We start from the raw sequence: 55,623 nt of genomic DNA on the forward strand, positions 1-55,623 counted from the left end.
TCCTGGGGCGCATAGAGGATGAAGGAGAGATAAGGTTCCAGCAGCTGCGTCCCCGATTCCTTCAATGCCTGTTCCAATACAATCGGGGCCAATGAGCGGAAGTCCGCCGGCGTGCTGACTGGACTGTAATAAAGCCCGTATTCAAAGCAAATCTTACAGTCCGTTACGTTCCAGCCGAACAAGCCCTGCTCCAGCCCGTAACGGATACCATCCCTGACAGCGTTTTGAAAACTCTGGTTCAAGTATCCCAGCGAAACCCGGCTCTCGTATTGTACGCCGGAGCCAAGCGGGAGTGGTGTAACAGACAGTCCGATAGATGCCCAAAACGGGTTGGGCGGCACCTCGATATGGATGGTGTGGCTGGCTGCTTTGAGCGGCCGCTCCATATAAATGACGGTGGGTTCCTTTACCACTGTTTCAATCTTGTATTTTTCCGACAGCAAAGCGGAAACGACCTCCAACTGCACCCGGCCCAAAAAAGAAAGAATGATCTCATGGGTGATGGAATCCACTTCGCAGCGCAAAAGCGGGTCAGTATCCGCAAGTTGCGTAAGAGCGTCCAGCAGCCGTTCTCTTTGCGCTGCCGTTTTCGGCGCAATCGTCGTCCGCAGCATGGGGAGGGGGGCCTCGCGCCACCTTTTACGAGGGAGCCGGGTTTGATCCCCTAATACATCGTTTAACCTCACGCTGTCGCTGGGAAGGATAACAATTTCGCCCGGATAAGCGGTGTCTGTCCGAACAATTTCCCCTTTGGATGGAATACGCATCTCTGTGATTTTCAGCTTTTCTCTCCCGGCCAGGGCCACCGTATCCCGCAGGCGCAGCGTTCCGCTGTATAGCCGCAGATAGACACGCCGCTGGCCGCAATCGGTGTACTCAACCTTGAAAACGCTGCCGCATAGGGCGGCGCTCCCCTGTTCCCCAATCGGTTGGAACAGTCCTGTCACCGCATCCATCAACGGTTGAATGCCAAGGCCCTTTTTGGCGCTGCCATGATAGACCGGAAACAGGGAGGCTTCTTGAACCCGCCGCTGTTCCTCCCGCGCAAGTTTTTCCTGGCTGATTGGTTCTCCTGCGATATACTTTTCCAATAATGCATCGTTATTTTCGATGACCGCATCCCATGCTTCTATGTCGGTATTTTCCTCCAGGACTATTTCCGGGGACAGCGACACCGTCTGCTTGATGATAATATCGGCGGAGAGCTTATCCCGAACAGACTGAACCACGCTCTGCAAATCAACGCCAGCCTGGTCGATCTTGTTGATAAAGATAACGGTGGGAATGTTCATTTTCCGCAGGGCATGGAACAGAATACGGGTCTGGGCCTGCACGCCATCTTTCGCGGAGATCACCAAGATGGCCCCATCTAAAACAGCCAAAGAGCGGTACACCTCCGCCAAAAAATCCATGTGGCCGGGCGTATCCACAATGTTAACTTTACATCTGTGCCACTGGAAGGAAGTGACTGCCGCTTGAATGGTAATCCCACGCTGCCGCTCCAAAAACAAGGTGTCCGTCCTCGTTGTCCCTTTTTCGACGCTCCCCGGTTCTGAAATGGCTCCGCTGGCATATAGCAGGCTCTCCGTCAAGGTCGTCTTTCCAGCGTCTACATGGGCAAGAATGCCAATATTGATTATTTTCATGTGATTGTCCTCCTTTTACAGCCCGAAAGGGCACAAAAATCCCCAGCAGTAAAATACTTTTACCACTGGGGATTATAATTTGCGGACATACACATATACAGCATACACCTGTTTGTGAGTGCTGTTTTTGGGGATATGTCAAAATTGATAAGGCAAAAGTATTCTTAAATTGGGTACAAAAAACTAAGCCCCTACAAAAGGGACTATCATAATCCTTTGTTCCCACTATTTGATTATAGTTTTATTTAAGAATACCTTGCCGCATATTTTTTACTCCTTTTCTGGAATTGAATTATTGTACGAAATCGCACCTATGGTACTCTTTCGTACAATGGGTGTGAAACTAACGTTTTCTTGCACGAAAATCTTGCGATTTCGTACAATCAAACTAAAGCGTCCTTTGCATCGCATGAGAGAATATATGATATTCTCCATGCAAAGCACGCTTTAGTTTCACACCCATTATATCACATCAGTTTTAGGAAAACAAGTATCTAAAAGAAATTTTTCTTCCCCTTATATGTAACAATCATACCGGCTTCCTAACGTTCAGAATGGTTTCTACTGTCTGCTGCGGTGTTTGGTTGGAATTGTCCAGCCAAAAGCCGATCCGTGGTGTTGTCTGAATTTTACTAAATACAAATTCAATGTATACAGAAAGAAATATATAAGGAGTGGGAGGGATTCCGCCGTAGTCGGCATTGTAGGAAAATCCAAAAGTTTAGATTTTCTCAAAATGCTTATCTTTTGGTCTTTGGTTCGGAATAGTGTAGTGCTGGCGGTCTATCTATTGTTTTCGGTTGCTTGCTTCCTTACCGTACATGAGCATTATGATGGGGGAACTAGCCATATCATCAATGTCACTGGCGGAGACTATGATGGTACCAGTGAGCTCGGTCATTATGATGAGGAATATAACAATGGTTTAGTTATTAGAATTGGGGATCGTACCATGGGCAATAGTATTGATGAGAGTGTAGAAGAAGGTCAAAATGTCACTGTCAGTGGAAAAATTGATGCCTCATGGTGCGTATATTACAAACAACTCTATGTTGAATGTCAATCTTTAAGCAAACGGTAATCTATGTCACCAAATAAAACTTCCATGAATATTCCTGTATCAGAAACCATTTTTATCCCGTGGGTGGCGGGCCCCCACCCGGGCGGTTATCCCGGCAGAAATAATTTTTTGCACCCCGGTTTTTCTTGTCCCGTGGGGCGCAGCTGTGCCGGGGATTCCACACAAAAAACTTTCATTCCACGCAGATTCCACTTTTTTGCCTTCCTGGAACAATGGAAAAACCGGGATTTTGCGGCTTTCGGACACGAAAAAAGGCTTGAAACCTAATGTTTCAAGCCTTTTCTGTTGGTGGAGATAAGCGGGATCGAACCGCTGACCTCTTGAATGCCATTCAAGCGCTCTCCCAGCTGAGCTATACCCCCATATTCACTTGTCGCGGCCCGGCGTTTTTGTCTCTCGCGCTTGGCGCTTGATTATAATACCACAGGCTTCTGTAAATTGCAACCCCTTTTTTCAATTTTTTAAAAACTTTTTTGCCCGCCATTCATCCCGCACAAGTTTCTGCCGGGAAAATACAATGGGAATGATGAGTCCCGTGGGAAAACCTCGCCAGGGTGATTAAACGCCCTGCGGCCAGGCAAAACTAAAAGACAAACAATGGAAATGGAGCGTGAAAACCGTGATCGTACACAGAGGGGAGATTTATTACGCGGATTTGAGTCCCGTGGTTGGCTCAGAGCAAGGCGGAGTCCGGCCCGTGCTCATTGTACAAAACGACGTGGGCAACAAATTCAGCCCCACGGTGATCGCCGCGGCCATCACCAGCCAAAAATCCAAGGCCGACCTGCCCACCCACATCTCTGTGGACGCCCAGGGCAGCGGCCTGCTGAAGGACTCTATTGTGCTGCTGGAGCAGGTGCGCACTTTGGATAAACACCGGCTTCGGGAGAAAATGGGACGCCTGGACCCTGACTCTATGAACCGGGTGGACCAAGCCCTCTCCATCAGTTTTGGCCTGCGCCCTACATAAGGGCGCAGGCAGGCGCCGTCAAGGGATGCCCTGGCGGCGCCATCATTTTTTATACCCCTCTTCCCTCCACAGGCACAAAGCAAGCCGCTCCAGCGCGGCGGCCTGGTTGGGAACCCCTCCCTCTTGGACGGCGTCCAAAAGACGGCGGAGCAGGCTGCCCATCTCCGGCCCTGGGGGGATGCCCAGGGCTTTCAAATCCTCCCCAGAAAGGGCAAGGTCCCCCAGGGTGAGGCAGTCGCCCCGCTCCAGGATGGCCCGGGCCCGGGCGCGGCTGCCCTCCAAATCCGGCAGGCGGCGCTGGAATACCCCGGGGGCCTTGGCGGACAAGTCCGCCTCTTGGAGTTGGAACAAAGTGAAAACAAACGCCTCTCCATGCTGGCCCAGTAAGCGCTTTAACGCCTTCTCCCCCATGGGCATGGGATCCTCGTGATGATCGACCAAGCTGGCGATCCACTCTGCCTCCCGTTTAGAAAACCGCAGCCGTGTGAGCACCCGCCGGGCGACGCGGCCGCTTTCCGGGGGATGGCCGTAAAAGTGGGCCACCCCATCCGGGGAAAAGGTCTTTCGGGCAGGCTTGCCCGTGTCGTGGAGGAGTGCGGCCCAGCGGAGCGCCGCATCAGCCGGGGCGTGCTCCAAGGCGTGGAGGGTGTGCTCCCACACGTCGAAGCAGTGGTAAGGGGTCTCCTGGGCGCAGCCCTTCATGGGGGCCAGCTCCGGCAGAAGGGTGAAGAGGATTCCGGCGTACTCCCGCAAAACCGGGGCGGCGTTTTCCCCGCAGAGGAGCTTTGTCAGCTCCTCCCGCACCCGTTCGTGAGAGAGGGTTTGGAGCCGGCCTTTTTCCTCCCATAGGGCAGCGCCAGTGGACTGTTGGATGGCAAACCCCAGCTGGGAGGCAAACCGCAGGCACCGCAGGATGCGCAGGGCATCCTCCTGGAAACGGCGGGCCGGGTCCCCTACACAGCGGAGCAAGCCCTGCTCCAAGTCTTCCCGGCCGTGGAACAGGTCCACCAGACCTCGGTCCGGGTGGTATGCCATCGCGTTGACTGTGAAGTCCCGGCGGGAGAGGTCATCCTCCAGGCGGCGGGAAAAGGTGACGGAATCCGGATGGCGGGCATCTGTGTACTCCCCATCGCTGCGGAAGGTGGTGATCTCAATGGGATGGCCCTCTGGGGGCACCAGGGCAATGGTGCCGTGGGCTGCCCCCACTTCCACCAGGCGCTCCCCAGCAAAGACAGCACGGGTCTCCTCCGGCCGGGCGCTGGTGGCCACGTCCCAGTCGAAGGGGCGCTTTCCCAGAAGGGTGTCCCGAACGCAGCCCCCCACACACCAGGCCTCAAAGCCGGCGGCCGCTAACCGGGCCAAGACCTCCCCCACAGGGGCAGGCAGCTGAAAGATCACAGGGGTCATCACGGGGGCACTCCTTTCTGGTTTCTTTACGTTTCTTACCTGTAGTATACCACAAAACCCCGCCGGGGAAAAGCGGGGGACCGCCCAATGCACAGCCATTGACAGAGCCTGGAAAACATGGTAAGATGAGACGCTGAAACAACGGGAAAACCCCGGAAAGATGAGGAGAGACGCACATGGCGCTGCTGCAGCAGTGGGAGAAATTTGCCCAGGAAAAGCAAAATGCCCCGGATGGGGGCCGGAGCTTCTGGAAGGGCTATTTCGAGACGGAAAAGTCCATCTATGAGAGAATCCTGGCCAGCAAGCCCCGGAAGAACACCGTAAAGGGCTACGCGGAAAAGTACGGCGTGGACCTGATGACAATGGTGGCCTTTCTGGACGGCATCAACGACAGCCTGAAGGAGAAAAACCCTTTGGAGGCCCTGGAGGAGGACACAGAGGTCAACCTGAACTACGACAAGGAGCTGCTCTACAAGAACATGGTGGAAGCCAAAGCCCAGTGGCTGTACACCCTGCCCCAGTGGGAGGACCTCATCCCGGAGGAGCGCCGCAAGGAGCTGTACAAGGAGCAGAAGCTCTCTAAAACCGTGGTAAAGGGGCCCAAGGTGGGCCGCAACGACCCCTGCCCCTGTGGCAGCGGAAAAAAATATAAAAAGTGCTGCGGCCGGGATTTATAAGCCAAAGCCTATATGGAACGCCTCTCCCCTGCCACAGCGGCGCGGAAGAGGCGTTCTCTTATTGATTAAACCTGGCAAAAAGCGCAAAGACTACCTTCGGAAGAAACAAACGGAGGTGGTCTTTTTTATGCAGGGGAAAGTGGAGATCTGCGGGATAAACACCGCGCGGCTGAAGGTTCTGAAAAGCGAGGAGACACGGGAGCTGCTCGTCAAAAGCCGCAACGGGGACAGCGCTGCCCGAGAGGCCCTGATCTACGGGAACCTGCGGCTGGTGCTCTCCGTCATCCAGCGGTTCGGAAACCGGGGGGAGAACCCGGACGACCTGTTCCAAGTGGGATGCATTGGGCTTATCAAGGCCATCGACCACTTTGACGTGGAGCAGGGGGTACAATTCTCCACCTATGGGGTTCCCATGATCATTGGGGAGGTGCGGCGGTTTCTGCGGGACAACAACTCCGTGCGGGTAAGCCGTTCCCTGCGGGACACGGCTTACAAAGCCATCCAGTGCAAGGAGCGGCTGACCGCCGAAAAAAACCGGGAACCCTCCATCGAGGAGATTGCCCAGGCGCTCTCCATGCGGCGGGAGGACGTAGTGCTGGCCCTAGAGGCCATTGTAGAACCCGTTTCCCTCTACGAGCCAGTATTCGACCATGGAGGCGACGCCATCTACCTGATGGACCAGGTGGGCGACCACTCCGGCGATGGGGACTGGCTGGAGGAGATCGCCGTCAAGCAGGCCATCCAAAACCTAAGCCAACGGGAAAAGCGCATCCTCTCCCTGCGGTTTTTAGAGGGCAAGACCCAGATGGAGGTGGCAGGGGTGATTGGCATTTCCCAAGCCCAGGTCTCCCGGCTGGAAAAAGGCGCCCTGAACAAAATTAAAAAAGAGCTCCGCTGACAGAAGCGAGGCTCCCGCCCGGCAGCGCGCCAGGGACGGGAGCCTCTTTTTGAAAATGTTCAGGCCGTTCCGGCCCCGCGGGGCGCAGCAGCCTTCTTGCCATAGACCAGGTAGACCGCCGCGCGCTTGGTAAAGAATGCCACAAAGGGCCCCAGGGCAAGGGCGCAAACCAAGGTGCCCAACCCGATGAGCCCGCCCAGCAGGAAGGCGGCCCCCACGCAGACGGCGTCGGTGAAGATACGGCACCAAAAATACTGGATGGGCAGCTTTCGGGCCAAGAGCAGGGAGAGGGAATCATAGGGGGAAATCCCCACATCCGCGGTTTGATAGAGAGCGCAGGAAAAGCTGAGGATCAACACGCCCGCCCCCAGCAGGAGCAGCTTTTGAGGAAAGCCCTGCGGCTGCCCCCAAGCCCCTAGGAACAGCTTCTCAAAAAAGGAGGCGATGGGGCCCACAAGGAACCAGTTCACCACCGTACCAATGCCCACCATGTCCCGGGCAAAGAGGAGCTCTATCACAAAGTAAAGGCAGTTCATGGCAATGAGGGTGACGGAAAAGTCAATGCCCATCCAATCCCCTACAGCGATTCCAAGGGCGGTAGAGGGATCGTTTCCCATGAGAGAGACTTTGAAAAGCCCGATCCCCACCCCCATGACGAGGATGCCCAGGCACATGACCGCCACCCGCCGCAAAAACCGATCCTTTTTGAAACCGCGCAATTTCCATTCCTGCCTTCCGCTGGTTTTATTTTCCCTAGTCCCCTTTGGCGCTACCGCTTTTCCCGTGACTTTAAATACTGGCGGACCTCTTCCTCCGTATCCAAGGCCAGGGCCTCTTCCGTAACAGCACGGGCCTCCTCCCTATTCCACAGGGAGATGGCCTTGCGCACCGGCAGCAGGGACACAGGCGCCACGCTGAAGTGCTCCAGGCCAAAGGTGAGCAGCACCGGGGTGAGGGCGGTGTCCGCGGCGGCCTCGCCGCACATGCCCACCGGCGTGCCCGTATTCCGAGCGGCCTCCAGCACTTGGCGCACCTGGCGCAGCACAGCCGGGTGGAAATAGGAGTACAGGTGGGCCACCCGGGCATTGCCCCGGTCCACCCCCAGGATGTACTGGGTCAAGTCGTTGGTGCCAATGCTGAAGAAGTCCACCTCTTTGGCCATGGCCTCTGCCACCAGGCAGGCCGCAACGGTCTCCACCATCGCGCCCATGGGCAGGTGCTCATCAAAGGCAACGCGGCGGCGGCGCAGGACTTCTTTCTCCTCCTCCAGAATCTCCCGGGCGCGGCGGATCTCCTCCACACCGGTCACCATGGGCAGCAGCAGCTGGGCCTTTCCATAGGCGCTGGCACGCAGCACGGCACGCAGGTGCACCCGGAACATATCCTCCTCCCGCAGGGAGAAACGCAGGCCCCGGCAGCCCAGGAAGGGGTTTTCCTCCTGGGGCTGGTCCAAATAGGGCAGCTCCTTGTCGCCGCCCACATCCAGGGTGCGGATAATCACCGGCTTATCCCGCATAGCGCTCAGTATCTGCCGGTAGGCGTGGAACTGCTCCTCTTCCCCCGGCTGGGAGGTGCGGTCCAGATACAGGAACTCTGTGCGCACCAGGCCAATGCCGTCGCAACCATAACCCGCCGCCCGCGAGGCATCCGCCACGCTGCCAGCGTTGGCAAACAGGTGAATCCTCTGCCCCTCGGCGGTGACAGTCTGCCGTCCCACAAACTCCCGCAGGGAGGCCCGCAGCTGCAAGAACTCCCGCTGGCGGCTCTCATAGACAGAGCGCATTACCTGGCCGGGGGAAAACACCGCGCAGCCCCGGTTCCCGTCCACAATGACCTCCTCGCCGGGGGCGGTGTCCAGCACGCGGTCTTCCACGCCCAGCACCGCGGGGATCTCCAGGGCCCTGGCGAGAATGGCGCTGTGGGATGTGGGGCCGCCCTTGCCCAGCACAATGCCCGCCACGTTGGCGGAGTTGAGCACCGACACTGCCGAAGGGGAGAGTTCCTCCGCCAGCAGCACGGTGCCCGGCTTCAAGGCGGAAAAATCTGTCTCGGGCAGGCCCAGCAACAGCCGGAGCATAGCCCCCCGCAAATCCCGCACATCGGCCGCCCGCTGGCGGGTGACCTCGTCATCGGAGGCGGTAAACAGGTCAATAAACAGGTCGCAAGAGGCGGAGAGAGCCTCTTCAGCCGACTGCCGGGAGGCGATGCGCCCTTCCACTTGGCCGTTCAAATAGGGGTCCCGTATCATGGCAGATTGGCAGCGGATAATATCCCCCTGCTCCTTGCCCGCCATTTCCGCCACCCGGTCGGCCTTGGCTTCTGTGACGCGGCAGAAGGTCTCCACCGCGTTGTGGTAGCGCTCCAGCTCCAGCTTTACGTCGGTGACCTCCCGCTCCAGGCTGCCCATCGGCTTTTCCCGGTAAACCAGGGCGTGGCCCATTCCAATGCCCGGTGACCCCGCCACGCCATAAAGCACGCGTTCGCCGCTCACAGCCGGCCACCTCCCTGCTCTCCCAAGCCGGACTCCACCAGCTCCACCGCCCGGGAAAGAGCTTCCTCTTCGTCGGGGCCCGAGCAGCGGATCTCGATCTCATCTCCCTGCTGGATGCCCGCGGCGATCAGGTTCATGATGCTCTTCCCGCTGACAACCGCCTCTTCACGGCAGACCCATACATCGGCTATGTACTTCTGCATTTCGTTGGAAAACAGACCTGCTGGGCGTACATGCAGCCCTTCCCGGTTGGTAAGCACCACTCTCTTTGCCACCAAAGCGACCCTCTCCTTTCTGAACACTGCGCGCTGTGCGCTTGAGCAGCCCTTTCCCCTTGGCGGGATTGCCGGGGACACAGAGCCGTCCCTTCTATCCCCCTATGGATTCAGCCCTTTCCGGGGTCACATAGAGGGTTTTGTAGTTTACATAAATTACCATACCCGGCTTGGCCCCTTGGGGCTTGGATACGTTGCGGATTTGGGTGTAATCCACCGGCACCTGGGCAGAGTCCTTGGCGCGGCTGTGCTGGGCCGCCAGCTGGGCAGCCTCTTCCATAGCCGTCTCCGTGGGCTTTCTCCCCTCTGTGACCAGCACCGTGTGGGAGCCGGGGATATTTTTCGTATGGAACCAAATATCATTGTTATTGGCGGTCTTCAGGGTGAGGCGGTCGTTCTGCCGGTTGTTCCGGCCCACCAGCACCGTGAAGCCGTCGGAGGTGGTGAACTTCATGGGCGCGCCGGCCGCCGCGGGCTTCTCTTTCTTGCTGCGCAGCCGCTTGAGATAGCCCTGCTCCTGCAGCTCCGCCCGGATCTCCGAAAGGTCCCGCTCGGTCTCGGCCCGGGCCAGGGCGTCCAACACGCTCTCTAAGTACTCCAGCTCCTTGCCCGCCAGGTCGATCTGCTCGGTGAGCTTTTCCTCGGCGGTCTTGGCCTTGCGGTATTCCTTGTAGTATTTCTGGGCGTTCTGAGAGGGGGTCAGGGCTGGGTCCAGTTTGATGTGCACCAGGGGGCTGCCCTCCTCGTAAAAGTTGGGCAGGTCCACCCACTCCTGGCCCTTCTCCAACTGGTACATATGGGCGCTGATTAAGTCCCCCGCCACCCGCAGGGAATCCCGCCCGGCGCACTGCTCCAGCTCTCCCCGCTGGAAGCCAATCTTCCGGGACAGCCGCTCTGAATGAGTGGATAGCAGCCGCAGCAGGTCCTGCTCCCGCACCCGCATGCGCTCCTGCTTATCCCGCTCCCGGTAAAAATCATCTAACAGGGCGGAGAAGCTCTCCCCCTCCTTCACCACGGCGGAGGAGCCGTATTGGTGGATGTCCATGAAGGCGAAATCCATGGGCTTGCCCTGGGGGCTGACCGCCATGTAGGGCCGGCCGGAGGCCTGCTGGATGGTTTCCTTCAGCTGCTGGAAGAAGAATCCCGCCCGGAAAAGCTGCTCTTCGTCCAAGGTTTTCACCGTCAGCTCCCGGCCCCGGCCCACCTGATGGGCCAGCTCCCGGCAGACAATGGGGGAAAGCCCCTGCAACACGGATAGATACCCCTTGGAGAGCTCCATGTCCCGGGGCAGGGCCTTTAGGGACTCCACCACCTGCTGGGAGGTGGCGGACAGAGGGCACAGCTTGTCCTGGGGAGGGGGCAGCCGGTAGGAAAGCCCCGGCAGCACCAGCCGCTGAGAGGACATTTCCGCGTCCACCCGCTTGAGGGCGTCGATAATCTTGCCGTTTTCATCGGAGAGAATGATGTTGCTGTACCGGCCCATCACCTCCATGGTCAAGGTGAGGGTGACGTGGTCCCCCAGCTCGTTGATGGCGTCGAAGTCGAAGTGGAGCAAGCGCTCCAGCTCCGGCTGGCGGATGGCCGTAAGCCGGGCTCCCTGAAGTTTCTTCCGCAGCAGCATGCACAGCATGGGCGGCTGCTTAGGGTTTTCCAGGGGGATGGCGGTGAAGTGCACCCGGGCGGAGTTGGCCCGGGCGGAGAACAGCACCTTATACGCCGCCTCCCGGGTGCGGAACGCGATGAGCAGCTCCTCCCGGTTGGGCTGGTGGACTTTGTCCACCCGGGCCCCCAAAAGGCTTGCCTCCAGCTCCCCTTTGATATGTCTTAAAAACGCGCCGTCCAATGCCATAGGTATGGTTGTCCTTTCTGAAATATGTATTACAGGGCCCGCAGAGGGGGCTGATCCGCCTGGGAAAGCAGGAAAGCCGTATCCGGCACCCGTTTTTTCAAATAGGAGGCCAAAAACTCTCCAAAAACCCGCTCGGTCTCATAGTGGCCCGCGGCCACGCAGGTCAGCCGGGAGCGGGCGGCCTCCAGCTGTTCGTGGTGCTTCATCTCCCCGGTGAGGTAGGCGTCCGCCCCCCGGCAGGCCGCCAGGGGGACATTCTCCCCGCCGGCACCGCTGCAGAAAAACACACGCTGCACCGGCCGGTCCCCGGGGCAGAACTTCACCGCCGGGGCGGAGAGCTTCTCCTTTACCAAAGCCGCGAAAGCCTCTGGCTCCAGGGCCTCTTCCAGCTCTCCGGAGTAGAGCACGCACTCCTCGCCAAACACATCCTCCCGCCGGACGCTGCGCAGCCCCAGCTTGCTGCCCAGGGCCACGTTCACCCCGCAGATGGGGGAAAGGTCCAGGTTGGTGTGGCAGCACAGGGCGGCAATGCCCCGGCTGGCCAGCTGATAGGCCACGTCTTGGGGGCCCAGCGCTTTCAGTGGATGGAAGATCACCGGATGGTGGGCGAGGATCAAGTTGGCGTTCATGGAAGCGGCCTCCTCCACCACAGCGGGGGTGATGTCCAGTGCCAGCAGGGCCCGCGTCACCACGGTGTTGCCATCCCCCACCAGCAGTCCGGAATTGTCAAAATCCAAGGCGGTGGAAAAGGGCGCCACCGCGTCGATGATGTCGTAGATGTCACAAATCCTTGCCATAAGCAGGTTCTCCTTTTCCATTTGAGAAGTGTGGGACCGCACCCTGTTCCCCTTCTCAAAGGGGGCTCAAGCCTGGGGCAGATATGCCGTTTGAATCTGTGCCAGGAGCTTCTCCAGGCGGGCTGCCTCTGCCTCCCGGCCCGTGTGCAGGGCGCCCTGGCGCTGGGCGGAGAGCTCCCGCAGCACCTTTTGAGCGTACCGCTCCACATGGGGCGCCCCGGGGCGGAGCTTTCCCACATAGGGGTACAGGGGACCTTCCTCCAGAGGAGCGCCCCGGTATTGGGCCGCAAAGGCGGAATAGACCTTGCCCCCGTCCACCACGGCCTCCTCTTCCAGGACGGCAAACCCCCCTTGGGCCAGGCCCCGGCGCAGCTGTGGCACGGAGCTCATGGGCTGGAGCACCAGGCGCTTGGATGAATCCCGCAGCCAGGGCGTCTCCAGCACGATGCGCAGAATCAGCTCGCCCCCCATGCCCGCGATGACGGTGTCCTCCGCCTCCTGTGGGGAAACGGCCCGCAGCCCATCGGACAGGCGGAAGGAGAGCTCCTCCCCCACGCCGTACTTCTCCCCATCCCGGCGGGCAGCCTCCAAGGGGCCGGGGTTGATATCGCAGGCCAGGGCTCGGGAGATTTTTCCCGTTTTGAGAAGCCAAATGGGCAAATAGGCGTGATCGGTGCCCACGTCGCACAGAGAGCTGCCCTGGCGCACCAGGGCGGCGCACAGGGCCAGCCTGGGCCCCAGCTGAAACAGCGGCCGCATCAAGACCACCCCCTAGAAAAAACACTGCCGCCCGGCAGAAGGTGTCGCGCGGCAGTGGCTTTCGCTATTCTCACTTGTTCGCCAAATGCTCGTTGAGCTTTTTGACCAGCTCGTCCGCGTCCACGCCGTGAACCATGCAGGCCTGCTCCACTGTCTCCCCGCGCGAAGAGGGGCAGCCCAGGCAATGCATGCCCATCTCCAGGAAGAAGGGCGCCGTGGTCTGATCCATGTCCAGAATTTCGCCGATAATGGTATCTTTTGTAATGGAAGCCATTGGTAGATTCCTCCGTTTTCATAATATTTTGGTTTGTGTTATTATTATAATACCCTTTGGGCCGCTCCGCAATACAAAAATGACAAAAAAGAACGCCCCGCCGCTGGGGCGGGACGCTCTGCTTTTGTGGAAAACGGCCACTTTAGGCCTGCTCTTCCTTCATCCGGGCAAAACATTCGCTGCAATAGACAGGGCGGTCCTCCCGGGGCTGGAAGGGCACCCGCGCCTCTTTGCCGCAGGCGGCGCACACTGCGGTGTACATCTCCCGCTGGGGATGGGCGGCGTTTTTGCGGGCCTGGCGGCAGTCCCGGCAGCGCTGGGGCTCGTTCACAAAGCCCTTTTCGGCGTAGAACTCCTGCTCTCCGGCGGTGAATACAAATTCCTTGCCACATTCCTTGCAGACCAGCGTCTTGTCTTCGTACATCTCTTTTTACCTCGCTTTGTTGTTCAGTGATACGCCCTGGGACGGAGTCGCACCGGCCCGGTGGGAAGCCCACCCCCGCGCGGCAGGGCATGTGTGCGCTAAGGCCGCCGCAGCTTTTCCCGGGCCCGGTACAGCGCGTTGTCATAGGCACGCAGGGAAACCCCCGCCTGCCGGGCAGCCTCCTCCCGGCAGCAGCCGCCCAGGTACAGCTTTAACGCCCGGCGCTCCGCCGGGGAAAGGGCCACGTTCATCTTGCGGCAGAGAGCGCGGAAATCCTCCCGCAGCTCCAAAAGGGACTCCGGGCTTTCCCGGGAAGGGGCAGGGCGGTCCTCCTCCAAGGGGACGGACTCGTTGAGAGTGCGGTTCCCGCCGCTGGCGTGCCTGCGCACAGCGCTGGCCATGCGGTTGTAAACGCACACGCCGGCATAGGTGGGAAAAGAAGCCCCTCCCTCCTGCCGGAAGGAAATGGCGGCCACATACAGCCCCAAAAGCCCCTCCTGCCACAGGTCCTCCTTTTCCGGGGCCGCGGCACCCTCGAAGAGCCTGGCCTTCCCCCGGACAAGCCCCAGGTAACGGGCAGAAAGCTCCGCAAAGGCCTCGCCCTGGCCTTGGCGCACCAGGGCGGCCAGCTGGACATCGCTGCACTGCTGAAGCTCCATGCCGCACCCCTTTTCCCTGTGTTTTCCTGCCCCTATCATATCCCATGAAGGACGGTTTCGTCAAGTTCTTCTTTCCTTCCGCAAAATTGGGCAGCATTTTTCAACAGCGCGTTGTATTCCCGGCAAAGCTGTCGTATAATGAAACCAGCATTTCCGAGGAAGGACGGTGTGTGGGGATGGTGTCGAAAATATACAGCATGGGCCTTTATGGCATGGAGGCATTTCCTGTAGAAGTGGAAGCGGACCTCTCCCAAGGGCTGCCCGCCTTCGAGCTGGTGGGCCTGCCTGACGCGGCGGTGAAGGAATCCCGGGACCGGGTGCGCTCTGCCCTGAAGAACTGCGGCTTTGACTTTCCCGTCAGCCGCATCACCATGAACTTGGCCCCTGCCGACAAGAAGAAAGAGGGCCCCATCTACGACTTGCCCCTGCTGGTCTCTCTGCTCAAAGCCTCCCGGCAGCTTTCTTGCCACACGGAGGACGCCGTCTTCCTGGGGGAGCTTTCCCTCTCTGGGGAGCTGCGGCCCATTCGGGGCGTGCTGCCCATGGCCGACAAGGCCCGGGAGGCTGGGTTTAAGCGGCTGTTTGTCCCGGCGGAAAACGCCGGGGAAGGCGCGGTTATTCAGGGGCTGGAGGTGTATGGCATTCGGGATATCCCCCAGCTGTTTGCCTATCTGCGGGGCATGCTGGAGCTCTCTCCGGCCGTGCCCCAGTATGGGGACGCCGCCTCCCCAGAGCCCCTGGATTTTGCCGATGTAAAGGGGCAGCCCGAGGCCAAGCGCGCATTGGAGATTGCTGCCAGCGGCAGCCACAACGTGCTGCTCATCGGCCCGCCGGGCTCCGGCAAGAGCATGCTGGCCAAGCGCCTGCCCTCCATTCTGCCAGAGATGACGTTTGAAGAGGCGCTGGAAACCACCAAGATCCACTCCATCCGGGGAAAGCTGCCGCCGGGGGTCTCCCTGATCCGGACCCGGCCCTTCCGCTCGCCCCACCACACCATTTCCACCGCCGGGCTGGCAGGGGGCGGCCCCACGCCCCAGCCAGGGGAGGTCTCTCTGGCCCACAACGGGGTGCTGTTCCTGGACGAGCTGCCCGAATTTGCCCGGGCTTCTATGGAGGTGCTTCGCCAGCCCATGGAGGATGGCACGGTGACCATTTCCCGAGTGGGAGGCACCACTTCCTATCCCTGCCGGTTCATGCTGGTGGCTGCCATGAACCCCTGCCCCTGTGGATACTTTGGGCACCCCACCCATCCATGCCTGTGTTCTCCCCATGCGGTGGAGCGCTATTTGGGAAAGGTCTCCGGCCCTCTGTTAGACCGCATCGACCTGCACATCGAAGTGCCCGCCGTGCCCTTTGAGGAGCTCTCCTCCACCAGGAAGGAAGAACCCTCCTCCCAGATCCGCCAGCGGGTCAACGCCGCCCGGCAGCGCCAGAACCAGCGCTTTGAGGGCAAGCCCTACGCCTGCAACGCGGACATCCCCGCCGGGGATCTGCAGGAGATGTGCCAGACCACCCAGGCCGCTTCCCAGCTGCTGCGCCGGGCCTTTGAAAGTTTCGGCTTCTCCGCCCGGACCTATGGCCGGGTGCTGAAGGTGGCCCGCACCATCGCCGACCTGGAGGGCAGCGAGAAGATTGACACGGCCCACGCGGCGGAGGCGGTGCAGTACCGCACCCTGGACCGGAAGTATTGGATGAACAAGTGATATGCCAAAGGCCGCCCTCTCCCAGCGTGGGAGGGGCGGCCTCTTTTTTTAAGCTCACTGGTTGCTGTCCAGATACGCGATGTCATCGGGGAAGTGGTAGCCGTAATAGTTCACGCCCCAATATCCGCTTGCCTTCATGGCCTTCTCGTAATCGCCAAAGAAGAAAATATTGCACTCCGCGATGCGGCGGTTCACCAATCCTTCAATCCCCCCTGTGTTCCACTGGAGGAAGTTGTTGGCCAGCACCGTGGAATCCACATAGGTCAGGTCGCACTGGCGGCTGCCGGAGAGCTTCACATAGCCCGCAGAGATCCATCCCTTGACGGAACCCGCCGTCACATAGTACCAAACTTCCTGCTGGGTGCTGCTGCGGTACACTTCGTAGTCTGTGACCGAGACTGTAACCCCATAACCCAAAGTGGCAGTGCGGGAGGAACCACCCGGCGTGGAATACACCGGCACAGCGTCCAAGTCCACATCTGTGTTGTTGATTGTGCCCGACACCGCGCCATTGTCAATATCCGAGGGGTCCACTGCGTTGAGCAGCACGGTCATGTACCCATACTGGGTGGACAGCACCCCAGGGCCGTGGTTGTACACGAAGCTGGTGAGGGCATCGAACTGGGCCTGGCTCATCTTAATGTTGTGGCTGGCCCGGTAACTCTCCACCGCGCTGGCATAGCTTTCCTTGTTTACAGTGTTCACCAGCAGGGCGTAGGCCTCATCCCGGGTCATGTTGTTGTAGAACGTGCCGTTGGGCTGGATGACCAGGCCATAACCCACCGTGGGGCTGCCCGCCACCAGGGGGTCTGCCTCAATCTCCGGGACAAAGCCCTCAAAGTCCCCCAGCACGGTGATGATTTCCCCGCTGGCGCGGCGAACGTCATCCGTAGCGGTGGTGGCGCTCACATTGGTAGAAGTGACCTGCACAGTGAACTCGTAGTAGTCCGAGGACCAGCTGGCAGAGGAGGAGGAGCGGGAATAGGCCCGCACCGTGTAGGTGCCCGCGGCGGTAAACTGCACCGTGCGGCGGAAGACATGCACATTGTTGGTGGGCAGGCCGTAGGAGGAAATCTGCCTCTCCGTCTCATAGCTGGTGGTGGCGTAGGCGCCGGTAGCAGGGCTGCCGCTGACGATCTCAAAGCGGACCTCTGTCTTGCTGGTATCGGTGATGGCCACCAGATCGAAGTCGGTGTTGCGGGCCACAATGTTCCCTTCCGCGTAGGCGGAGCGCACATCCTCTGCCGCAGTGACCGTGACCTGGCAGGTGGCAGTGGCCCCCGCGTCGTCAGTAAAGGTGATGGTGGCGGTGCCGGGATTGGCCCCGTAGATGACGGCACTCTCCACGTTATCGCCATAGGGGACGGTGTATCCCACATAGGCCACGGAGGAATCGCTGCTGTCCCACCGCATGGCGGAGAGGTTGGACTCCACCGAGCCATTGAGCAGGGCGCTCTGATACTGGCACAGGGTCAAGCTGTAAGTACTTAGCGCCGCCCCCTCAGCGGTGCCGCCGCCCCCGGTGTGGACTGCCACATACTCTGAGCTGACAAATCCAGCTTGTCCGCCGGAGGTCTCCACCCCCAGCCAGCCATTGCTGGCTACGCTGGTCACCGTGAGCAGCGTCCCTGTCGCCAGCACTGTGATCGAATCATAGTTGGTGCCGGGGCCCTCCCGCAGCCGCAGGCCGTCTGTGGCGGTGACCCGCACGGTCTGGCCCACCTCGAAGTCCGAGCCTCCGGGGGGATCCACACTGGGATCATCCCCGCTGCCTTCATCCTCTACAGGGTCGGCTGCCTCGGCAATGTGCAGGAAGGCCCAGTGGCCCGTGGGCACGTCCAGAAACTCCTGGGTGTTGCGGTCGGCGGCAAAGCCGTCGCCGGTGCGCTCCAGGGCTTTGTTCATAATCGGCGTGACCTGGCAGCGTTGAATGCCCACATTGGGACGGAAGGTGCCGTCCTCAAACCCACTGAGCCATCCAGCGGAGGTGGCCGCCTCGATATATTCCTGGGCCCAGTGGCCCTCTACGTCGGAAAAGCTGGAGCTGCCTGCCTCCATTTGGAAGCACTGGCACAGGGCCGCCACAAATTCCGCCCGGGAAACCGTGTTGCCGGGACGGAAGGTGCCGTCTCCATAGCCGCTGAGAATGCCCGCTTCTGCCAGGGCGTTCACAGCGGTGTAGTACCAGTCCCCCGAATCCACATCTTCAAAGTTGCTCTCTGTGACAGGCGGCTTTGCCGCCAGCAAGTTGTAAAGCATAGCGGCCATCTCCGCCCGGGTCATGGCCCGGCTGGGGTAGAACATGGCGCCGGTTTCCCCATGCATGTACGCCGCATGGCCGCCGGTCACCAGCAAGGGGTAGGCGGCAAAGGTATCCTCCTCTGAATCCTCCAGGCTGCTGGACTCCTGCTGGGAAGCCTCTTCCCCTTCCTCCTGGGAGGACTCTGAGGGAAGAGAGCTCTCTTCCGAGGACGCGCTCTCCGAAGCGGGCTCTTCCTCGGAAGCGCTGGACTCCCCAGAAGCTTGAGAGGATTCCTCCACCTGAGAGGAACTCTCTGCCTGGGAAGAGCTCTCCTCCGCAGCGGAATCCTCTGGCTGAGAGGAGATCTCGCCTGCGGCGGAGCTTTCCGGCACGGAGCTGAGTTCCGCCGCCAGTGTTTTCGGAGCAGGCAATAGGAGCAGCAGCGCCAAAAGCAGTGCCACCCATGTGATCATCGTTCTGTTTCCCGTTTTTATCACGTTGGACCTCCCTGAAATCACAAAGGTAGTTTTATCCGTTGAGAAAAGATTGACTTTTATTATAGCGAAAAGATTACAAACTTGCAACCTTTAGGGCCTAAAATTCACAAATTGCCGGAAATTGGCGCCCAAAAAAGCCTCCGGCACAGAAACCGGAGGCTTTGCTTATCACCCCGCTGGGAACGGGATTTCTTACATTTTTTCCACCAGAGCCTTGGTATCCCGCGCGATGACCAGCTCCTCGTTGGTGGGGATGACATACACTTTGATGGGGGAATCGTCAGTGGAGATCAGGCCCTCTTTGCCCAGGACCATCTCCTCGTTCCGCTGGGGATCAATCTTCACGCCCAGGAACTTCAGGTAATCCCCCACCACCTGGCGGTGATGGGACTGGTTCTCGCCCACACCGGCAGTGAAGACAATGGCGTCACAGCCGCCCAGGGCCACCATATAGCCGCCGATGAACTTGGAAATCTGGTACTCCAGAATCTCGTGGGCCAGCTTGGCGCGCTCGTTGCCCTCGGCAGCGGCCTTGGTCACGTCGCGGTCATCGCTGGAAACCCCAGAGATGCCCAGCAGACCGGACTTCTTGTTGAGGATCTGGTCCATCTCAGAGGGGGTCAGGTGCTCCTTCTCCATGATGAAAGTGACCACAGAGGGGTCCAGGGTGCCGGTGCGGCTGCCCATCATAAAGCCATCCAGGGGGGTCAGGCCCATGCTGGTGTCGATGACCTTGCCGCCGTCAATGGCGGTGATGGAGGAGCCGTTGCCCAGATGGCAGGTAATCATCTTCAGGTCCTTGATATCCTGGCCCATAAGCTGGGCGCAGCGGTGGCTCACATAGCGGTGGGAAGTGCCGTGGAAGCCGTAGCGGCGCACGGCGTACTTCTCGTAATACTCATAGGGGACGTTGAACATGTAGGCCTTGGGGGGCATGGTGGCGTGGAAGGCGGTGTCGAACACCACCACCTCAGGGACCTGCTCGCCAAAGACCTCGCGGCAGGCGCGGATGCCCTGGCTGTGGGCCTTGTTGTGCAGGGGGGCCAGGGGAATGAGGCTTTCGATGTCCTCAATGACCTTCTCGTCCACCAGCACGGACTCGTGGAAAATGGCGCCGCCCTGCACGATACGGTGCCCCACGGCAGAAACCTCCTCCAGGCTCTTGATAACGCCATACTCCCCGTCGATGAGGGCGTTCTTCACCTGCATAAAGGCGGCGGCGTGGTCCAGCATGTTCACGGTCTTCTTCAGCTCGCGGCCGTCGGCGGTCTTATGGGTGAAAATGCCCCCGGGCATGCCGATGCGCTCGCAGTTGCCCTTGCACACCATCTGCTCGTTGTCCATGTCGATGAGCTGATACTTCAGGGAAGAGCTGCCCGCGTTGATGACGAGAATTTTCATGTTCCTGATCTTTCCTTTCCAAAATTGGTTTCCCAGGGCCATCCCGGCGCAGCAAAGCACCCCCAAATGGCGGCGCATCGTGAGGGAGCCCCGTAAAACATCCGTTTTTTGCCCGCCCCCTTGTGCCGGGCGGGTGGTTCGTGTAAAATGATTGCTATAAGACGCAGTCCCATTTTAGAACATTTCCCCGGTAAATTCAAGGAGTTTTCAAGGAAAATGCGAGAGAAAATGAAAGTTTGTGCCGTCATTTGCGAGCTGAACCCCCTGCACAAGGGGCATCAGGCCTTGTTCGCCCACGCAAAATCCCGCTTTGGGGGGCTGGTGTGCGTGCTCTCTGGGAATTTCGTCCAGCGGGGAGAGCCCGCCATCCTGGACAAGTGGGCCCGGGCCCGCCTGGCTTTGGAAAGCGGCGCGGACCTGGTGCTGGAGCTGCCCCTGCCCTGGGCCCTGGCCGGGGCGGAGCGCTTTGCCGCGGGGGGCGTGGCCCTGGCCCGAGCCCTGGGGTGCGTGGACACCCTGCTCTTCGGCAGCGAGGAAGGGGACATCCAGCCCCTGTGGCAGCTGGCCCGGGCCCTGCTCTCCCCGGAGTTCCCCCAGGCGCTCCAACAGGTGGAGCCCACCCTGCCCTTTGCCCGGCGGCGCCAGCGGGCCGCGGCCCATCTGGTGGGAGAGAAGACCGCCGCCCTGCTGGAGAAGCCCAACTGCATCCTGGGGGTGGAGTACCTAAAGGCCATCCTGTCCCAGGGGGGCGGGCTAAAAGCGGAGACTTTCCCCCGCCAAGGCGCCGGCCACGATATGCCTGACCCACAAGGGCCCATCCTCTCCGCCAGCCAGGCCCGGGAACTGCTCCGCCAGGGGGCGGAGCTGACCGGCCGGCTGCCCCAGGCCACCTTATCCCTGTGGGAGGAGCTGCGGGCCCAGGGGAGGTGCCCGGCCTCTTTGGAGCGGCTGGAGGCGGCTGTGCTGTGCAGGCTGCGCTCCCTCACCGTGGAGGACTTCGCCGCCCTGCCGGACGTGAGCGAGGGCCTGGAGAACCGGTTGTACCAGGCGGCCCGCCAGGCGGGGAGTTTGGAGGAGTTCTACGCCCTGGTGAAGTCCAAGCGGTACTCCCACGCCCGGGTGCGGCGGCTGTGCATGAGCGCCTTTTTAGGTGTACTAAGAGATGCGCCTTGCCTGCCCCCCTACCTGCGGGTGCTGGGCATGACCCCCACCGGCCGGGAAATTCTCCGCCGGGCGCAGCCCAGCCTGCCCTTGGCACTGCGGACGGGAGACTTTCAAAAGCTGGGCGGAGAGGCCCTTGCCCTGTTTGAACAGGAGGCCCGGGCGGACGATCTGTACGCCCTCTCCCTGCCCGCCCCCCTTCCCTGCGGCCAAGACTACACCCAGGGGCTCATCAAGGTTGGGTTTTGACAGCGGGAAGCCTCAAAGAACAGCAAAAGAGGACGCGCTGCTTTCCGCGGCTTGCGTCCTCTTTTGTTTTTTTCATCACACTGGGGGAATGGATCGATTGCCCCCGCACGGGCGGCGAGGGAGCAACCCGTGCCGAGGGCCAGCTTTCTTTCAAGAAATGGGAGCGCCTTGATCAAAGCCCCAGCGCGGGCCGCTAGGGGCCAACCTGCACCGAGGGTCAGCGCCCTTGGCGCTGTGCGCGAATTAAAAGTTCTTTGCCTACTTTCTTTCAAGAAAGTAGGCGTAGCCCCTTGGGATAGTGGTTCTTCAACCGGCCGCCGGAGGCCTTGCCGAAGCCGGTGGGCACACCGCCGCCACAGACAGCGGTGTAGCCCTTGCCCTCACAGTCCAGCTCCTCCCCTCGGAGGAAGGCCAGAAGCTCCGGGGCGTCCCAGGGCAGGTCCAAAGTCTGGCGGCAGTCTTCCCTGCGGGCGGCTTGGAAAACGGCGTGGGAGGGCTCCCAGCGCTTGCCCTTTTGGTGGCACAGCTCCACGCCCGCCCGGAGCACCCCCAGGCCCGAAAGCTCTGGCAAACCCTGGGGCAGCAGCACCACCCGGTCCCCAAACCGGGCGGCGCTCCCCGGCCAGGGACAGGTAAACAGCTCCTCAAACAGCCCTTGGAACTCCCCCTCCTCCCGGCGGGAGAGATAGGCTGTAAAGGTGCCTGCCTTACAGGAGCTTTCCCCCACCCGCTGGAACTTGGCCACGAAATGGCCCTCGCCCCCATCCATGGGGTAGATGCGCCGCACTGGCAGGTTCTCCAGGCCCGGACGGCCAAACCCAGCTTCGATGGGGACCAGCGCAAACTCCGGGTGGGCGGAGAGGAACCAGCGGACGTTGTCCTCGTTCTCCTCCTGGGAGAAGGTGCAGGTGGAGTACACCAGCACGCCCCCCTCCCCCACCGCCAGGGCCGCGGAATCTAAAATGGCCCGCTGGCGCTGGGCGCAGGCGGCGGGGCTCTCCGGGGTCCACTGGGCAATGGCGGCAGGGTCCCGGCGGAACATGCCCTCTCCGGAGCAGGGGGCGTCCACCAGCACCTTGTCAAAGAAGCCCTGGAGGCTTTCGCACAGCCGCTGGGGATGGCAGGAGGACACCACGGCGTTTGCCACCCCCAGGCGCTCCACGTTGGAGAGCAGCACCTGGGCCCTGCTTTTGACGATCTCGTTGGACCAGAGCAGGCCCTCCCCGGCCAGCAGCCCGGCAATCTGGGTGGACTTGCCCCCGGGAGCGGCGCACAAATCCAGCACCTTCTCCCCAGGCTGGGGGGCCAGCACCGTGACAGCGGAACAGGCCGAGGGTTCCTGCACGTAGAACAGCCCAGCGTGATGGGCGGGCAGGCGGCCCACCTTCTCCTCCCCCGCCTCAAAGGAGAAACTGAGGGGGGAAAAGGGCGTGGGCTCCAGGGCAAAGGGCAGCTCCGCCTCCAGCTGGGGCTGGCTGCACTTGAGGGGGTTGCGCCGCAGGCCCCGGCGGGACGGCTGTTCCAGAGAGGCCAAATAGGCCGGGTACTCCTCCCCCAGCAGGGCTTCCATGGCCCTTTGAAAGGCAGCGGGCAGTTCCATAAAATTCCTCACTTTCCAAAATTTTCCCTGCATGGCCCCCGTTCCGCCGCACACACTAAGGGCGGAAAGGGGCGATTACGCTATGAGCAACAAACAGAAAAATAAATCCTTTGAAAGCCGTCAGGGCCAGAACCAGCAGCCGCAGAGCGGGAAGAGCCAAGAGATTCCCACCTACGGCAACAAGAGCCAAAACCTGAAGCCCGAAATGGACGGCAAGAACTGCCACCACAACAACAGCCGCTGACAACGGCAAGCCAAAGGCGCCCCCCGCCCACAGCGGGGGGCGCTTCCCTTTTGAAAAAAGGACCGGCAGGGCGCGCCGCCGGTCCTCCCCTCACGATTTTGGCTGGCCGGACTTTTGCCGCAGCTCCCGCAAGAGTTCCTTCACCGGCTTGTCGTCGGAGTGCATGGGCCGGAAGCCCTCGCCAGTGATTTGGCCCGCCTCCCCCACGATGACAAAGGCGTTCTTGTCCTCCTCCCGGATAATCTGCTGCAAGTGGTAGACCTCGAACCGGCGGACGGCGCAGAGCATGGTCTCCCCGGGCTCATCCGTATACCCTCCTTTGGAGTCCAGATAGGTGACGGTGCGCTCCAGCTCGGAGATGACCCGGTCCCCCATTTTCCGCACATGGGGAGACATGACGAAGAACAGCTTCCCCGTGCCCGCGTCTGTGCCGTAAAGGATGGCGTCGATGAGCTTGGTGGAGACGAAGATTACGGTGCAGGCGTACATGGCGTTCTCCACGCTGCCGTACACAAAGGCGGAGACCGCCACCACCGCCCCATCCACGGCCAGCATCAGCTTGCCCATGGACACATGGGGCAGCCGCCGGCCCAGCAGCCGGGCCACCAGGTCCGTGCCGCCGGTGGTGGCCCCCCGGATGAAGATAAGAGAGAGGCCCACACCCTCGCAGGCCCCGGCAAACAGGGCCACCAGAAGGGGATCCCCCTGGTAGGCGGGAACGAAGTGAGAGAACAGGTCGATCATCACCGAGGTGAGCACGATGGCCACCATGGTCTTGGCCACCAGTTTGTAACCGATCTCCACCACGGCCCACACCACAAGGGGAGCGTTGATGAGGAAGGAGATCAAGCCGATGGGGGTGCCGAACAAATAGTTGAGCATGGTGGCAATACCTGTCACACCACCTGCGGCAATGTTGTTGGGAGCGGTAAAGGCGTTGACCTCCACCGCGTATACCGCGGACCCCACCAGCATGAGCAGCAGGTCCAAAAGCACTGTTTTCGCCTTGCCCGTCTTCATCCGATCACGCCTTTCTCCGTTTATTCGTTCTGCGCCTCCATCACCTTTGTGAAAAGCTCCCGCAGGCGGGCAAGCTCTCCCTTCAAATACAGCCAGCCGAACAATGCCTCCAGAGCCGTGCCGCCGTGGTAGTCCGCCACCTGGGCGTTTTTGGGCACATGGCCCACATGGGCGTTGCGGCCCCGCTGGGCCACCGCCCGCTCCTCCTCAGTGAGGAGGGGCCACAGCACCTGAGAAAGGGCCTGGGCCTGGGCCTGGCAGCGCACCAGCTCCACCTTGCGGCTGTGGAGTTTCTTCACCGGGCAGTTTCCCTGGGAGACCAGGTACTCCCGCACCATCAGCTCGTAGACGCCGTCCCCCACAAAGGCCAGGGGCAGCGGGCTCAGTCCCTGGGGGGACTGGCTCTCCTGCAAAAGTGTATCCACCAAAAGCGCCCCTTACTCTACAAAGTCAAATTCCAGGTCGTACAGGTCCACCGTGTCCCCCTCTTGGCAGCCGGCCTCCCGCAGGGCGTCGATGACGCCGGTCTCGATGAGCACCCGCTGGAAGTACTGAAGGGACTCAGTATCATCGAAGTTGACGGAGTTCATAATCTTCAGCAGCCAGGGGGCCTTGACGAAGTAGACCCCGTCCTGCTCCTGAATGTCCACCTGGCCCCGCTTCAGCTCCTCCACAGGCTGGAGCACCGGGGCCTCCGCCTCGTACCGGCGGATGGGCGGCAGCTTAGAGAGCTCCTCCAGCACCTTGTTCATCAGGGGGTCCACTCCCTCCCGGATGGGGGCCATGATGGGGAAAAAGGCGTAGCCCTGCCCCTCCACAAAGGCCCGGAAGTCCTGGATCTGCTCCTCGGTGGCCAGGTCGCACTTGTTGCCCGCCACCAACATGGGCCGGTCCGCAAGCTCGGCGTTGAAGCGGCGCAGCTCCCGGTTGATGACGGCGAAGTCCTCCTTAGGGTCCCGGCCCTCGCTGCCGGAGACATCCACCACATGGATGAGCAGGCGGCAGCGCTCCACATGGCGCAGGAACTGGTGCCCCAGGCCCACGCCCTCCCAGGCGCCCTCGATGAGGCCGGGGATATCCGCCATGACGAAGGACTTGCCCTGGGGCATGGTGACCACCCCCAGCACGGGGGTGAGGGTGGTGAAGTGGTAGTTGGCGATGTTGGGCTTTGCCTCGCTGACCACGCTGATGAGGGAGGATTTGCCCACGTTGGGAAAGCCCACCAGGCCCACGTCCGCCAGCAGCTTCAGCTCCAGCTGGACTTCCAGCTCCTCGCCGGGAGTGCCGGGCTTGGCGAACCGGGGCACCTGGCGGGTGGGGGTGGCGAAGTGGCTGTTGCCCCAGCCCCCCTTGCCCCCCTTGGCGATGACCTGGGGTTCGTCCCCGGACATGTCCGCCAGCAGGCGGCCGGTCTCCGCGTCCTTGACCAGGGTGCCCCGGGGCACGAAGATGGTCAAATCCGGGGCGCTTTTGCCAAAGCACCGGTTGCCCCGGCCATTCTCTCCACGCTGGGCGGTGTACTTGCGCTTGTAGCGGAAGTCCGCCAGGGTGGAGAGGTTATCGTCCACCTGGAAGAGGATGCTGCCGCCCCGGCCGCCGTCGCCCCCGTCGGGGCCGCCGGCCGCCACGTATTTCTCCCGGTGGAAGGAGACGGCGCCGTCGCCCCCGTCCCCGGCTTTAATCTTGATCTTCGCGGTATCTATAAACATGGTGCCGCCCCTTTCTGCTTCAAGAAAAAGGCTTCTTCCGGCAGTGCCTGAAGAAGCCCCTTGCTGCTTGCTTTATCGTCCCATTACTCAGCGTACACGCTGACCTTCTTGCGGTCGGCGCCCATGCGCTCGAACTTCACCTTGCCGTCCACAAGGGCGAACAGGGTGTCATCAGAGCCACGGCCCACGTTCACACCGGGATGGATCTTGGTGCCCCGCTGCTTGACCAGGATGTTGCCGGCCAGGACGAACTGACCGTCGGCCCGCTTGACGCCCAGGCGCTTGGACTCGGAATCACGGCCGTTCTTGGTGGAGCCCATACCTTTTTTATGGGCGAAGAGCTGGATATTGATTTTCAGCATGACAATCGTCTTCCTTTCTGTAAAATGTGGGTTCAAACTTCCAAATAGCCCACCTTCAGGCACCCGGGGTACTGTTCCTCCAGGGCGGTGAGGTGGAGCTTGAGCCCTGCCAGCAGGTCCCGGCAAAGGGGCTCGTCTTTTGGCTCGATCCGGAAAAACATCTGGCCCTCGTCCACACGCAGGGACAAGGGGGGCACATGGCGGACGTCCGTCAATGTGTTCACCACCAGATAGGCGGCGGAGGAAACGGCGGCACAGACGATGTCTTCGCCCGCCTCTCCATATTCTGCGTGGCCCTCCATGGAGAAGCCCAGCACCCCGCCTTCCGGAGGAGTCAAAAACGCCACAGAGATCATCTTACGCCTTGACAGCCTCGATCTGCACCTTGGTGTAAGGCTGGCGATGACCCATCTTGCGCTTGGAATTCTTCTTGGGCTTGTAGGTGAACACGGTGATCTTCTTGGCCTTGCCGGTCTTGACCACCTTGCCGGTGACAGAAGCGCCCTCCACATAGGGAGTGCCGATCTTGGTGCCCTCTTCGCCGAAGACGGCCACCACCGGGAACTCCACGGTGTCGTTGTCCGCCACGTTCAGCTTCTCCACATAGATGACGTCGCCGTACTGCACTTTGTACTGCTTCCCGCCGGTCTCAATGACTGCAAACATGTTGTTTCCTGCCTTTTCTTTAGTCTCGCTACTGATGGGCGGGGCCGTAGCCCACTTGGGCGAAAGGGCATAGCTCTCCCGCAGCCCGCAGTATGCGGCTTATAAAGTGTACCACAACCCACGGGGGAAGTCAAGGGGAAACTTCCCTTTCTTCCTGGGTTTTCGTCTCTTTTTGGGCGGTCAGCAGCACCTGGGCACCCGTCCCGTCCTGGGTCCTCACGGCATGGAGGACCTCCTGGCGCCGCAGCACCGCCAGCGCTAGGGAGAGGCCCACGTTGCACAGGGTGACACAGGCCAGCAGCAGCCTGCCTCCCTGGCCCCGGCGGGCCCGCTTTTTGGCGTATATTCTTCCCACGCCGGCGCAGCCCTGGCTGCCGGGCGGGAGGTCCCAGGGTTTTCTCACTCTCATTTTTTGTACTCCTGCTCGCAGTAGATACACCGGTAGCGGTGGGCCTTCTCGTCGCAGAGGGTGAAGATCTGGTCCACATCCTCCACCGAGGTGATGCACCGGGGGTTCTTGCAGGAGACGATATTCACCAGGCGCTGGGGCAGGGGCGGCTTTTTCTTGCTGGCAAGTTTTCCGCCCACAATGGTGCACACGGTGGCGTTGTCGTCGATAAAGCCCAGCACATCCAGGTCAATGTTCATCACGCCCTCGATCTTGATGATGTCCTTTTTGCCGTACTTCTCGCTCTTGGCGTTTTTGATGATGGCCACGCAGGTGTCCAGCTTGTCCAGCTCCAAGAGCTCATAGATGCGCATGCCCAGCCCTGCGGTGATGTGGTCGATAACGATGCCGTTTTCAATGCTGTCGATATTGAGCATGGGTTCCCCTCCTTTATTCATGGTCCAGCACCCCGGGGGCCAGCCCCAGCAGGGTGAGGATCAGCGCCATGCGGACGAACACGCCGCCCCGGGCCTGTTCAAAGTACATGGCGCGGGGGTCCTCGTCCACCTCGGCGGCAATCTCATTGACCCGGGGCAGGGGATGCAGCACGGCCAGGTCCTGCTTGCCCAGGTCCAGCTTCCGCTTGGTGAGGACGTAAGAATCCTTCAGGCGGACATAGTCCTCCTCGTTGAAAAAGCGCTCCCGCTGAACGCGGGTCATATAGAGGATATCCAGCTCTGGCATGACTTCCTCCATGGTGCGCACTTCTTTCCAGGGGTGCCCGGAGGGGATGACCACCTCTTTTAAGATGTAGCTGGGCACCCGCAGCTCCTCTGGGGAGATAAAGATGAAGCTCACATCCTCGTAGCGCACCAGGGACTTAATCAGAGAGTGAACCGTGCGGCCGAACTTCAAATCGCCGCACAGGCCGATGGTCACCCCGCTGATCTTTCCCCGGTTGCGGCGGATGGTGAGCATGTCGGTAAGGGTCTGGGTGGGGTGCTGGTGGCCGCCGTCCCCGGCGTTGATGACGGGGATATGGGAGTAGCGGGCGGCCACATAGGGGGCGCCCTCCTTAAAGTGGCGCATGGCGGCGATGTCCGCGTAGCCGGAGATCATGCGGATGGTGTCGGCAACGCTCTCGCCCTTGGCGGCGGAGCTGCTGCCCGCCGAGGAGAACCCCAGCACCTTGCCCCCCAGGCGCATCATGGCGGACTCGAAGCTCAAACGGGTGCGGGTGCTGGGCTCGTAGAACAAGGTGGCCAGAATCTTGCCGTCGCAGGCGTGGGCGTACTCTGCCGGGCGGGCCAGGATCTCCTCTGCCAAAGAGAGCAGCCGGTCGGTCTCCTGGCGGGTGAAGTCCAGCGGGTCGATGAGATGACGCATAACATTCCCCTTTTCTTTCCGATTTCTTGTCGTATCTATTATACCCCAGTGTGGGAATTATGCAAGGAAAAAAGAAAAGAGCGGCTTTCGCCGCTCGAAACCCCATCACTTTTCTGCGTCCAGCTTTTCTCCCAGCTGGGCCAGCTTTCCAGAAGACTCCTTGATGGAGCGGAGATATCCCAGAAGGCTCTCCTCATCATACCGGTACATAACTTTGCGGGCACTGGGCAGAACGTTGGAGCTGAGAAGGCTGTCCCGGATGTCCTGCACCGAGTCAATCAAATCTCCAAACCCGTGCAAGACAAAACAGCCCACAAAGTTCAGAAGCAAGCCGCCCACAATCAATCCAATCATCAGGGGGATATTCCACTCTTCATTGAACCAATCGTAAGAATAGGCGATGCCGATTACGATCCAGCCAATGGAGCCCAACACAAGCAGCACTTTTGCCGCGCCTTTGATTTTTTCTGCGATGTTGTCAAACATTTTACATCCTCTTTTCCACCCACAGGTATTATTTCCCAGGTATTATAACACATACCAATAACAAGGTCAACTGACCTCATAAAAATATTTTTCCCTTGCTACCATAAGTGCAGGAGGTGGCATTCATGATAGACCCTGTCCTTGTTGGGAGCGTCATCCGCGGGCTGCGGGAGAAAAAAGGCAAAACCCAAGAGGTGGTAAGCGGCCTGGCCGGGCTGGACCGCACCCACTACAGCAAGATTGAGCGGGGGCTGCGCAGCCCCACCCTGGATACCCTGTTTCGCATTGCCCAAGCCCTGGACATGAAGCCCCATGAACTGCTGCTGGAGATAGAAAAAGCGCTGGAAGCCTAAGCCTCCGGCGCTTTTTTGGTTCGGGTTTATTCCTCTTCTTCCTCTTCAGGGGCGTCCCAGTTGTGCCACACGTTCTGCACGTCGTCGTTGTCCTCCAAGAGGTCCAGCATTTTCTGCATCTTTGTGATGGTGTCCTCGTCGGTGATGGTGGTGTAGGTATCGGGCACCATCTCCACGTCGGCGGAGACGAACTCGTAGCCCTTCTTTTCCAGGTCCTCCCGGACGCCGGAGAAATCGTCGGGCTCGGTGGTGATCTCGAACACGTCCTCGTCGGCGGCAAAGTCAGAGGCGCCGGCCTCCAGGGCGTCGCTCATCACGGTGTCCTCGTCCAGGCCCTCCTTCTCAATGACAATGACGCCCTTCTTGTTGAACATGAAGGACACACAGCCGGTGGTGCCCAGGTTCCCGCCAAATTTATCGAAGGCGTGGCGCACATCGGCGGCAGTGCGGTTGCGGTTGTCCGTAAGGGCCTCCACAATGACAGCTACGCCGCTGGGGCCATAGCCTTCATAGGTGACGTTCTCGTAGTTGTCGTTATTGCCGTCGCCCGCGGCCTTCTTGATGATCCGGTCGATGTTGTCATTGGGGACGTTGGCTGCCTTGGCCTTGGCGATGGCGTCCCGCAGGCGGGAGTTGGCCGCCGGGTCGGCGCTGCCGCCCTCCTTCACAGCCACGGCCAGCTCACGGCCGATCTTGGTGAAGATCTTGGCCTTGGCGCCGTCGGCCTTTTCCTTTTTCCGCTTGATGTTGTTCCATTTAGAATGTCCTGACATGATAAAACCGCCTATCCAAACTAGAGTATTCTTCGAGACATCATATCACATTTTTTCCAGGATTTCAAGAGCGATTGCCCTTGCCCGGGCCTGTGCCTCTCCCCTTCCCCCGTCCCCCCGGTCGGTGCCTTCCCACAGGACACAGGCGGAAAGGCCGGTGTTCATCACGGAGAAGGCCCGCTCCAGCTGGTGGGTACACACCTCTACAGCGTAATCGTCCTGAGAGCCCATGGTCAGCAGCAGCACGGCCTGGCGGTGCTTTTTCACCGGCGGGTTCAGGCCCAGGGAAAACCGGGCCTCGAAATACCGCTGGGTGCGGTCCAGCCAGGCCTTCACCGGCGCGGGAAAGGAGAAGTTGTACACCGGGGAGGCCACCACCAGCAAATCGCACTGGCGAAAGGCACGGTCAAAGCCGTCCATGTCGCTGAAAACGCAGCCCTCCTGTTTGGCACAGGCCCCGCAGCCCACACAAGGGTGGAAGCTTTCCTCATACAGGTTTAGTTCCTGAACCTGCCACTCCCGGTTCTCTGAGAAGGCCTCCAAAAAAGCGTCCAGCAGCCCACGGGTGTGGCCGTGGCCCTGGGGTGACCCAAAGAGCACCAGAACTTTTTTCTTTTGAAACAAAGACATGGAACCACCTTTCCAAAACTGCGCCGGTTATCCCAGCACCCCTAAATGCTCCAGCAGGATCTTCAGGCCCATCAGGATGAGGATGACGCCCCCTGCCAGCTCGGCCTTGCTCTTGTACTTGGCCCCGAACAGGCTGCCCGCCTTTACGCCCACCATGGACAGCACAAAGGTGATCACCCCGATAAAGCTCACCGCCGCGCCGATGTTCACGCTCAAAAAGGCGAAGCTCACCCCCACAGCCAGGGCGTCGATGCTGGTGGCAATGGCCATGGGCAGCATGGCCTTCACTGAAAGGGAGGCGTCCGGACATTCCTCCTCTTTGGAGAGGGATTCCCGGATCATGTTGCCGCCAATGATGGCCAGCAGGCCAAAGGCGATCCAGTGGTCGATAAAGGTGATCTGCTCCCGGAACTGGGCCCCCACAAAGTAGCCGATCAGGGGCATCAGTGCCTGAAAGCCGCCGAACCACAGCCCCACCAGGGCCATTTGCCCCGCATTTACCTTCCGCAGAGCCAGCCCCTTACATACCGCCACGGCAAAGGCGTCCATCGAAAGCCCCACCGCCACCAAAAACAGTTCCAACAGTCCCATTGCTTTTACCTCCAGATCTCCCAGGGCCGCGCATGAAAAAAGACTCGCGGAAAACGCCCCATCCCGTGACGGAACAGGCGTTTTCCATGAGTCTCGTTTTTTCAGGCAATACCAGGCCCCAGCCAATGTGTTGACATTGCCGCGGCAGCCGGACGGCCCGCCGCAAACTACTCCCCCAGGGAAGCGACCTCACGCAGTGCGTGAAAATCTGTGGGTTTGATTATAGCCCATGAAAAGGCGGTAAGTCAAGGCAAACCTGCTCTTTTCGGGGAAGGTGGGATGGGTGGCTCTGATTGGCGCCTCTGTGTACGGGCATCGCTGGACGGGGTTTCAAAGCACGGTGCCTCCGCGCCCGCTCTCGGGGCTATCACCTGCGGAAAGGGCAACCTCGGTGCCACCGCGCCCGGGCAGCGCCCTATCACCCTACGGGTGCATGCGGGCGCTGCCCTGCTTTTCTTTTCCCGGCTACGCCGGGTAAGGCCGTAAGGCTCCGCCTTACCAACCGCAGCCTTTGAAAGAAGTCCAGTACGTCCTGCGGACGTACTACGAAAACTTTTACTCGCCTACGGCGCGGACGTGCGCTGACTGCCAGCACAGGCGCGGCCTTTGCCGCCGCCCCAAAGCGCGAATTGTCCTGCGCGGCCACGCGCTTGAAAAGGCTGGCGAAACTTTTACTTGTCTCCACCCAGCTCAAGCGCGGGCTTTCCAGCTAGCGTCTCTCAGCAGGCCCCGGCGCCTTAAAGCGCCGTTCGCGGCTTGTCCCGCGCGGCCACGCGCCGCGACTTGAGCGCTCAGGCACTGGGCAGCTTCCAGATGTCCCGGTTGTACTCCGCCACGGAGCGGTCCGAGGAGAAGTACCCGGCCTTAGCAATGTTTACAAGCATCTTCTTAGCCCAGGCCATCCGGTCCTCAAACTCCTTAAAGGCCCTCTCCTTCACCTGGATGTAGTCCTTCACATCCAGCAGTGCCATGAACCAGTCCTTACGGGACATGTCCTTGTACAGGCGGGCCAGGTTCTCCGGGTCGCCCAGGCGCATCATGGTGGGGCTGATGATGAAGTCCACCAGCTGGCTGATCTCTTCATCCTTGCCGTAGTAGTCCCCGGGACGGTAGGCGGAACGGGCGTACAGGTCCATCACCGTCTCGCTGGACTGGCCGAAGATATACACGTTGTCCTCCCCCACCAGGTCGTGGATCTCCACGTTGGCGCCGTCCATGGTGCCCAGGGTGATGGCACCGTTGAGCATGAACTTCATGTTGCCGGTGCCGCTGGCCTCTTTACTGGCCAGGGAGATCTGCTCAGAGATATCGCAGGCGGGGATGAGCTTCTCCGCCCAGGTGATGTTGTAGTTCTCCACCATGACTACCTTCAGCCAGGGGCTCACGTCCGGGTCGTGGTCGATCAAATCCTGGAGGCACAGGATCAGGTGGATAATATCCTTGGCGATGATATAGGCCGGGGCCGCCTTGGCGCCGAACACCAGGGTGATGGGCCGCTGGGGCTTGTTCCCCGCTTTGATCTGCTGATATTTCCAGATGATATACAGGGCGTTCATCTGCTGGCGCTTGTACTCGTGCAGGCGCTTGATCTGGATATCGAAGATGGAGTGGGTATCGGTCTCCACCCCGGCCTTCTCCTTCAGCTCGGCGCACAGGGCCTTCTTGTTCTGGTGCTTGATGTCCAGCAGGCGGCGCAGGGTGTCCTCGTCGTCCTGGAACTGGAGCAGCTTTTCCAGCTCTGCCGCGTCCTTTTTCCAGCCGGGGCCGATCTTTTCCGTGATAAAGGCGGCCAGGGCGGGGTTGCAGTGCATCAGCCACCGGCGGAAGGTGATGCCGTTGGTTTTGTTGTTGAACTTCTCCGAGTAAATGTCAGCAAAGGCCTTCAGCTCGGACTTCTCCAAGATCTCCGTGTGAAGGCTGGCCACCCCGTTGACGGAGAAGCCGTAGTGGATGTCCATGTGGGCCATGTGCACCAGGCCGTTTTCATCCATAATAGCCACCTTGGGGTCGGGGTATTTCTCCTTGACCCGGCGGTCCAGCTCCTGGATGACGGGCACCAGGCCGGGCACCGCCTCTTCCAGGAAGTCCAGGGGCCACTTCTCCAAAGCCTCCGCCAGGATGGTGTGGTTGGTGTAGGCGCAGGTCTTGGACACGGTGGCAATGGCCTCGTCCATGGAGAGGCCCCGGGCGGTCAGCAGCCGGATGAGCTCCGGGATGACCATGGAGGGGTGGGTGTCGTTGATCTGGATGACGGCGTGCTCGTGGAGGGAGGTGAGGGGCCAGCCCTTGTCCTCCATCTCCTTCAGGATGAGCTGGGCGGCGCAGCTGACCATGAAGTACTGCTGATACACCCGCAGCAGCCGGCCGGGCCGGTCGCTGTCATCGGGGTAGAGGAACAGGGTCAGGTTGTGCTGGATATCCGTTTTGTCAAAGTCAATGCCCTGCTTCACCAAGCCCTCATCCACAGTGGCCAGGTCGAACAGATGCAGCTTGTTCACACCGTTGTCATAGCCGGAGACATACAGGTCATACAATACGCCCTCCACGTCCCCCTGGGGGAAGGGCACGGTGAACCGGGTGCCCGTCTCCTGCAGCCAGCTCTTGGGGGAGAGCCAGGCGTCGGGGCGCTCCACCTGCTTGTGGTCCTCAAAGTACTGATGGAACAGGCCGAAGTGGTACAGCAGGCCCACACCGTCCCCGGGCAGGCCCAGGGTGGCGGCGGAGTCCAGGTAGCAGGCGGCCAGGCGCCCCAGGCCCCCGTTGCCCAGAGAGGGCTCGTTCTCCACCTCTTCCACGGCGGAGAGGTCCTTGCCGGCCTCGGCCAGGGCCTCCTTCACCTCATCGTAGATTCCCAGGTTGATCAGGTTGTTGGAGAGCAGCTTGCCCACCAAAAACTCCGCGGAGATATAGTACAGCTTTTTCTCCCCCTGGATGCGGGGGGCGGCGGCCAGCTTCTCCTGGGTCAGCTCCAAAAGGGCCTGGTAAATCTCCTTGTTGTCCGCAGCCATCAGGCCCTTAGAAAACCGAAGGCCCACTTTCTGCTCCAATTGGTCACGCATCCGCATGGCTCTTATCTCCTTTCTTCGCAGCCTTGCCCGCCTTTTTCTCAGGCTTGGCTGTCTGGCTCTTCCCGGCCTTCTGTGCAGGCTCTTCCGCGGGGCCCTTGCCGGGCTCACTCTTCGAGGCACGGCCGTAAATCAAGGAGAGCCGGGCCATTTTCCCGGCCAGCTCCTCATCCATGTCCTCTGGGGACATGCGCCAGCGCCAGTTGGTGCCCCCCACCGTGGAGGGGGTGTTGATGCGGCATTCGCCCCCCAGGCCCAGATAGTCCTGCAGGGGGATGACCGCCAGGTCTGCCACGCTCTCCAGCGCCCCCCGGATGAAGGCCCAGGGGCCGTCCTCCACCGCCTCAAAGCCCAGGTAATCCTTGGCCAGCTGAAGGACCTCCGGCTCTTGGGTGTCCAGCCAGCCCCGGGTGGTGGTGTTGTCGTGGGTGCCGGTGTACACCACGCAGTTGTGGGGATAATAGTGGGGCAGGTAGCTGCTGTCCTCGTTGGGGTCAAAGGCAAACTGCAGCACCTTCATGCCGGGGTAGCCGCTGTTTTTCAGCAGGCGCTTTACCGCGGGGGTAAGGAAGCCCAGGTCCTCGGCGATGATGGCGGCGTTCTCCACGTTCTGGTTGATGGCCCGGATGAAGTCCATGCCGGGGCCCTTGCGCCAGCGGCCGTTGCGGGCGGTGGTGTCCCCGTAGGGGATGGCGTAGTAGCTCTCCAATCCCCGGAAGTGGTCGATGCGCAGCACGTCGTACATGGAGAGGTTCGCCTTGATGCGCTTGATCCACCAGGAGTAGCCGTCCTCCTTCATCACGTCCCAGCGGTAGAGGGGGTTGCCCCACAGCTGGCCGTCGGCGGTGAAGGCGTCCGGCGGGCAGCCGGAGACCTCGGTGGGCACGTTCTTCTCATCCAGCTGGAACAGCCCGGGCTGGGCCCACACGTCGGCGCTGTCCATGGCCACATAGATGGGCGCGTCCCCAATGATCTTCACGCCCCGCTGGTTGGCGTACTCCTTCAGGGCGCCCCACTGCTGGAAGAACAGGTACTGGGTAAAGACGTAGTAGTCCACGTCCTCCTTGTACTTTTCCCGGCACTCCTCCAGGGCGGCGGGGTCCCGCAGGCGCAGCCCCTTCTTCCATTCGGTCCAGGGGCGGCCCTTGTTCTTGTCCTTCAGGGCCATGTAGAGGGCGTAATCCTCCACCCACTCCGCGTTTTCCTGGCGGAACGCCTCCAGGGCCTTTTTGTCCTCAAAGTTTTTAAAAGCCTTGCGCAGCAGCTTTTTCCGGCCGGTGCGCACCACATCATAGTCCACATGAGAGGGGTCCTCCCCCCACTCCACCCGCTTGCAGGCGCCCTTTTTCAAAAGGCCCGCCTCCGCCAGCTGGTCCAGGTCGATATACAGGGGCTCTCCCGCAAAGGCGGAATAGCTCTGATAGGGGCTGTCCCCAAAGCTGGTGGGCCCCAGGGGCAGCACCTGCCAATACCGCTGTTCGGCCTGCACCAGGAAATCCACCCACTCACGGGCGGCCTGGCCGAAATTGCCGATGCCGTATTTCGAGGGCAGGCTGCTCACGGGCAGCAGCACCCCGGCGGCCCGGGTCATCCAGGTGTTCCGTGCCATAACAAAAAACTCCTTTCCAGTTTAAAGGGGCAGGCTTTCCCCGCCCCGTACCTTCATTCTGGGTTTAGTATACCACCTTCTTCCTGGAAACCGCAAGGAAAAATTGGAAAATCCCTCCAATAAACAAAAATCTCATACGAAAAACTTTATCAACTTATTCTTTCTTTTCCTCCGCAAGCCCCCAGGCGCTTTCCCCAAAAGCGTTCTTCTGGTATACTAAACGCTAGAACTTTGCGAGAGAAGGATGAACGTGCCCACAAAATTGCAGGTTTTGGAACAGTATTTTGGCTACGCCTCCTTCCGCCCCGGCCAGGAGGAGCTCATCGACGCCCTGCTGCGGGGCCAGGATGTGGTGGGCGTTATGCCCACTGGGGCGGGAAAATCCCTGTGCTACCAGGTGCCAGCCCTGTTGATGGAGGGGGTCACCTTGGTGGTATCCCCCCTCATCTCCCTAATGAAGGACCAAGTGGCCGCCCTGGTGCAGAACGGCGTGCGGGGGGCCTATCTCAACAGCAGCCTCACCTGGGGGCAGTATCAAAAGGCGTTGCGCAACGCCCGGGCAGGCCTGTACAAGATCATCTATGTGGCGCCGGAGCGCCTGCTCACCCCGGAGTTTTTGGACTTTGCCCAGAGCGTGGAGGTGAGCATGGTGGTCATCGACGAGGCCCACTGCGTCTCCCAGTGGGGGCAGGACTTCCGCCCCAGCTACCTGGACATCCCGGACTTTGTGGACAAGCTGCCCCGGCGGCCGGTGGTCTCCGCCTTTACCGCCACGGCCACCCCCCGGGTGCGGCGGGACATTCTCTCCCTGCTGCGGCTGCGCCACCCCTTTGTGAACGTCACCAGCTTTGACCGGCCCAACCTGTACTTCGAGGTGCGCCGCCCCAAGGACAAGCTGCAGGAGCTGTTCACCCTGCTGGAGCCCCGGCGGGAGAAGAGCGGCATCGTCTACTGCGCCACCCGCAAAGGGGTGGAAGAGGTCTGCACCGCCCTGGGGGAGCGGGGCTTTGCCGCCACCCGCTACCACGCGGGCCTCTCCGACCAGGAGCGCCAGAAAAATCAGGAGGACTTCCTCTACGACCGGGCCACGGTGATGGTGGCCACCAACGCCTTTGGCATGGGCATTGACAAGTCCAACGTCAGCTTTGTCATTCACTACAACATGCCCAAGGATTTGGAGAGCTACTATCAAGAGGCCGGCCGGGCCGGGCGGGACGGCCAGCCCGCCGAGTGCTTTCTGCTGTACAGCGGCCAGGACGTGAGTTTGGCCCGGTTCCTGCTGGCCCACAGCGAAGAGGGCCAGGACCTGGACCCCCGGGCCCAGGAGCAGCTGGCCCAACAAAACGAGCGGCGGCTGCAGGCCATGACGGGCTACTGCCACACCACCAGCTGCCTGCGGGAGTACATCCTCCACTACTTTGGGGAGCACGCCCCCACCCAGTGCGGCAACTGCCAGAACTGCCTGGGGGTCTTCCAGCAGGTGGACGTGACCCAACAGGCCCGGGAGATCACCGTGTGCGTGGGGCACCTGCGGGGCCGCTACGGCGCCGCCATGGTGACCGACGTGGTGCGGGGCAGCAAGAGCGAAAAGGTACTGCGCCAGGGTCTGGACCGTTTCCCCTCCTACGGGAAGCTGCGGGGCCAAAAGGAGGACTTTGTGCGGGAGGTTATCCACACCCTGGTGCTCCAGGGGTTTTTAGAGCAATCCGCCGGGGAATACCCCACCCTGCGCCAGGGGGACCGGGCCCCGGAGCTGCTGCGGGGCGAGGCTTGCGTGCTGCTGCAGGTCCGCCGGGAGGATGGGGACGCCGTCCCCAAAAAGAAGGCCCCCCAGGATTTGCCCAAGGGGGACCCTCAACTCTATGACCGGCTGCGCCAGGTGCGGGCCAAACTGTCCGCCGCCCAGAACGTGCCGGTGTACGTCATCTTCTCCAACGCCACCCTGGACGCCATGGCCGCCTACCGGCCCACCACCCCCGCCCAGCTGCTGGAGGTGCCCGGCGTGGGCCAGGCCAAGCTGCAAAAGTACGGCATGGCGTTTTTAAAGGAGATTCAGCGGTGGGTCCGCGAGCGGGCAGAACAATCCGAGGCGTGACCGGAACGCAGGAGGGGGACATCTGTCCCCCCTTTTTTGGGAGTATGGGAAGGCGGTGGCTTCGCCCCCGCACCCCTTTTAAGACCGTGGGACGCTGTCCCACACCCTGCAAGCCTTTTGAAAAAGGCTTGAGCGAAAACTTTACTTGTCTCCACCCAGCCTGGGCGCGGGCCTATGGGCTAGCGGCCCTCAGCAAGCCCCGCCGCCCTAAAGCGGCGTTCGCGACTTGTCCTGCGGGGTCACCCGCCGCGACTTGTCCCGCGCGGTCACGCGCTTGGCCATCCAGATATCCGGCTTGCCGGGGCCGTTGGCGTCTGGCAGCACCCCCACGATTTGAAACCCCTGCTTCTGGTAAAATTCGTAGGGGTGGCGGGCCAGGTTCCGGATGTTCTGAATCTTCTCAAAGGTGTCCTCAAACAGGTCCCCCTGGCTGAGAGAGGTTTGGAAAAACTCGTCGTCGGTGCCCAGGTACAGGGTCAGGCAGCCGCGGGCGGCCACCTCCCGCTCCAGGGCAGCCACCAGGGCCGCGCCAATGCCCTCGCCCCTGCGGGCCACTGTGACGGCCAGGGGGTGCAGCTCCCAGGCGGTGACGCCGTACTGGGGCATGGCCCCCACAAAGCCCAGCAGGCGGCCCTCCTCCCAGGCCATGAGGGACACGCGTCCCTCTTCTAGGCACAGCTCCATCTGCTGGCGGGCCAGCTCTCCGCTGTAGGCGTGGGGAAAACACTCCTCCAGCAGGGCGGCGGCTTGGCGGAACAAATCCCCGTCCTTTTTAGGGAACTCTCGAATTTCCATGAAAAAACCTCCTTTTGAGGCTTACAGCAGCCCCAGTTCCTCTTTCCAGCGCAGAACCCGCAGGGCGGATTCCTCAATGCGCTCCTCTGAAAGCTCTCCGCTCTCCACCGCGGCCAGTACCGCCGGGTACTGGGTCTCGTAGTCCGAGCAGCACAGCAGGTCGTTGCCCGCCTGTACCGCTTGTACCGCCGCGCTGGAGGCGTCGCAGTACTCCTGGATGGCGTCCATCACCAGGTCATCGGTGATGATGCAGCCGGTAAATCCCAGCTCCTCCCGCAGCGCCCGGTGCCACTCTGGGGAAAGGCTGGCGGGGGCCTCTCCGTCCCGGCAGGTGACAATGTTGTGGCTCACCAACACGCACCCCGCCCCGGCTTGAATGCCCGCCTCAAAGGGGAGGAAGTCCTCCCGCTGGAAGGCCTCATAGGACCGCTCATCCACAGCTATGCCTGTGTGGGTGTCCGGGTTGTTGCCGTAACCGGGAAAGTGCTTGAGCACACAGCCCATGCCCTCCTCTCCGTAAAGGGACACCACCTCCCCCACATACCCGGCGGTGGTCCGGGCGTCCTGTCCCAGGGAGCGGTCGTACATAAAGGCCCCCTCCTGCTGGGTGATGTCGCACACCGGGGCAAAATTTACGTTGAGGCCCAGCCCTTGCAGGGTGCGGATTTTGTCCCTCTCCACAGAGAGGGCAAGATCCAGGCCGCCCGCTTCATAGAGCCTGCGGGGAGACCAGTAGGGCTCATCGCAAATATCTGGGTTGGCGGAAGCCCGCACCACCGTGCCCCCCTCCTCGTCCACACCCAGCAGCAGGGGGACCTTGGCGCTGTCCTGATAGCTTTGGATGTCCGCCCGCACCTGCTCCCGGGTCTTGTCCTGAAAGTCCCGCCCAAAGAGGATGTACCCGCCAAAGTGGTACTGGGCCACAGCCTGGGCGGCTTCCTCTGCCGGCACCCGCACGAAGAACAGCTGGCCCACCTTTTCCTCCAGGGTCATAGAGGCTAAAAGCTCCTCCGGGGCGGAGCTTTTAGCCGCCGGGCTGGGGGTGGGAGGGGCTGCCGCCAGCGCCACCGCCTGGGCGGTGACGGTGTCCCCCACCCGGCCGGCCTCCTCATAGGTGACGGTGGCCCGGCATCCATCCAGCAGGGGATCTCCGGTGACCTGTGTTTCATCGGTGAGCACTACTGTCAGCGCAGAGCCGTCCTCCAGCCGCAGCTCAAAGGCGCTTTTCGAGGCCCGGGCCACCTCGCCCTCCACCGTGGCGGGGGCCGGTTCTGGAGCGGGGCTGGCGGTGGGCTGGGCCGCCGCTTCCACCGCGGAGGAGTGGGCGCTCTCCCCCGCCGGGACGCTGTTCCCGCCGCCCGCCGAGCATCCACACAGGACCAGCACCAGCGCCAAGACCCAAGCCACACACTTTTTTCCCATAATACGCGCCTCCTTTCCCCATGCTTTCAGTATACCCAAGTCCCGGGGAAAAGGCAATGGGCAGGACGCAGAAAGGACACCCGGCACGGGCCGGATGTCCTCTTTCTTCGCAGCCCCAGAGGGGCGTTTTCTGTTGAGTTCTGTTGGGAGGGAGGGCTTTAGCCGTCCACCTCCACGGTCCAGCCAAAGGTGTCCTCCACCTTGCCGGTCTGCAGGCCGGTGACCGTGTCGTACAGCTTCTGGCTGACAGGGCCGATGCCGCCGCCGCCAATCTCCATCACGGTGTCCTCGTAGCGCAGGGCGCCCACCGGGGAGATGACCGCCGCGGTGCCAGAGCCCCAGCACTCCTCCAGAGCGCCGGATTTCGCGGCCTCCACCAGCTCGTCCACGCTGATGCGGCGCTCTTCCACCTCCATGCCCCAGTGCTTGCACAGGTCGATGCAGGAGGCGCGGGTGACGCCCGGCAGGATGGAGCCGTTGAGCATGGGGGTGACTACCTTGCCATTGATCTTGAAGAAGATGTTCATGGCGCCCACCTCTTCAATGTACTTGCGCTCCACGCCGTCCAGCCACAGCACCTGGGAGTAGCCCTCGTCGTGGGCCTTCACCTGGGCCGCCAGGCTGGCCACATAGTTGCCGCCGGTCTTGGCCTCGCCAATGCCGCCCCGCACGGCCCGGACGTAGTCGTCCTCAATCCAGATCTTCACCGGGTCCAGGCCGCTCTCGTAGTAGGCGCCGGAGGGGGACAGAATGATGATGAACAGGTAGGTATCGGAAGGCCGCACCCCCAGGAAGGGGTCGGTGGCAATGACAAAGGGCCGGATGTACAGGCTGGTGCCCGGCTGGGTGGGAATCCAGTCTTTATCCACCTTTACCAGGGTCTTTAGGGCGTTGAGGAAGTCATCGGCAGGGATCTCCGGGATGCACAGCCGGTCGTTGGAGTGGTTGGCCCGGGCGATGTTCTTATCCGGGCGGAACAGCAGCACCCGGCCGTCCTCGGTCTTATAGGCTTTCAGGCCCTCGAACATCTCCTGGCCGTAGTGGAACACCATGGCGGAGGGCTCCAGGGTAATGGGCTGATAGGGGACGATCTTGGGGTCGTGCCAGCCGTGCTCCTTGTTGTAGGGCATAATGTACATGTGGTCGGTAAAGATTTTGCCAAAGCCCAGTTTCGACTGGTCCTGGGGCTTCTGCTTGGGCGTTTTTGTAAGTTCAATCTTGATCTCCTGCATGACAAATAACCTCTCTTTTACCGCGCTGCCGCAAGGTGCGGCCCATCTGGCAGCACTGTTTTAGATTTTTAGGGTTTGCTCTATTATAGCACGAATGGCGGATTTTGCAAGAAGCAATCCACTCTCTTGCAAAAAAGTCCGTGGCCGGACGGGACAAGACGCGAACGCCGCTGAGGGCGGCGGGGTTTTCGGAGAACATCTAGCAAGCGGCCCGCGCTTGGGTCTAGACGAGACCTCTGATGTGCCCGCGAAAGCGTGCGCCGTCCTTTGGCACAAGCGGGCGGGAAGGGCAACCGTCTGCCCCCGCGCCCGGGCCCCGCCCTATCGCCCTACGTTCTCGCCTGCCGGTTCGGTCGGCGCAGAGCGTTTGCCACCGGCAAACTGCGCCCCCGCACCCCACTTCTCGGCTGCCGCCTCGGTCGGCCGCTGGGCAACGTCCCACCGGGACGTAGCGGCCCTTTGAAAAGGTGGACGAAACTTTTATTTGTCTCGCCAAAACTCAAGCGCGGGCATTTGGGCTAGCGGCCCTCAGCAGACCCCGGCGCCTTTAAGCGCCGTTCACGACTTGAGAGCCCAGGCACTGGGCCGCGGCTTGTCCCGTCCGGCCACGGACTTCACAAAAGCCTCAAAGATCTTCCGGCTGTTCTCATCGCTCAGGCGGGAAAACTCCGGGTGCCACTGCACCGCCAGGGCAAACCGGTGCTCCGGCAGGTACACCGCCTCCACCATGCCGTCCGGCGCGGTGGCAGCCACTTCCAGGCCCTTCCCCAATCGTCGGATGCCCTGGTGATGGTAGGAATTGACCCCCATCTTCTCCACGCCCACGGCCTCGAACAGGGGCGTGCCCCGGCGGATGGCCACCGGATGGGCCACCTTGTCGTAGGGCGGGGTCTCGTGGTGCTGCACGCCGCTGGGGCACTGGGTGGGGATATCCTGGTACAGGTCCCCGCCCAGCATCACATTGAACAGCTGGATGCCCCGGCAGATGCCCAGCATGGGCTTGCCGGTCTCCAGGGCCAGGGGGAAGAAGGCCTGCTCCATGCTGTCCCGCTGGGGCACCAGGGGCCCCAGTTTCTCCGAGGGTTCCTCCCCGTAGAGGCTGGGGGGCAGGTCGTGGCCGCCGGGGAACAGGAACCCGTCGAAGGTTTGGGCATAGCGCTGCAGGACGGCGGGGTCGGTAGTCAGGGGCAGGATGACCGGCGCGGCACCGGCGGCCTCCAGACCCTGTGCATAGCCGGGCAGCATCCAATAGCTCTCCAGCTTTTCATCGTATAGGGACACAATGGCGATCATGGGTTTCATGGGCAAGCGTCTCTCCTCTCCGAATTTCATGGAAATCCATGTCCATTAGCATAGCACAGGGGGAGGGAATTTTGCAAGGCCCAGTGCCTGGGCTCTCAAGTCGCGGCGGGTGACCCCGCAGGACGAGTCGCGAACGGCGCTTTCAGGCGCCGGGGCTGGCTGAGAGGCGCTAGCCCAAAAGCCCGCGCCCAGGTTGGGTGGAGAAACGTAAAAGTTTTTAGTCAAGTTTTTTTCAAAAAACTTGCGAGGTGTGGAGCAGAGCTCCACGGCCCTAAGGGGGTTGCAAGGACCGTAGCCCCTGCCTTCCCCTACTTCCAAAAAAAGGGGGACGTATGTCCCCCTCTTGGGGTGCCACCGCGCCCGGGCCTCGCCCTATGCGCTGCGCGCCGTGCGGGCGTTGCCCTGCATTTCTTTCTCCGGCTGCGCCGGGTTCAGGTCGCGCCTTTTTGAAAAAAGGCGCCCCAAAAACTTTTACTCGCCTACGGCGTGCTCACCCGCTTGCCATTTTTCATAACCCCCGGTATAATAATAAAAAATCCACAAAACTTTCGGAAAGGATGCGATCCTCATGGCGATTCTTCACTGCAATTTCTTCTCCAAGGCCCTGATGCGCCCGGTGCCCATCACCGTGGTGCTGCCCACCGACAAACGGGTGGGACCCCAGGGCACGCCTCCTGCCGGGCCCTTTAAGACCCTCTACCTGCTCCACGGCATCTTTGGCGATGAGACCGACTGGGTCTGCGGCACCCGGGCCCAAGCCTGGGCCACTGAACGCAACCTGGCCCTGGTGATGCCCGCTGGGGAAAACAGCTTCTATGTGGACCACCCCAATGCCAGCCGCAACTACGGCCAGTTCATCGGCGAGGAACTGGTGGAATTCACGCGCCGCACCTTCCCCCTCTCCTCCAAGCGGGAGGACACCTTCATCGGCGGGCTTTCGATGGGCGGCTTTGGGGCCATTGTCAACGGCCTGAAGCACCCCGAGACCTTTGGCGCGGTGTGCGCCCTGTCCTCCGCCCTGATCTTGGACTCCATGCTGGAGAACACCCAGTACACCGGCGACCTGATGACCAACAAGGGGTATTACGAGTCCGTGTTCGGGGACCTCTCACAGGTGCGGGGCGGCCCCGCCGACTACGACGCCCTGGCCGAAAAAGCCGCCCAGGCCCCCGTGCGCCCCAAGTTCTACCTGGCCTGCGGCACCGAGGACGGCCTCATCACCGTGAACCGCCAGTTCCGGGACCACCTGCTGGCCCTGGGCTTCGACGTCACCTATGAGGAGGGCCCCGGCGTCCACGACTGGTACTTCTGGGATGAATACATCTTAAAGGCCATGAACTGGCTGCCCCTGGCCGACGCCCAGCAGGGCCTCAGTTCGGGCCATGTGTCCGGCGCGTGACCTCTCTGGACACAGGAAAAGGAGAGAGCGTTTGCTCTCTCCTTTTTTTCGTGAAATCAGGTCGTTGACGTGCCGCCCGCCCTTTGTATATTTACTGAACAGCATTTATTGTGTCCGTTATTATTGGTAAAAACAACTTCTGAGGAAAAGGAAAATGGGCTTTTCCCCTTTTCTTTGGCATTATGTATATGCTTGCCGAATACGGCGCATTCAAAATGGCAAACAACATTACTGTTAACAAACTGAATACCCCAGATTTAGGAATGATTATAGCTGGAGCGATAATCTCTGCAATCGGTATGTTGGTAGGTTCGTTGTGGAATAAGAAACGCTACATTCAAAACAAAAAAGATAAATAGCAAAGAGAAAGCTTATAGTTTATCAAGCAGATAAATCCTAAGTTGCAGAACAAAAAACAGGAATTTGTTCGTCGGCTCTTGCCTACTTTCCTCAAAAAACGAAATCAAAATTAAATCAAGTCTAAGCGAAACACAAACCGTCCTTTTGTATGATGAAATCCCATCAAACGAAAGGACGGTGTTTTTTATGGGCGCTTGCAGGCGGGCCGCCCTTTACCTGGCCCGCAAGAAAGGAAAGGCTATCCTTCTTTTCCTGATCTTCTTTTTGGTATCTGCCCTTTTGCTGATTTGCTTTTCTGTTTTGGATGGAACAGGACAGGCAGCCAGAGACCTGCGTTCAAATATCGGTGCTGCCTTTACTATCCGGCCCTATGCGCAGATGACTTGGGAGGATGGCGCTCTCAGTGAAGGGACAACACCTGTGGTCTCCCAGCAGAGCATTGACGAGGTGATCGCCGCTGCCCAGGGGCACGTGAAAGCCTACAATACGGAGCATTATGGCTATGCCAAGAGCGAACAGCTTCACTTCCTGCCGGGTGCCGGGGACAATGAGGCCAGCAACATGGGACAGGTAACTGCTGTGCGGGATTCTGGACTTACGGATGTGTTTCTGAATGAGGAATATACGTTGCTTGCCGGCCGCCATATCCAGCCGGACGATGAGAATATAATCCTCATCAGCACAGAGCTGGCAGCGGAAAACAGTCTGGAAGTTGGCGATGTACTCACCTTTAGCGGAAGAGTTCTGTTTGATGGGACTGACATCGCCACCACTGGATTGGCGGATCACCGGCGCAACCATGTGGCGTTTATCTTCCAAGCGTACAACCTCATCGACTACTTGACTCCCACGGAGAATGTGTCGCTGACCTCCAAGCTGCCGCCGCTGCCCGTTCTGGAGCGCCTGGGTCTGACGAAAGAGGAAACGAAGCGCAATGTGCTGAAACTCTCCGGCGGCCAGCAGCAGCGGGTGGCCATCGCCCGGGCCCTGGCAAGCGAGGCTCCGGTGATCCTGGCGGACGAGCCGACTGGCAATCTGGACGAGGACACCGCCCAGGACATCACGGAAATTCTCAAAGAGAGTGCCCACAAGATGAACAAGTGTGTGGTGGTCGTTACCCACTCCCACGAGCTGGCAAAACAGGCTGATGTGGTGTTCCGGATAAAGCAGGGGGCGCTGTGCCTTGTCTCCCGCCCCAAAGGGTAGCCGCATCCGGCCCTGTCACCCCTCTTTCCACGTCAGCGCTCCCGCAGATTTGCCCTTTTCAAGAAAAAGCCGTCCGGCTCCCCTGTATGGGGCCGGGCGGCTTAGGCGTTTTTGTTTATTGTTCTGGCAGAAGCCTTATCAAGCATTGGTACACCATGTCGCAGATAGTGACCGGATGCTGCTTCACCCCGGCCCGCTCCATCCGTTCCAGCACAGCTTTCTCCCCTCCATTACCAAAACGCACCTGGTTTCGGCCTGTTCGGCCCAAGCCGGGTGCGTTTTCTCTTTTTGCTCCGGTATTCCGCCCCTTTCTTTACAGCGCCCCCTGCCCTGAGAACCACCGTTTGGCCACCTCCTCATAGTGGAGGTACAGCACCCCGAACCGGTGGCGGTAATAGGGCTTCCAGGGTTTTTCCTTGCCGCAGAAATGGAGAATGGCTGTGTGCCGCATCACCCAGGGCAAATCCGCCTCTCCCATGCTGCGCATCAGGTAGCTGCTGTAATTTCTGGCATCATAATTCCAGATTACGTCATCCAAGGGCAGAACCCGGTCCCCGTACAGGGCATTGAGCACATCCTGGTCAGGGAGCACCAGCTCTCTGCTGTGCTCCTCCACAAAGGAAAAGAGCTCTTGGGGCCGGATTTCCTCCCGGCAGCGCTCCAGGTCCATCAGCAGCACTCCCGAGTTGTAATAATCCCCCTCTGTGCCCAGGCGCACACGGTTCAAGCTGTTTGCCAGCTCTGTTTTCCCTGTATGGGCAGCTGCGGCAAAGAGGTTTCCCTGCAAGTCCATCTGCCACAGGGGCTTCAAGGGATTGATGACTAGGATATCCGGATCCAGGTACAGCACCCGATTCACCTCCCGCGGGAGCAGGTGGCCCGCCAACAGCCGGTAATACATCTCCTGGGGATACTGCTTTGTCACCGGCGCCTTGGAAAACAGGCTCTCCCCCACTGGGATGGGGCAAAGCTCCCAGCCGTGCATTTTCAAACTCTCTCCCAGCCCATCCAGCTTCTGCCGGGGGATGGACCGGTGCAGCAGGTATACGGAACCTGTCTCCCCCGGGCAATTCTGACAGAGGGATGCCAGCAGCACCTGCAGCTGTGGCAGGTAGTTTTCGTCAAGGCTGACCAGCAGATTCATGCTCTCCCTCTTTCTTTCCATCCTCCAGACCCTGGGCAGCATGGAGTGGAAACGCTCCCGCCTCTGCGCCGGAGCCCACCAGGACGCCTTTGCGCCGGTTTGCGCCAAGCCTTCGATCCTCTTCCTTCATAACGGGCCTTCCTTTCTAAATGGTATCGCGCCATCTCACAGGGGGAAAAACGCCATGGCAACGCTTTCCACTCCCAAAACGATAAGGTACAACCCGGCCAGGTAGCCCAAAGCTGCGGCGGCGCTGAAGGGCATTACAGCCAGAAGCACCCCAGCGACTAAACCGATGAGATTGAGCGCGAGAGCGAAGCAGTACATACCTCTCCCCGCCGCCAAACGCACCTGGGGCAAGCCCGCCAGCCGGGAGATGCAGTGGGCAATAAACCACACAGCGAACAACAGGGAAAACACTGCAATTCCCACTCCGGGATTGACAAGGATCACCACCCCGGACATGACGCTGAGCACCCCGGAAACCAGGGAAACCAACGGCCCCAACCCTGTAAACCGTTCCACTCGGATATAGCGCAGGATATCGGCCACTCCCACAATCACGCCGGCAATGCCGTAGGCATAGGCCAGGCCTTCCACCGCCAGATCGGGGTTCATCAGGGAGGCGGCCCCCAGGGCGATGAGGGCAACGCCCACCAACAGATCCCACCAGCCAATCCGCCGGTACCAGGGCCTTTTCTGCCAAGGGGCTCTCATGGCTTGGAGCCCCCTTCCAGAATACCCATAAACTCCTCCCCGGTGATGGTTTCCTTTTCGTAGAGATATTTGGCCAGCTCATGGAGCTTGCCGCTGTTGTCTGTCAATATCTTCTTCGCCTTTTCATGCTGGGCCTTCACCAGGTCCACTACCTGCTGGTCAATTTGGGCGGCGGTCTCCGCAGAGCAGGCGAGGGAGGTGTCGCCCCCCAGGTATTGGTTCTGCACGGTCTCCAAGGCCACCATGTCAAAGTTGCGGCTCATGCCGTAGCGGGTGATCATGGCCCGGGCCAATTTCGTGGCCTGCTCAATATCGTTGCTGGCGCCGGTGGTGATCGAGCCGAACACCACTTCCTCGGCGGCCCGGCCCCCTGTCAGGGTGGCAATTTTATTTTCCAACTCCTCCTTGGTCAGCAGGTTTTTCTCCCCGGTGTCCACCTGCATGGTGTAACCCAAAGCTCCGCTGGTGCGGGGGATGATGGTAATTTTCTGCACGGGGGCGGAATGGGACTGTTTTGCCGCCACCAAGGCGTGGCCAATCTCGTGATAAGAGACAATGAGCTTCTCTCGGTCCGAGAGGACGGCGTTCTTCTTCTGGTACCCGGCAATCACCGTCTCAATGCTCTCTTCCAGGTCGGCCTCCGTCACCACAGTGCGGTTTTGCCGCACTGCCCGCAGGGCGGCCTCATTGATAATATTCGCCAGTTCTGCGCCAGAGGCACCCGCAGCCATGCGGGCAATGGTGTGGAAGTCCACATCCGGGGCCACCCTGATCTTTTTGGCGTGCACCTTCAAAATGGCCTCCCGGCCCTGCAGGTCCGGCAGCTCCACAGGCACCCGGCGGTCAAACCGCCCGGGGCGGGTCAAGGCAGGGTCCAGGCTCTCCGGCCGGTTGGTGGCCGCCAGAATGATGACCCCCGTGTTTTCCTCAAAGCCATCCATCTCTGTAAGCAGCTGGTTCAATGTCTGCTCCCGCTCGTCGTTCCCGCCTATGCTGCCTGCGTTTCGCTTTTGGCCGATGGCGTCGATCTCGTCGATAAACACAATGCAGGGGGCCTTTTCCTTTGCCTGCTTAAAAAGGTCCCGCACCTTAGAGGCGCCCATGCCCACAAACATCTCCACAAACTCACTGCCAGACATGGAGAAAAAGGGCACGCTTGCCTCTCCGGCCACCGCCTTGGCCAGCATGGTCTTGCCGGTGCCGGGAGGGCCCACCAGCAAGATCCCCTTGGGCATGGAGGCCCCAGCCTCGGTGTACTTTCTGGGGTTATGAAGATAGTCCACAATCTCCTTCAGGCTTTCTTTGGCCTCATCCTCGCCGGCCACATCAGAAAATTTGATGCCCTTGGTGGACTGGACATACACCTTGGCGTTGGATTTTCCAAAGCTCATCGCGTTGGGGCCGCCAGCCCGCTGCATCAGTTTTTTATTCATATAGTAGCCCAGCAGGGCGAACAGGACAATGGGCAGCACCCAGCTGATGAGGAAGCTGAGCATGGGGTTTGCCCGCTGCAGGATCTGCCCCGAGTACTGGGCTCCGGAATCCTTAAGCAGCTGGGCAAGTTCCGGATCGGGAATCATACCCGCCTTATAGATGGCGGTGCCCTCTTTGTTGGTAAAGACAACCTGGTTTTCTGTCTCATCCACCTCTACCAGGCCCAGGTCCTTGTCCTCTGCCATTTGGACAAAGGTGCCGTAGTCCACCTCTTTCACCCGGTGCTGGACAATCATCGGCGTGATCAGCATATTAAACAGCAGGAGCACCGCCATCACGATGAGGCCGTAATAAATCAACGGTTTTTTGGGGGATCTCACTTCTTTCATCGCTTGTTCCTTTCTTCCGTTTCAAAACTTTGCTGTGCGTAAATTGCCTGCATGGAGAGCAGCAGCGCCCGTTCCACAGCCAAAAGGGCGAAATCCAGGGCATACTCCGCCAGAAATGCTTGTTCGTCCGCGGGGGCTTCGCTCTGTTGCACCGCCGGCCCCAAGCTGCTGGCCATCAACTGAAGCTGGCTTTCCATTTTTTCATACGTTTCCGAAAGCTCTCGGGCCACGGCCCCCTTGGAGTGGGCCAGCCTCTGGGCCAGAGTTAAAGCTGTTTCCGCGCACTGTCGCTCCTGCTCCGCAATCTCCCGGTCCAGTGTTCCGGCGTCCGCTGTCTCGGTCAGGCGCAACCGGCTGTGGAGCCTGGCAACACGGTCATCCAGCTCACAAAGCTTTACGCTCATGATCTCATGCGCCACGCTTGATCTCTCCTTTCCATTGGGTCTGCCTGCATTCTACAGCGGAATGGCGGACGCGTCCAGAATCACTTCTCCCATTCTGTCTGGACAAAAAAGCCGGATTGTAAAAAAACTTTACAATCCGGCAAAACTGTCCATCTGCTTTTTATAGGTTGGCCCCTTCCTGCGGGGATATGCCCTCGGTCATCAGCAAAAACACGGTATGGACAATCCTGTCCAAGTTTTTGGTGTCCTCCGGCCCCCAGCTTTGAAACAGCCCCAGAATAGCCCCCACATGGTACCGCAGGATGAGCTTTATCTCCCCGCGGCTGCACTGGGCATACAGCCCCTTCTCTTCGATAATCTTCTCAAAGATATTCTGAATGGACTGGGCTACCATCCGCTGCAGCTCCTCCCCGTAAGGGGTGCGCTCTACACGGCGCAAATAGGGCATGGCCTCCAGCGCCATGACGAACAGGCAGCGAAGGCCCTTTTCTCCCCCTGCCTGTGCTTTGGCCTCCAGCAAGGCGCGCTGCCCCTGCTGTTCTAAAATCCAGCGGAACATCTCAGGAATATCCGCAAAGTGATAATAAAAGGTTTGGCGGGTGATGTGGCATTCCTCCACAATATCCTTTACCGTCAGCTTTTTCGCATGCTTCTCGATTAAAAGCTTCATGGCTGCCTGGGCAATGACCTCTTTCATATCAACCGGCACGGCATTTCCTCCCCCCTGGCCATCCTCGATGGCCGCCTCTGAATATTATACCCGGGTCCGCCGCTTTTTTCAATGCGTATCTTTGCAAGGCGTTCAGCGGCGGCCCCTATTCCCCCCTGTGGGATGGTGCAGCTCTCCCAACAGCGCAAGCGCCGCATCTCGCCGGGCCCAGAGGCGCGGGCCTTTCCAAAAGGCGCTTTTGCGGGAGCACCTTGACAAATGGCGGTTCTTCCCCAATAATAAGAGAAAAGAACCTATTGGAAGGGAGCAGGACTTATGAACAAAATCCATACTGAGAACGCCCCCGCCGCCATTGGCCCCTATTCCCAGGGGTATGAGGTAAACGGCGTGGTGTACACCTCCGGCCAGCTGCCGGTGGACCCCCAGACCGGCGCGGCGCCGGAAGGCATCACCGCCCAGGCGGAGCAGAGCTGCAAGAACGTGGGCGCCATTTTGGAGGCCGGCGGCTCTGGGTTTGAGCAGGTCTTTAAGACGCTGTGCTTCTTGGCGGACATGAAGGACTTCGCCGCCTTTAACGAGGTGTACGCCAAATATTTCACCTCCAATCCCGCCCGCAGCTGCGTGGCGGTGAAGGAGCTGCCCAAGGGCGTGCTGTGCGAAATTGAGGCCATTGCCCTGAAAAAGTAAACAGCCAACAAAAAAAGCGCCGGAGATGCCCGGTGCTTTTTATGCAGCAGAAAAGCCCCCGGCATACGGGGGCTTTTTCGCGTTTAGTGGTCACAGGGCAAAGTCGCCGTTGCGGAAGATTTCCACCTCCCGGCCGTCCTCTGTGGTGCCCACAATCTTCATGTCGGGGGTGCCGATCATGAAGTCAATGTGGATGGTGGAATCATTAAACAAGTCCGGATGGCCCGCGGGGGAGGAGTTGAGCCCCCGGCCCAGCGCCAGGTGGCAGCTGGCGTTTTCGTCGATGAGGGTGGTGTAGTACACCAGGCCGCTCATGCTGATGGGGGAATGGTACTCCACCAAAGCGGCCTCGCCCAGGTAGCCGGCGTTTTCGTCAGTGGCCACCAAAGCTTCCAGCATCTCCTTGCCGGCGCCGGCCAGGACCTCCACCACCTTGCCCTTTTCAAAGCGGAAGCCGAAGTTCTCAATCTTCTTGCCGCCCAGCACCAAGGGCCGGGAGGCGTACACCACGCCGTTTGTCTCGTACTTGGCGGGGGTGGTGCAGATTTCCTCGGTGGGGATGTTGGGGGTGAAGGGGATGGCGGGGGCGCCCTCGTGGCCGAATTTGGACCAAGGGGTCAGGCCCACGGTGAGGTCCGTGCCGTTCCCGGCGGTGTAGTGGAGCTTTGTCAGCTTCAGGGCGTCCACGGCCTTACCGCGGGCTGCCTTCTGGGCGTGGAGCTCCTCCCAGGTTTTCACCACGTCGTTGTCCTCGTCGATATAGCACAACTTCAAGAGGATTTCCCACAGCTCCCGAAGGGCCTCCTCCCCCTTTTTCTCCAGGATGTACTCGGCCCACTCCACGGTGGGCACCATAGCGATGAGCCACTGGCAGTGCTTCTCCCGGCTGGCCTTGCGCATGATGTTCCGCACGCCGTCCACATGGGCGAAAATGGCGTTGGACTCCTTCTCGCTGACGCCCTCCATCAGCTGAGGGTTCACGCCCTCCAGGCGGACATAGCAGGCGCCCTCGTCCAGGTACTTCTGGTACATGGAACGCTCCCAGTCCTCCACCCGGCGGACGTCCTCATCGGGGCGGTAGTGGGCGGCCACCTTTAAGCTGGCCTGGTCCAGGTAGTTGACAACCACATTGCCGGCGCCCAGCTTGTAGCACTCCTCGGCGAAGAGGCTGGCAAACTGCCAGCCCTCGATGGCGGCTTCCACCAAAACGGTCTGGCCCTTCTGCACATTCAGCCCCACCCGGGCCAGGGTGTAGGCGTATTTACGTTTCATAGTTTCCAAGTCCATGGGATGTTCCTCCTTTTGCGCGCTTTATCTATGCGCCATTATACCGCAGCAAAGCAGAAATGTAAATCCCTCTTCGCCGCCGGGACAAAAGGAACACAGCGGGGGACTTTTGCACGGGCGGAACCGGGCGCAGCTCTCCACGCCTCTCTACTGGGCCACAGTGTACAGGGAGTAGAACAAGCCCTTGCGGTCCATCAGCTCTTGGAACTGGCCGGTCTCCACCACGCGGCCGTGGTGCAGCACCAGGATGCCGTCGTACCGGCTAAGGAGCGCCTCATCCAAGGAGTGGGTGACCACCACCCGGGTGAGGCCCTCCAAATCCAGGATGGAGCTGGAGATGCGGAAGGCTGTCTCCTTATCCAGGGAAGCGGTGGCCTCGTCCACCAAAAGCACGGGGGTGTGCCGCAGCAAACACCGGGCAATGGACACCCGCTGGCGCTGGCCGCCGGAAAGCCCCGAACCGTTCTCCCCGCAGAGGCAGTCCTCGCCCTTCTCCTGGATGATGGGGGCAAGGCCCGAAAGCTCCTCGGCCCGCTGGACCTGCTGGGGCGGGAAGTCCCGGAACATGGTGATGTTGTCCCGCAAGGTGCTGTTGAACACGAACACGTTCTGCTCCACCATGGAGACCAGCTCGTAAAGGGACTGGGTGCTGACGGTGGAAAGCTCCCGGCCGTCGTAGAGGATTTCCCCGGAGTAGCCGCCGTGGCCCGCCATGAGCAAATTCAGCAAGGTGGACTTCCCCGATCCGGAAGCGCCCACCAGGGCGTAGCTCTTCCCCGCCTGGAACTGGGCGTTTACGTGGTGGAGCACCTCCTCGCCCTCTTGGTAGGAGAAGGAGAGGTCCCGCACCTGGATGCCCTCCTCCAGCTTTTTGGGGATGGGCGCGCCCTCCTCCCGGACGTTTTGGGAGAGGGATTCCGCCAGCTTGTCGATAAGGGCCAAAGCCGACCGGCGGTTGGCCAGCATCTCAGGCCCCTCCTGCAGGAACATGATGGAAAGCCCGCTGAGCTGGAGGAACACCCCGGCCACGCCGGGAGTGACGCCTTTGCCCGCCAAAGCCAGCACAGCCGCCGCCAGGAACACCCCGAACTGGGCCACCACCCCCGCCACGCTGCCCAAGGAGCGCAGCACCTGGGCCAGGCACATCCGGCGGCGCTTGGCCTCTTGGGCCTGGGCGTTGCTTTGGGAAAACAGCCGCAGGATCTCCTTCTCGGCTTTGAAGCTCTTCACCACAGAGAAGCCAGTGAGGCCGTCTTTGACCATGGAGAGGAAACTGTCGTTTTTCCGGGAGACTTCCTGCTCCCGGCTGGCCAAGTGCTTGCCCGCCACCAGAGAGGCGCCCAAAGGCAGTAGGGAAAGCACCAGGGCAATCAAGGTGAGCAGCGGGCTGTACCAGAGCATCATCAAAAAGGCGCCCACGCAGAGGATGGCATCCATCACCAGGTCAAAGAGCTTTTCCAGGTAGTTTCCTTCAATGCTGTTGGCGTCGTTGGAGAGGGCGGACAAATAGGTGGAGGTGCTCTCCCGGGAAAAGGTGGAGATGTTCTTCTTTAAAAGCTGGCTGTAGGCGTAATCCTTATACTGGCCCATGGCCCGGGTGAAGAACCGGGGCAGGGCGTAGGCCCGGACGGCGCCCACCAGAACGATGGTGGCCACAATGCCCAAAAGCACCCAGCAGATACCTCCCAGGGAAAGGGTGTTGCCGCTGCCCGCCATCAAATCCATAATCTGCTGGAGCAGCCAGGAGATGACCAGGTTCGCAAAGGCCATCACCACGGTGGCGGCAAAGGCCAGGATAAAATTTAATTTGTTCCTTCTGTAGAATTGGCGGACAAAGGGCCGCCGGATTTCACGCTTCTTCATGACAAACCTCCTCCCACAGGGCCCAAAGGCCGGGGTAATCGCTTTCGTTGTCCTTCAGCTGGACTTCCACGCCCTCCATGGCGGTGGGGCCGAAATCGTCGTAGGCGGCGGCGTCCCGCTGCGGGGTGATGAACTTGTGGTGCTCTAAGCCGTAGCTGGGGGCGGCGTCGAACCGCAGGGCCAGCTGGCGGGCCTGGCGCAGGTACTCTTTCGTCCGCTCCCTATCCCCCAGCTGGGTGCAGGCAAAAGCGTTTAAAAGTAGAAGAATGACCTGGGCTTTATCCAGGTACGACATTTTTCCCGGCTCTTTAAATCCCTGGATGAACTGGTACAGCAGCTGGTTGAACTCCAGAGACTGGGCAGGCCGGTTCAAGTGCAGGCAGGCGTTGGCGTAGCCCACGCTGAACTGGAGCAAGGCGGTTTCCGCGTTCAGCAAAGCCCGGGTGAGATAGGTGAGGGACTCCTGGCTGGTTTCCTGTTCCTTGGCCAGGATGGTGCCAATCTCCGCGTTGTTGACGCCCTCCACGTTGTACTCTTTCAGCAGCTTGAGGGCGCCCTCTTTATCCCCCGCGCTATGCATGGCGTTGGCCATGGCGATGTAGATGGACACCGGGCTGATTTCCCTGTCCTCGTTTTGGGAGATGAGCTCTAGGCTGCGGCGGTACAGCTCCTGGCAGCGGGTCAGGGCCACCGTATCGTGGTTTTCCAGGCCGGAAAGCTGGTAAATTCTGGCGCACTCGTACACCACCTGGAAGTTGTTGGGGAAGCGCTGCAGGGCCTTTTCCGCCTCCCGGAAGGCGACGGCGTAGTCCTTTTGGATGCGCAAATCCCGCAGACGGCAGACGCTGTCCTCCAGGCTGGCGCTTTGCTGAGTG

Annotated in this window: 55 protein-coding genes and 1 tRNA gene (1 of these 56 only partly in view); 13 read left to right on the forward strand and 43 right to left on the reverse strand. The window is 60.5% G+C overall.

Annotated elements, in window-relative coordinates:
* Positions 1-1,646 (reverse strand): tetracycline resistance ribosomal protection protein Tet(W) (tet(W), locus tag ODJ80_RS04000; RefSeq protein ID WP_263041030.1); only part of this gene is annotated, 1,646 nt, incomplete at its 3' end.
* 580 nt (positions 1,647-2,226) lie between these two features.
* Here tet(W) and ODJ80_RS04005 point away from each other — a divergent pair.
* Together ODJ80_RS04005 and ODJ80_RS04010 are read left to right on the forward strand one after the other, a co-directional pair.
* Complete coding sequence (locus ODJ80_RS04005; protein ID WP_263041031.1) at positions 2,227-2,727, forward strand: hypothetical protein; 501 nt, start codon at positions 2,227-2,229, stop codon at positions 2,725-2,727.
* 3 nt (positions 2,728-2,730) lie between these two features.
* Complete coding sequence (locus ODJ80_RS04010) at positions 2,731-2,994, forward strand: hypothetical protein (protein ID WP_263041032.1); 264 nt, start codon at positions 2,731-2,733, stop codon at positions 2,992-2,994.
* 19 nt (positions 2,995-3,013) lie between these two features.
* Here the strand turns inward: ODJ80_RS04010 and ODJ80_RS04015 are convergent.
* A tRNA-Ala gene (locus tag ODJ80_RS04015) sits at positions 3,014-3,089 on the reverse strand.
* Between the two features lie 257 nt (positions 3,090-3,346).
* On the opposite strand from ODJ80_RS04015, the gene ODJ80_RS04020 reads away from it, so the two are divergent.
* Positions 3,347-3,697 (forward strand): type II toxin-antitoxin system PemK/MazF family toxin, encoded by a 351-nt coding sequence (locus ODJ80_RS04020; RefSeq protein WP_178864532.1) that lies wholly within the window; start codon positions 3,347-3,349, stop codon positions 3,695-3,697.
* A 42-nt stretch (positions 3,698-3,739) separates the two neighbouring features.
* Here the strand turns inward: ODJ80_RS04020 and ODJ80_RS04025 are convergent, their stop codons facing one another.
* On the reverse strand, positions 3,740-5,104 hold the full coding sequence (locus tag ODJ80_RS04025) for a CCA tRNA nucleotidyltransferase (RefSeq protein WP_263041033.1): 1,365 nt from the start codon (positions 5,102-5,104) through the stop codon (positions 3,740-3,742).
* Positions 5,105-5,280: 176 nt separating this feature from the next.
* Here ODJ80_RS04025 and ODJ80_RS04030 point away from each other — a divergent pair, with 176 nt between their 5' ends.
* A complete protein-coding gene (locus ODJ80_RS04030; protein WP_178864531.1) occupies positions 5,281-5,781 on the forward strand; it encodes an SEC-C metal-binding domain-containing protein in 501 nt (166 codons plus the stop codon).
* A gap of 127 nt (positions 5,782-5,908) precedes the next feature.
* Entirely contained in the window at positions 5,909-6,679 is a 771-nt protein-coding gene (gene sigG / locus ODJ80_RS04035) for an RNA polymerase sporulation sigma factor SigG (protein ID WP_178864530.1), read from the forward strand.
* Positions 6,680-6,738: 59 nt separating this feature from the next.
* Here sigG and ODJ80_RS04040 read toward each other — a convergent pair whose 3' ends face one another.
* The 9 genes from ODJ80_RS04040 to ODJ80_RS04080 all read right to left on the reverse strand — a co-directional run bounded on the left by ODJ80_RS04040 (position 6,739) and on the right by ODJ80_RS04080 (position 14,207).
* Positions 6,739-7,398, reverse strand: coding sequence for a YczE/YyaS/YitT family protein (locus ODJ80_RS04040; RefSeq protein WP_263041034.1), 660 nt, complete (start codon positions 7,396-7,398; stop codon positions 6,739-6,741).
* A 50-nt stretch (positions 7,399-7,448) separates the two neighbouring features.
* Positions 7,449-9,170, reverse strand: coding sequence for a phosphoenolpyruvate--protein phosphotransferase (gene ptsP / locus ODJ80_RS04045; RefSeq protein WP_178864528.1), 1,722 nt, complete (start codon positions 9,168-9,170; stop codon positions 7,449-7,451).
* The gene (locus tag ODJ80_RS04050) at positions 9,167-9,445 is read right to left on the reverse strand and encodes an HPr family phosphocarrier protein (protein WP_263041035.1); all 279 of its coding nucleotides are present in this window, start codon (positions 9,443-9,445) and stop codon (positions 9,167-9,169) included. Before ODJ80_RS04050 ends, ptsP begins: the two co-directional genes overlap by 4 nt.
* A gap of 94 nt (positions 9,446-9,539) precedes the next feature.
* Entirely contained in the window at positions 9,540-11,294 is a 1,755-nt protein-coding gene (locus tag ODJ80_RS04055; RefSeq protein WP_263041036.1) for an Rqc2 family fibronectin-binding protein, read from the reverse strand.
* A 29-nt stretch (positions 11,295-11,323) separates the two neighbouring features.
* Entirely contained in the window at positions 11,324-12,091 is a 768-nt protein-coding gene (locus ODJ80_RS04060) for a Nif3-like dinuclear metal center hexameric protein (RefSeq protein WP_263041037.1), read from the reverse strand.
* A 66-nt stretch (positions 12,092-12,157) separates the two neighbouring features.
* Positions 12,158-12,850 (reverse strand): class I SAM-dependent methyltransferase, encoded by a 693-nt coding sequence (locus tag ODJ80_RS04065; RefSeq protein ID WP_263041038.1) that lies wholly within the window; start codon positions 12,848-12,850, stop codon positions 12,158-12,160.
* Positions 12,851-12,920: 70 nt separating this feature from the next.
* On the reverse strand, positions 12,921-13,124 hold the full coding sequence (locus ODJ80_RS04070) for a DUF1858 domain-containing protein (protein WP_178864523.1): 204 nt from the start codon (positions 13,122-13,124) through the stop codon (positions 12,921-12,923).
* Between the two features lie 142 nt (positions 13,125-13,266).
* Positions 13,267-13,548 carry a zinc-ribbon domain containing protein gene (locus ODJ80_RS04075; RefSeq protein WP_178864522.1) on the reverse strand — a complete coding sequence of 94 codons (282 nt, stop codon included), beginning with the start codon at positions 13,546-13,548 and terminating at the stop codon, positions 13,267-13,269.
* 98 nt (positions 13,549-13,646) lie between these two features.
* Positions 13,647-14,207, reverse strand: a complete 561-nt coding sequence (locus tag ODJ80_RS04080) for a sigma-70 family RNA polymerase sigma factor (RefSeq protein ID WP_178864521.1) — start codon at positions 14,205-14,207, stop codon at positions 13,647-13,649.
* A 176-nt stretch (positions 14,208-14,383) separates the two neighbouring features.
* On the opposite strand from ODJ80_RS04080, the gene ODJ80_RS04085 reads away from it, so the two are divergent.
* Positions 14,384-15,910 carry a YifB family Mg chelatase-like AAA ATPase gene (locus ODJ80_RS04085; protein WP_263041039.1) on the forward strand — a complete coding sequence of 509 codons (1,527 nt, stop codon included), beginning with the start codon at positions 14,384-14,386 and terminating at the stop codon, positions 15,908-15,910.
* 54 nt (positions 15,911-15,964) lie between these two features.
* Here the strand turns inward: ODJ80_RS04085 and ODJ80_RS04090 are convergent, their stop codons facing one another.
* Both ODJ80_RS04090 and ODJ80_RS04095 read right to left on the reverse strand, forming a co-directional pair.
* The gene (locus ODJ80_RS04090; RefSeq protein ID WP_263041040.1) at positions 15,965-18,625 is read right to left on the reverse strand and encodes an S-layer homology domain-containing protein; all 2,661 of its coding nucleotides are present in this window, start codon (positions 18,623-18,625) and stop codon (positions 15,965-15,967) included.
* A gap of 216 nt (positions 18,626-18,841) precedes the next feature.
* Positions 18,842-20,050 (reverse strand): acetate/propionate family kinase, encoded by a 1,209-nt coding sequence (locus ODJ80_RS04095; RefSeq protein WP_263041041.1) that lies wholly within the window; start codon positions 20,048-20,050, stop codon positions 18,842-18,844.
* Between the two features lie 228 nt (positions 20,051-20,278).
* On the opposite strand from ODJ80_RS04095, the gene ODJ80_RS04100 reads away from it, so the two are divergent.
* Complete coding sequence (locus ODJ80_RS04100; RefSeq protein WP_263041042.1) at positions 20,279-21,460, forward strand: tRNA(Met) cytidine acetate ligase; 1,182 nt, start codon at positions 20,279-20,281, stop codon at positions 21,458-21,460.
* Positions 21,461-21,728: 268 nt separating this feature from the next.
* Here the strand turns inward: ODJ80_RS04100 and ODJ80_RS04105 are convergent, their stop codons facing one another.
* Entirely contained in the window at positions 21,729-23,060 is a 1,332-nt protein-coding gene (locus ODJ80_RS04105; RefSeq protein ID WP_263041043.1) for an RsmB/NOP family class I SAM-dependent RNA methyltransferase, read from the reverse strand.
* Positions 23,061-23,142: 82 nt separating this feature from the next.
* Between ODJ80_RS04105 and ODJ80_RS04110 the strand changes: the two genes are divergently transcribed.
* Entirely contained in the window at positions 23,143-23,304 is a 162-nt protein-coding gene (locus ODJ80_RS04110; RefSeq protein ID WP_263041044.1) for a hypothetical protein, read from the forward strand.
* Between the two features lie 90 nt (positions 23,305-23,394).
* Here the strand turns inward: ODJ80_RS04110 and ODJ80_RS04115 are convergent, their stop codons facing one another.
* The 10 genes from ODJ80_RS04115 to ODJ80_RS04160 all read right to left on the reverse strand — a co-directional run bounded on the left by ODJ80_RS04115 (position 23,395) and on the right by ODJ80_RS04160 (position 29,321).
* Positions 23,395-24,324 carry a YitT family protein gene (locus tag ODJ80_RS04115; protein ID WP_263041045.1) on the reverse strand — a complete coding sequence of 310 codons (930 nt, stop codon included), beginning with the start codon at positions 24,322-24,324 and terminating at the stop codon, positions 23,395-23,397.
* A gap of 20 nt (positions 24,325-24,344) precedes the next feature.
* Positions 24,345-24,749: a Mini-ribonuclease 3 gene (locus ODJ80_RS04120; protein WP_263041046.1), complete on the reverse strand. Its 405-nt coding sequence runs from the start codon at positions 24,747-24,749 to the stop codon at positions 24,345-24,347.
* A gap of 12 nt (positions 24,750-24,761) precedes the next feature.
* A complete protein-coding gene (obgE, locus tag ODJ80_RS04125) occupies positions 24,762-26,033 on the reverse strand; it encodes a GTPase ObgE (RefSeq protein ID WP_178864512.1) in 1,272 nt (423 codons plus the stop codon).
* Positions 26,034-26,116: 83 nt separating this feature from the next.
* Entirely contained in the window at positions 26,117-26,395 is a 279-nt protein-coding gene (gene rpmA / locus ODJ80_RS04130; protein WP_022336674.1) for a 50S ribosomal protein L27, read from the reverse strand.
* A 32-nt stretch (positions 26,396-26,427) separates the two neighbouring features.
* Positions 26,428-26,751 carry a ribosomal-processing cysteine protease Prp gene (locus tag ODJ80_RS04135; RefSeq protein WP_178864511.1) on the reverse strand — a complete coding sequence of 108 codons (324 nt, stop codon included), beginning with the start codon at positions 26,749-26,751 and terminating at the stop codon, positions 26,428-26,430.
* Between the two features lies 1 nt (position 26,752).
* Positions 26,753-27,061, reverse strand: a complete 309-nt coding sequence (gene rplU, locus ODJ80_RS04140) for a 50S ribosomal protein L21 (RefSeq protein ID WP_178864510.1) — start codon at positions 27,059-27,061, stop codon at positions 26,753-26,755.
* Positions 27,062-27,191: 130 nt separating this feature from the next.
* The gene (locus tag ODJ80_RS04145) at positions 27,192-27,470 is read right to left on the reverse strand and encodes a hypothetical protein (RefSeq protein WP_263041047.1); all 279 of its coding nucleotides are present in this window, start codon (positions 27,468-27,470) and stop codon (positions 27,192-27,194) included.
* Positions 27,467-27,886, reverse strand: coding sequence for an aspartate carbamoyltransferase regulatory subunit (locus tag ODJ80_RS04150; protein WP_178864508.1), 420 nt, complete (start codon positions 27,884-27,886; stop codon positions 27,467-27,469). Before ODJ80_RS04150 ends, ODJ80_RS04145 begins: the two co-directional genes overlap by 4 nt.
* Before the next feature lie 13 nt (positions 27,887-27,899).
* A complete protein-coding gene (pyrB, locus tag ODJ80_RS04155; RefSeq protein ID WP_263041048.1) occupies positions 27,900-28,835 on the reverse strand; it encodes an aspartate carbamoyltransferase in 936 nt (311 codons plus the stop codon).
* Between the two features lie 105 nt (positions 28,836-28,940).
* Positions 28,941-29,321, reverse strand: a complete 381-nt coding sequence (locus tag ODJ80_RS04160) for a hypothetical protein (protein ID WP_178864506.1) — start codon at positions 29,319-29,321, stop codon at positions 28,941-28,943.
* A 125-nt stretch (positions 29,322-29,446) separates the two neighbouring features.
* On the opposite strand from ODJ80_RS04160, the gene ODJ80_RS04165 reads away from it, so the two are divergent.
* Positions 29,447-29,674, forward strand: a complete 228-nt coding sequence (locus ODJ80_RS04165) for a helix-turn-helix domain-containing protein (protein WP_178864505.1) — start codon at positions 29,447-29,449, stop codon at positions 29,672-29,674.
* 26 nt (positions 29,675-29,700) lie between these two features.
* Here ODJ80_RS04165 and ODJ80_RS04170 read toward each other — a convergent pair whose 3' ends face one another.
* From ODJ80_RS04170 to malQ, 5 genes are all read right to left on the reverse strand, one after another.
* Positions 29,701-30,447: a YebC/PmpR family DNA-binding transcriptional regulator gene (locus ODJ80_RS04170; protein WP_178864504.1), complete on the reverse strand. Its 747-nt coding sequence runs from the start codon at positions 30,445-30,447 to the stop codon at positions 29,701-29,703.
* A 45-nt stretch (positions 30,448-30,492) separates the two neighbouring features.
* The gene (locus ODJ80_RS04175; RefSeq protein WP_263041049.1) at positions 30,493-31,077 is read right to left on the reverse strand and encodes a flavodoxin family protein; all 585 of its coding nucleotides are present in this window, start codon (positions 31,075-31,077) and stop codon (positions 30,493-30,495) included.
* A 27-nt stretch (positions 31,078-31,104) separates the two neighbouring features.
* Positions 31,105-31,668, reverse strand: coding sequence for a manganese efflux pump MntP (locus ODJ80_RS04180; RefSeq protein ID WP_178864502.1), 564 nt, complete (start codon positions 31,666-31,668; stop codon positions 31,105-31,107).
* Between the two features lie 791 nt (positions 31,669-32,459).
* On the reverse strand, positions 32,460-34,733 hold the full coding sequence (locus ODJ80_RS04185; RefSeq protein WP_442863889.1) for a glycogen/starch/alpha-glucan phosphorylase: 2,274 nt from the start codon (positions 34,731-34,733) through the stop codon (positions 32,460-32,462).
* Positions 34,720-36,324 carry a 4-alpha-glucanotransferase gene (gene malQ, locus ODJ80_RS04190; protein WP_442863896.1) on the reverse strand — a complete coding sequence of 535 codons (1,605 nt, stop codon included), beginning with the start codon at positions 36,322-36,324 and terminating at the stop codon, positions 34,720-34,722. The genes ODJ80_RS04185 and malQ overlap by 14 nt, the downstream gene beginning before the upstream one ends.
* A gap of 262 nt (positions 36,325-36,586) precedes the next feature.
* On the opposite strand from malQ, the gene recQ reads away from it, so the two are divergent.
* A complete protein-coding gene (recQ, locus tag ODJ80_RS04195) occupies positions 36,587-38,437 on the forward strand; it encodes a DNA helicase RecQ (protein ID WP_263041051.1) in 1,851 nt (616 codons plus the stop codon).
* A 207-nt stretch (positions 38,438-38,644) separates the two neighbouring features.
* Here the strand turns inward: recQ and ODJ80_RS04200 are convergent, their stop codons facing one another.
* The 4 genes from ODJ80_RS04200 to ODJ80_RS04215 form a co-directional block, all read right to left on the reverse strand.
* Positions 38,645-39,232 carry a GNAT family N-acetyltransferase gene (locus tag ODJ80_RS04200; RefSeq protein ID WP_263041052.1) on the reverse strand — a complete coding sequence of 196 codons (588 nt, stop codon included), beginning with the start codon at positions 39,230-39,232 and terminating at the stop codon, positions 38,645-38,647.
* A 21-nt stretch (positions 39,233-39,253) separates the two neighbouring features.
* Positions 39,254-40,654, reverse strand: a complete 1,401-nt coding sequence (locus ODJ80_RS04205) for a glycoside hydrolase family 3 N-terminal domain-containing protein (RefSeq protein ID WP_263041053.1) — start codon at positions 40,652-40,654, stop codon at positions 39,254-39,256.
* A gap of 158 nt (positions 40,655-40,812) precedes the next feature.
* Positions 40,813-41,886, reverse strand: coding sequence for a branched-chain amino acid aminotransferase (locus ODJ80_RS04210; RefSeq protein WP_263041054.1), 1,074 nt, complete (start codon positions 41,884-41,886; stop codon positions 40,813-40,815).
* Between the two features lie 558 nt (positions 41,887-42,444).
* On the reverse strand, positions 42,445-43,188 hold the full coding sequence (locus tag ODJ80_RS04215) for a gamma-glutamyl-gamma-aminobutyrate hydrolase family protein (RefSeq protein WP_263041055.1): 744 nt from the start codon (positions 43,186-43,188) through the stop codon (positions 42,445-42,447).
* Positions 43,189-43,756: 568 nt separating this feature from the next.
* Here ODJ80_RS04215 and ODJ80_RS04220 point away from each other — a divergent pair.
* Together ODJ80_RS04220 and ODJ80_RS14170 are read left to right on the forward strand one after the other, a co-directional pair.
* Complete coding sequence (locus ODJ80_RS04220; RefSeq protein ID WP_263041056.1) at positions 43,757-44,587, forward strand: alpha/beta hydrolase; 831 nt, start codon at positions 43,757-43,759, stop codon at positions 44,585-44,587.
* Between the two features lie 546 nt (positions 44,588-45,133).
* Positions 45,134-46,153, forward strand: coding sequence for an ATP-binding cassette domain-containing protein (locus ODJ80_RS14170; protein ID WP_442863890.1), 1,020 nt, complete (start codon positions 45,134-45,136; stop codon positions 46,151-46,153).
* A 313-nt stretch (positions 46,154-46,466) separates the two neighbouring features.
* Here ODJ80_RS14170 and ODJ80_RS04230 read toward each other — a convergent pair whose 3' ends face one another.
* The 6 genes from ODJ80_RS04230 to ODJ80_RS04255 form a co-directional block, all read right to left on the reverse strand.
* Positions 46,467-47,297, reverse strand: a complete 831-nt coding sequence (locus tag ODJ80_RS04230; RefSeq protein ID WP_263041057.1) for a glycosyltransferase family 8 protein — start codon at positions 47,295-47,297, stop codon at positions 46,467-46,469.
* Complete coding sequence (locus ODJ80_RS04235; RefSeq protein ID WP_263041058.1) at positions 47,275-47,427, reverse strand: hypothetical protein; 153 nt, start codon at positions 47,425-47,427, stop codon at positions 47,275-47,277. Before ODJ80_RS04235 ends, ODJ80_RS04230 begins: the two co-directional genes overlap by 23 nt.
* A 35-nt stretch (positions 47,428-47,462) precedes the next feature.
* Positions 47,463-48,014, reverse strand: a complete 552-nt coding sequence (locus tag ODJ80_RS04240) for an HdeD family acid-resistance protein (RefSeq protein ID WP_263041059.1) — start codon at positions 48,012-48,014, stop codon at positions 47,463-47,465.
* Positions 48,011-49,837 carry an ATP-dependent zinc metalloprotease FtsH gene (ftsH, locus tag ODJ80_RS04245; RefSeq protein ID WP_263041060.1) on the reverse strand — a complete coding sequence of 609 codons (1,827 nt, stop codon included), beginning with the start codon at positions 49,835-49,837 and terminating at the stop codon, positions 48,011-48,013. Before ftsH ends, ODJ80_RS04240 begins: the two co-directional genes overlap by 4 nt.
* Entirely contained in the window at positions 49,834-50,256 is a 423-nt protein-coding gene (locus ODJ80_RS04250) for a hypothetical protein (RefSeq protein ID WP_263041061.1), read from the reverse strand. The genes ftsH and ODJ80_RS04250 overlap by 4 nt, the downstream gene beginning before the upstream one ends.
* Before the next feature lie 145 nt (positions 50,257-50,401).
* Entirely contained in the window at positions 50,402-50,950 is a 549-nt protein-coding gene (locus tag ODJ80_RS04255) for a TetR family transcriptional regulator (protein WP_263041062.1), read from the reverse strand.
* A 276-nt stretch (positions 50,951-51,226) separates the two neighbouring features.
* Here ODJ80_RS04255 and ODJ80_RS04260 point away from each other — a divergent pair, with 276 nt between their 5' ends.
* Positions 51,227-51,598: a RidA family protein gene (locus ODJ80_RS04260; RefSeq protein ID WP_022336654.1), complete on the forward strand. Its 372-nt coding sequence runs from the start codon at positions 51,227-51,229 to the stop codon at positions 51,596-51,598.
* A gap of 90 nt (positions 51,599-51,688) precedes the next feature.
* On the opposite strand, the gene ODJ80_RS04265 is transcribed toward ODJ80_RS04260, so the two are convergent.
* The 3 genes from ODJ80_RS04265 to ODJ80_RS04275 all read right to left on the reverse strand — a co-directional run.
* Positions 51,689-52,885, reverse strand: coding sequence for an aminopeptidase (locus tag ODJ80_RS04265; RefSeq protein ID WP_263041063.1), 1,197 nt, complete (start codon positions 52,883-52,885; stop codon positions 51,689-51,691).
* A gap of 147 nt (positions 52,886-53,032) precedes the next feature.
* Positions 53,033-54,748, reverse strand: a complete 1,716-nt coding sequence (locus tag ODJ80_RS04270) for an ABC transporter ATP-binding protein (RefSeq protein WP_263041064.1) — start codon at positions 54,746-54,748, stop codon at positions 53,033-53,035.
* On the reverse strand, positions 54,735-55,623 hold the 3' portion of the coding sequence (locus ODJ80_RS04275) for a helix-turn-helix domain-containing protein (RefSeq protein WP_263041065.1). 197 nt of this gene lie beyond the right edge of the window; 889 of the gene's 1,086 nt are visible here — the last part of the coding sequence; the start codon falls outside the window, past its right edge; the stop codon is at positions 54,735-54,737. Before ODJ80_RS04275 ends, ODJ80_RS04270 begins: the two co-directional genes overlap by 14 nt.

The organism is Acutalibacter sp. LFL-21, assembly GCF_025630755.1.
GTDB classification, from domain to species: domain Bacteria; phylum Bacillota; class Clostridia; order Oscillospirales; family Acutalibacteraceae; genus Acutalibacter; species Acutalibacter stercoravium.

Bases quoted from the DNA above. Each gene is read 5' to 3' on its own strand.
- ODJ80_RS04010 (WP_263041032.1), top strand. From the start codon at position 2,731: ATGTCACCAAATAAAACTTCCATGAATATTCCTGTATCAGAAACCATT.
- ODJ80_RS04025 (WP_263041033.1), bottom strand. From the start codon at position 5,104: ATGACCCCTGTGATCTTTCAGCTGCCTGCCCCTGTGGGGGAGGTCTTG.
- ODJ80_RS04030 (WP_178864531.1), top strand. From the start codon at position 5,281: ATGGCGCTGCTGCAGCAGTGGGAGAAATTTGCCCAGGAAAAGCAAAAT.
- sigG (WP_178864530.1), top strand. From the start codon at position 5,909: ATGCAGGGGAAAGTGGAGATCTGCGGGATAAACACCGCGCGGCTGAAG.
- ODJ80_RS04055 (WP_263041036.1), bottom strand. From the start codon at position 11,294: ATGGCATTGGACGGCGCGTTTTTAAGACATATCAAAGGGGAGCTGGAG.
- ODJ80_RS04060 (WP_263041037.1), bottom strand. From the start codon at position 12,091: ATGGCAAGGATTTGTGACATCTACGACATCATCGACGCGGTGGCGCCC.
- ODJ80_RS04065 (WP_263041038.1), bottom strand. From the start codon at position 12,850: ATGCGGCCGCTGTTTCAGCTGGGGCCCAGGCTGGCCCTGTGCGCCGCC.
- ODJ80_RS04070 (WP_178864523.1), bottom strand. From the start codon at position 13,124: ATGGCTTCCATTACAAAAGATACCATTATCGGCGAAATTCTGGACATG.
- ODJ80_RS04075 (WP_178864522.1), bottom strand. From the start codon at position 13,548: ATGTACGAAGACAAGACGCTGGTCTGCAAGGAATGTGGCAAGGAATTT.
- ODJ80_RS04080 (WP_178864521.1), bottom strand. From the start codon at position 14,207: ATGGAGCTTCAGCAGTGCAGCGATGTCCAGCTGGCCGCCCTGGTGCGC.
- ODJ80_RS04085 (WP_263041039.1), top strand. From the start codon at position 14,384: ATGGTGTCGAAAATATACAGCATGGGCCTTTATGGCATGGAGGCATTT.
- ODJ80_RS04090 (WP_263041040.1), bottom strand. From the start codon at position 18,625: ATGATCACATGGGTGGCACTGCTTTTGGCGCTGCTGCTCCTATTGCCT.
- ODJ80_RS04095 (WP_263041041.1), bottom strand. From the start codon at position 20,050: ATGAAAATTCTCGTCATCAACGCGGGCAGCTCTTCCCTGAAGTATCAG.
- ODJ80_RS04100 (WP_263041042.1), top strand. From the start codon at position 20,279: ATGAAAGTTTGTGCCGTCATTTGCGAGCTGAACCCCCTGCACAAGGGG.
- ODJ80_RS04105 (WP_263041043.1), bottom strand. From the start codon at position 23,060: ATGGAACTGCCCGCTGCCTTTCAAAGGGCCATGGAAGCCCTGCTGGGG.
- ODJ80_RS04110 (WP_263041044.1), top strand. From the start codon at position 23,143: ATGAGCAACAAACAGAAAAATAAATCCTTTGAAAGCCGTCAGGGCCAG.
- ODJ80_RS04115 (WP_263041045.1), bottom strand. From the start codon at position 24,324: ATGAAGACGGGCAAGGCGAAAACAGTGCTTTTGGACCTGCTGCTCATG.
- obgE (WP_178864512.1), bottom strand. From the start codon at position 26,033: ATGTTTATAGATACCGCGAAGATCAAGATTAAAGCCGGGGACGGGGGC.
- rpmA (WP_022336674.1), bottom strand. From the start codon at position 26,395: ATGCTGAAAATCAATATCCAGCTCTTCGCCCATAAAAAAGGTATGGGC.
- ODJ80_RS04135 (WP_178864511.1), bottom strand. From the start codon at position 26,751: ATGATCTCTGTGGCGTTTTTGACTCCTCCGGAAGGCGGGGTGCTGGGC.
- rplU (WP_178864510.1), bottom strand. From the start codon at position 27,061: ATGTTTGCAGTCATTGAGACCGGCGGGAAGCAGTACAAAGTGCAGTAC.
- ODJ80_RS04145 (WP_263041047.1), bottom strand. From the start codon at position 27,470: ATGAGAGTGAGAAAACCCTGGGACCTCCCGCCCGGCAGCCAGGGCTGC.
- ODJ80_RS04150 (WP_178864508.1), bottom strand. From the start codon at position 27,886: ATGCTCAATATCGACAGCATTGAAAACGGCATCGTTATCGACCACATC.
- pyrB (WP_263041048.1), bottom strand. From the start codon at position 28,835: ATGCGTCATCTCATCGACCCGCTGGACTTCACCCGCCAGGAGACCGAC.
- ODJ80_RS04160 (WP_178864506.1), bottom strand. From the start codon at position 29,321: ATGTTTGACAACATCGCAGAAAAAATCAAAGGCGCGGCAAAAGTGCTG.
- ODJ80_RS04165 (WP_178864505.1), top strand. From the start codon at position 29,447: ATGATAGACCCTGTCCTTGTTGGGAGCGTCATCCGCGGGCTGCGGGAG.
- ODJ80_RS04170 (WP_178864504.1), bottom strand. From the start codon at position 30,447: ATGTCAGGACATTCTAAATGGAACAACATCAAGCGGAAAAAGGAAAAG.
- ODJ80_RS04175 (WP_263041049.1), bottom strand. From the start codon at position 31,077: ATGTCTTTGTTTCAAAAGAAAAAAGTTCTGGTGCTCTTTGGGTCACCC.
- ODJ80_RS04180 (WP_178864502.1), bottom strand. From the start codon at position 31,668: ATGGGACTGTTGGAACTGTTTTTGGTGGCGGTGGGGCTTTCGATGGAC.
- ODJ80_RS04185 (WP_442863889.1), bottom strand. From the start codon at position 34,733: ATGCGGATGCGTGACCAATTGGAGCAGAAAGTGGGCCTTCGGTTTTCT.
- malQ (WP_442863896.1), bottom strand. From the start codon at position 36,324: ATGACCCGGGCCGCCGGGGTGCTGCTGCCCGTGAGCAGCCTGCCCTCG.
- recQ (WP_263041051.1), top strand. From the start codon at position 36,587: ATGAACGTGCCCACAAAATTGCAGGTTTTGGAACAGTATTTTGGCTAC.
- ODJ80_RS04200 (WP_263041052.1), bottom strand. From the start codon at position 39,232: ATGGAAATTCGAGAGTTCCCTAAAAAGGACGGGGATTTGTTCCGCCAA.
- ODJ80_RS04205 (WP_263041053.1), bottom strand. From the start codon at position 40,654: ATGGGAAAAAAGTGTGTGGCTTGGGTCTTGGCGCTGGTGCTGGTCCTG.
- ODJ80_RS04210 (WP_263041054.1), bottom strand. From the start codon at position 41,886: ATGCAGGAGATCAAGATTGAACTTACAAAAACGCCCAAGCAGAAGCCC.
- ODJ80_RS04215 (WP_263041055.1), bottom strand. From the start codon at position 43,188: ATGAAACCCATGATCGCCATTGTGTCCCTATACGATGAAAAGCTGGAG.
- ODJ80_RS04220 (WP_263041056.1), top strand. From the start codon at position 43,757: ATGGCGATTCTTCACTGCAATTTCTTCTCCAAGGCCCTGATGCGCCCG.
- ODJ80_RS14170 (WP_442863890.1), top strand. From the start codon at position 45,134: ATGGGCGCTTGCAGGCGGGCCGCCCTTTACCTGGCCCGCAAGAAAGGA.
- ODJ80_RS04230 (WP_263041057.1), bottom strand. From the start codon at position 47,297: ATGAATCTGCTGGTCAGCCTTGACGAAAACTACCTGCCACAGCTGCAG.
- ODJ80_RS04235 (WP_263041058.1), bottom strand. From the start codon at position 47,427: ATGAAGGAAGAGGATCGAAGGCTTGGCGCAAACCGGCGCAAAGGCGTC.
- ODJ80_RS04240 (WP_263041059.1), bottom strand. From the start codon at position 48,014: ATGAGAGCCCCTTGGCAGAAAAGGCCCTGGTACCGGCGGATTGGCTGG.
- ftsH (WP_263041060.1), bottom strand. From the start codon at position 49,837: ATGAAAGAAGTGAGATCCCCCAAAAAACCGTTGATTTATTACGGCCTC.
- ODJ80_RS04260 (WP_022336654.1), top strand. From the start codon at position 51,227: ATGAACAAAATCCATACTGAGAACGCCCCCGCCGCCATTGGCCCCTAT.
- ODJ80_RS04265 (WP_263041063.1), bottom strand. From the start codon at position 52,885: ATGGACTTGGAAACTATGAAACGTAAATACGCCTACACCCTGGCCCGG.
- ODJ80_RS04270 (WP_263041064.1), bottom strand. From the start codon at position 54,748: ATGAAGAAGCGTGAAATCCGGCGGCCCTTTGTCCGCCAATTCTACAGA.